35 protein-coding genes are annotated in these 45,755 nt (G+C 60.1%); 18 read left to right on the forward strand and 17 right to left on the reverse strand.

From position 1 onward, the window contains the following. Nucleotides 1-113: 113 nt before the first annotated feature. Both PMI36_RS26280 and PMI36_RS26275 read right to left on the reverse strand, forming a co-directional pair. Nucleotides 114-608 (reverse strand): hypothetical protein, encoded by a 495-nt coding sequence (locus PMI36_RS26280; RefSeq protein ID WP_008067925.1) that lies wholly within the window; start codon nt 606-608, stop codon nt 114-116. A 70-nt stretch (nt 609-678) separates the two neighbouring features. Beyond that, complete coding sequence (locus PMI36_RS26275; protein ID WP_008067926.1) at nt 679-1,455, reverse strand: helix-turn-helix domain-containing protein; 777 nt, start codon at nt 1,453-1,455, stop codon at nt 679-681. A 92-nt stretch (nt 1,456-1,547) separates the two neighbouring features. Between PMI36_RS26275 and PMI36_RS26270 the strand changes: the two genes are divergently transcribed. Beyond that, a complete protein-coding gene (locus PMI36_RS26270; RefSeq protein WP_008067931.1) occupies nt 1,548-2,240 on the forward strand; it encodes an aspartate/glutamate racemase family protein in 693 nt (230 codons plus the stop codon). Nucleotides 2,241-2,399: 159 nt separating this feature from the next. Here PMI36_RS26270 and PMI36_RS26265 read toward each other — a convergent pair whose 3' ends face one another. Next, nucleotides 2,400-2,909, reverse strand: coding sequence for a GNAT family N-acetyltransferase (locus tag PMI36_RS26265; RefSeq protein WP_008067932.1), 510 nt, complete (start codon nt 2,907-2,909; stop codon nt 2,400-2,402). 451 nt (nt 2,910-3,360) lie between these two features. Here PMI36_RS26265 and PMI36_RS31665 point away from each other — a divergent pair, with 451 nt between their 5' ends. Beyond that, a complete protein-coding gene (locus PMI36_RS31665; RefSeq protein WP_162830915.1) occupies nt 3,361-3,510 on the forward strand; it encodes a hypothetical protein in 150 nt (49 codons plus the stop codon). 62 nt (nt 3,511-3,572) lie between these two features. Here PMI36_RS31665 and PMI36_RS26260 read toward each other — a convergent pair whose 3' ends face one another. Then, entirely contained in the window at nt 3,573-4,550 is a 978-nt protein-coding gene (locus PMI36_RS26260) for a LysR family transcriptional regulator (protein WP_008067933.1), read from the reverse strand. A gap of 228 nt (nt 4,551-4,778) precedes the next feature. Further along, nucleotides 4,779-5,219, reverse strand: coding sequence for a carboxymuconolactone decarboxylase family protein (locus tag PMI36_RS26255; RefSeq protein ID WP_008067934.1), 441 nt, complete (start codon nt 5,217-5,219; stop codon nt 4,779-4,781). 205 nt (nt 5,220-5,424) lie between these two features. Between PMI36_RS26255 and pdxR the strand changes: the two genes are divergently transcribed. The 3 genes from pdxR (at nt 5,425) to PMI36_RS26240 (ending at nt 7,917) form a co-directional block, all read left to right on the forward strand. Beyond that, nucleotides 5,425-6,858: a MocR-like pyridoxine biosynthesis transcription factor PdxR gene (gene pdxR / locus PMI36_RS26250; protein WP_008067935.1), complete on the forward strand. Its 1,434-nt coding sequence runs from the start codon at nt 5,425-5,427 to the stop codon at nt 6,856-6,858. Nucleotides 6,859-6,981: 123 nt separating this feature from the next. Beyond that, on the forward strand, nt 6,982-7,275 hold the full coding sequence (locus PMI36_RS26245; RefSeq protein ID WP_008010413.1) for an antibiotic biosynthesis monooxygenase family protein: 294 nt from the start codon (nt 6,982-6,984) through the stop codon (nt 7,273-7,275). A 225-nt stretch (nt 7,276-7,500) separates the two neighbouring features. After that, on the forward strand, nt 7,501-7,917 hold the full coding sequence (locus tag PMI36_RS26240; protein WP_008067936.1) for a cupin domain-containing protein: 417 nt from the start codon (nt 7,501-7,503) through the stop codon (nt 7,915-7,917). Between the two features lie 216 nt (nt 7,918-8,133). Here the strand turns inward: PMI36_RS26240 and PMI36_RS26235 are convergent, their stop codons facing one another. Beyond that, nucleotides 8,134-13,041, reverse strand: coding sequence for an NAD-glutamate dehydrogenase (locus PMI36_RS26235; protein WP_008067937.1), 4,908 nt, complete (start codon nt 13,039-13,041; stop codon nt 8,134-8,136). 501 nt (nt 13,042-13,542) lie between these two features. Here PMI36_RS26235 and PMI36_RS26230 point away from each other — a divergent pair. The 10 genes from PMI36_RS26230 to PMI36_RS26185 all read left to right on the forward strand — a co-directional run bounded on the left by PMI36_RS26230 (nt 13,543) and on the right by PMI36_RS26185 (nt 26,794). Then, a complete protein-coding gene (locus PMI36_RS26230; RefSeq protein ID WP_008067938.1) occupies nt 13,543-13,896 on the forward strand; it encodes a hypothetical protein in 354 nt (117 codons plus the stop codon). 294 nt (nt 13,897-14,190) lie between these two features. Next, nucleotides 14,191-15,150: an AAA family ATPase gene (locus PMI36_RS26225; protein ID WP_008067939.1), complete on the forward strand. Its 960-nt coding sequence runs from the start codon at nt 14,191-14,193 to the stop codon at nt 15,148-15,150. Nucleotides 15,151-15,155: 5 nt separating this feature from the next. Continuing rightward, on the forward strand, nt 15,156-16,100 hold the full coding sequence (locus tag PMI36_RS26220; RefSeq protein WP_008067941.1) for a DUF58 domain-containing protein: 945 nt from the start codon (nt 15,156-15,158) through the stop codon (nt 16,098-16,100). Beyond that, the gene (locus tag PMI36_RS26215; RefSeq protein ID WP_007901179.1) at nt 16,097-16,591 is read left to right on the forward strand and encodes a DUF4381 domain-containing protein; all 495 of its coding nucleotides are present in this window, start codon (nt 16,097-16,099) and stop codon (nt 16,589-16,591) included. The genes PMI36_RS26220 and PMI36_RS26215 overlap by 4 nt, the downstream gene beginning before the upstream one ends. After that, on the forward strand, nt 16,584-17,678 hold the full coding sequence (locus PMI36_RS26210; protein WP_008067942.1) for a vWA domain-containing protein: 1,095 nt from the start codon (nt 16,584-16,586) through the stop codon (nt 17,676-17,678). Before PMI36_RS26215 ends, PMI36_RS26210 begins: the two co-directional genes overlap by 8 nt. Then, a complete protein-coding gene (locus PMI36_RS26205) occupies nt 17,675-19,411 on the forward strand; it encodes a tetratricopeptide repeat protein (RefSeq protein ID WP_008067944.1) in 1,737 nt (578 codons plus the stop codon). Before PMI36_RS26210 ends, PMI36_RS26205 begins: the two co-directional genes overlap by 4 nt. Beyond that, the gene (locus PMI36_RS26200) at nt 19,408-21,057 is read left to right on the forward strand and encodes a BatD family protein (RefSeq protein ID WP_008067946.1); all 1,650 of its coding nucleotides are present in this window, start codon (nt 19,408-19,410) and stop codon (nt 21,055-21,057) included. The genes PMI36_RS26205 and PMI36_RS26200 overlap by 4 nt, the downstream gene beginning before the upstream one ends. A 261-nt stretch (nt 21,058-21,318) precedes the next feature. Beyond that, nucleotides 21,319-22,563 carry an exonuclease SbcCD subunit D C-terminal domain-containing protein gene (locus PMI36_RS26195; protein WP_008067948.1) on the forward strand — a complete coding sequence of 415 codons (1,245 nt, stop codon included), beginning with the start codon at nt 21,319-21,321 and terminating at the stop codon, nt 22,561-22,563. Next, nucleotides 22,560-26,201, forward strand: coding sequence for an AAA family ATPase (locus PMI36_RS26190; protein ID WP_008067951.1), 3,642 nt, complete (start codon nt 22,560-22,562; stop codon nt 26,199-26,201). Before PMI36_RS26195 ends, PMI36_RS26190 begins: the two co-directional genes overlap by 4 nt. Next, nucleotides 26,198-26,794 (forward strand): glutathione S-transferase, encoded by a 597-nt coding sequence (locus tag PMI36_RS26185; RefSeq protein ID WP_008067952.1) that lies wholly within the window; start codon nt 26,198-26,200, stop codon nt 26,792-26,794. Before PMI36_RS26190 ends, PMI36_RS26185 begins: the two co-directional genes overlap by 4 nt. Before the next feature lie 156 nt (nt 26,795-26,950). On the opposite strand, the gene PMI36_RS26180 is transcribed toward PMI36_RS26185, so the two are convergent. The 9 genes from PMI36_RS26180 to PMI36_RS26145 form a co-directional block, all read right to left on the reverse strand. Beyond that, nucleotides 26,951-27,208, reverse strand: a complete 258-nt coding sequence (locus PMI36_RS26180; RefSeq protein ID WP_008067953.1) for a hypothetical protein — start codon at nt 27,206-27,208, stop codon at nt 26,951-26,953. Beyond that, nucleotides 27,205-27,417 carry a hypothetical protein gene (locus tag PMI36_RS26175; RefSeq protein WP_008067954.1) on the reverse strand — a complete coding sequence of 71 codons (213 nt, stop codon included), beginning with the start codon at nt 27,415-27,417 and terminating at the stop codon, nt 27,205-27,207. Before PMI36_RS26175 ends, PMI36_RS26180 begins: the two co-directional genes overlap by 4 nt. A 115-nt stretch (nt 27,418-27,532) precedes the next feature. After that, complete coding sequence (locus tag PMI36_RS32235) at nt 27,533-27,658, reverse strand: hypothetical protein (protein WP_007901166.1); 126 nt, start codon at nt 27,656-27,658, stop codon at nt 27,533-27,535. 205 nt (nt 27,659-27,863) lie between these two features. Continuing rightward, nucleotides 27,864-28,043 carry a hypothetical protein gene (locus tag PMI36_RS26170; RefSeq protein ID WP_008067955.1) on the reverse strand — a complete coding sequence of 60 codons (180 nt, stop codon included), beginning with the start codon at nt 28,041-28,043 and terminating at the stop codon, nt 27,864-27,866. Nucleotides 28,044-28,199: 156 nt separating this feature from the next. After that, a complete protein-coding gene (locus tag PMI36_RS26165) occupies nt 28,200-29,375 on the reverse strand; it encodes a lactonase family protein (protein ID WP_008067956.1) in 1,176 nt (391 codons plus the stop codon). Further along, nucleotides 29,362-29,658 carry a DUF5629 family protein gene (locus PMI36_RS26160; protein ID WP_007901160.1) on the reverse strand — a complete coding sequence of 99 codons (297 nt, stop codon included), beginning with the start codon at nt 29,656-29,658 and terminating at the stop codon, nt 29,362-29,364. The genes PMI36_RS26165 and PMI36_RS26160 overlap by 14 nt, the downstream gene beginning before the upstream one ends. A gap of 333 nt (nt 29,659-29,991) precedes the next feature. Then, complete coding sequence (locus tag PMI36_RS26155; protein ID WP_008067957.1) at nt 29,992-31,572, reverse strand: aldehyde dehydrogenase (NADP(+)); 1,581 nt, start codon at nt 31,570-31,572, stop codon at nt 29,992-29,994. Nucleotides 31,573-31,582: 10 nt separating this feature from the next. After that, a complete protein-coding gene (gene araD1, locus PMI36_RS26150) occupies nt 31,583-32,575 on the reverse strand; it encodes an AraD1 family protein (RefSeq protein ID WP_008067959.1) in 993 nt (330 codons plus the stop codon). A gap of 151 nt (nt 32,576-32,726) precedes the next feature. Then, complete coding sequence (locus PMI36_RS26145) at nt 32,727-34,052, reverse strand: MFS transporter (RefSeq protein ID WP_008067960.1); 1,326 nt, start codon at nt 34,050-34,052, stop codon at nt 32,727-32,729. A gap of 194 nt (nt 34,053-34,246) precedes the next feature. On the opposite strand from PMI36_RS26145, the gene PMI36_RS26140 reads away from it, so the two are divergent. The 3 genes from PMI36_RS26140 (at nt 34,247) to PMI36_RS26130 (ending at nt 41,843) form a co-directional block, all read left to right on the forward strand. Further along, nucleotides 34,247-35,983: an IlvD/Edd family dehydratase gene (locus PMI36_RS26140; protein WP_007901147.1), complete on the forward strand. Its 1,737-nt coding sequence runs from the start codon at nt 34,247-34,249 to the stop codon at nt 35,981-35,983. Between the two features lie 208 nt (nt 35,984-36,191). Then, nucleotides 36,192-36,908 (forward strand): FadR/GntR family transcriptional regulator, encoded by a 717-nt coding sequence (locus tag PMI36_RS26135; RefSeq protein ID WP_032830095.1) that lies wholly within the window; start codon nt 36,192-36,194, stop codon nt 36,906-36,908. Nucleotides 36,909-37,034: 126 nt separating this feature from the next. After that, nucleotides 37,035-41,843: a dermonecrotic toxin domain-containing protein gene (locus PMI36_RS26130; RefSeq protein WP_008067962.1), complete on the forward strand. Its 4,809-nt coding sequence runs from the start codon at nt 37,035-37,037 to the stop codon at nt 41,841-41,843. A 79-nt stretch (nt 41,844-41,922) separates the two neighbouring features. Here the strand turns inward: PMI36_RS26130 and PMI36_RS26125 are convergent, their stop codons facing one another. Together PMI36_RS26125 and PMI36_RS26120 are read right to left on the reverse strand one after the other, a co-directional pair. Next, nucleotides 41,923-44,307 carry an efflux RND transporter permease subunit gene (locus PMI36_RS26125; protein WP_007901145.1) on the reverse strand — a complete coding sequence of 795 codons (2,385 nt, stop codon included), beginning with the start codon at nt 44,305-44,307 and terminating at the stop codon, nt 41,923-41,925. 28 nt (nt 44,308-44,335) lie between these two features. After that, nucleotides 44,336-45,403, reverse strand: a complete 1,068-nt coding sequence (locus PMI36_RS26120; RefSeq protein WP_008067963.1) for a WD40/YVTN/BNR-like repeat-containing protein — start codon at nt 45,401-45,403, stop codon at nt 44,336-44,338. Between the last annotated feature and the right edge of the window lie 352 nt (nt 45,404-45,755).

Consider the following 45,755-nt stretch of genomic DNA (forward strand, 5'->3'; position numbering starts at 1 on the left):
GCGGTCTTGCTCGCGAAGGCGGTGTGTCAGGCAACATTGATGCCGACTGACACTCCCTCTTCGCGAGCAAGCCCGCTCCCACAGTGGTTATGTGTTGGTCACCAATAACCCGGTCAGCCACGCTCGCGGGGAATCAGGCTCTGCAGCTGCTGCGCCAGGAAGTTCGCATCGAAGGCAAAGGTGTCCGGGTCTTTCAAGCCATTGGTCTTGCGCCACTGCCAATTGCTGGAGGGCGGCAGGCACACCAGCGAAATGCTGCCATAACGTGCGGCAGTCAAGCCCATCACTGCGAGGGAAATCTGCCCACCCGCGCCCATCACGTCCGGCACGAACTCCACCGGTTTCCCGGCGATCACAATGGACAATTTCTCGGTTTTGAATGTCGACGTCTCAAGCGGCACGCTCGGCCCGGACGCGACATACGCCTCGCGGCTCACTTCCAGCAGATTCGGCGCCAAGACCGGGGCCAGCCACTGCTGGATCTGATCGAACAACTCACCAATGCGCGTCGCCCACACGGCCGATTGCGACTCAAACAGTTGCTTCTTGTGCGCTTCGCTATCTGCATAGTGGCGAAGCATCTCGCCCAGTTGCTGTACATCGTCCATTGCGGTGTTCCTTTGGTTGAAGCGTTGCTGCGGACTTTGAGCATGGCAGATGCGCGCCACAGGCGTACGACTAAAAGCGTGAACGGTATTGGCGAGGGGTCATGCCCAGGTGCTTGCGAAAGGCACTGCCCATGTGCGACTGATGGGCGAAACCGGCATCCAGAGCGATACAGGCCAAGGACAGATCAGTGCATTCGATCATCCTTCGTGCCGCCTGAAGGCGCATTTCAATGAGGTAAGCGTGGGGTGTCAGGCCGATAGCCTGGGTGAAGTCGCGCAGAAAGCGCAGCTCGTTTTGCCCATAGGTGGCGGCCAATTGTTCCAGCGTCAGAGGCTGCTGGAACTGCTCGCTGATCTGCTCCATGACGCGGGCGAAGGCCCGGGGCGCGGCACGCTCCGTGATATCGGCTTTCCAATTCGCGACACCAACCAGCGCCACGGCACATTGCTCAAGCGCCAGTAAATCGGGCTGCGTGGCGAGCAACTGACGCCGTACTTCTTGTGCCAGAGACAACGCTCGTCGATTGCCGCAAGACTGCACGCGGTGGGCGACGGAGGGTAACTGTTCGCTGGCGAACTGCTCGTCCAACTGCATCAGCAGATACTCACCACCGGTGGCTGATTCGGAAAACACCTCCACGCCGATAGGCGTATAAGCCAATACACCCGCAAAGGTATCAAAATCTGTCCGTCGGTCAGAATCGATCGCATGCACGCCTTGCTGACGTTCCAGTGTCACCCCTAGCGTTTTTGACTGTGCCGGATCGCGCGCGCTGTAGGCCGCACGAGGCAAGAGTTGCAGGCAGATTTTGCCACCCGGCAGGCGCTGGCTCAGCACACTGGGCATGTGAAATTTCCTGATAGATCGCCATGAAGACCCACGGGATACTCTCGAATAAAGAGCACCCTCGCAAGGGTTTGCCATTACAGGAGCACAACATGCGCACCATCGGCCTTATCGGCGGCATGAGCTGGGAGTCCAGCGCCGAGTATTACCGTCTCATCAACCAGCAGGTACGTGATCGCCTCGGGCCGTTGCGCTCGGCGAAACTGTTGATGTACAGCGTCGACTTCGGCCCGCTCGAACAGGCCCAGCATGCCGGGCGCTGGGACGACGCGGCGGAGATTCTGGTGGATGCGGCCCGCCGTCTGCAGGCGGGTGGCGCCGAGTGCGTGGTGCTGTGTACCAACACCATGCACAAGGTGGCCGGGCAGATTCAGGTCGCCATCGATATTCCGTTCCTGCACATTGCCGATCCGGCTGGTCAAGCGGCATTGGACGCCGGTGCGCTGCGGGTGGGTTTGCTGGGTACTGCGTTCACCATGGAGCAGGACTTTATCAAGACACGTCTGACGGCTAAGGGCCTGACGGTGCTGGTACCGGAGGCTGATGAACGTCTGGCCGTGCACCGGATTATCTATGACGAGTTGTGCGTCGGGGTAATCAGCGAGGCGTCACGTCAGGTCTATCAACGGGTGATCGAGTCGCTGACCGAACGCGGCGCCCAGGCGATCATCCTCGGCTGTACCGAAATCGGCCTGCTGATCAAACCCGAGCACAGCGCCCTGCCCTTGCTCGACACCACCGAACTGCATGCGCAGGCGGCGGTGGCGTTTGCTTTGGGTGACTGACTCAATCGGCTTTGGCCTAATGCCGGTCAGTCAAGAAATATGAGCGACGAATATCCTGTGGGAGCGTGGCTTGCCCGCGAAGAATGCACCGCGGTTTTTCAGGCATTACGCGTCATCGTTCTTCGCGGGCAAGCCGCGCTCCCACAGGATTTTTTTGACTTACCGGCGACGCAGGCGCGCCATGCTCAGGGTATCGACCAGCCGACCGTCACGCACGGCGTAATCGCGAAACAGGCCTTCGGTCTCGAAACCGAATTTGCGGTACAGGCCGATGGCCGCTTCGTTGTCGGCGTACACCGAAAGTTCTACCCGTTGCAGGTTCATCCAGTTGTCGGCGACGTCCAGCGCTGCCGCCAGCAGTTTCGAGCCGACACCCTTGCCCTGCCACGCCACAGCGACACCCATGCCAAAGCTACCGGCGTGGCTGCGGCGGATCCGCGAAAACTGCTCCAGGCCAATATTGCCGATGACCGATCCCTGGTGCAGCGCCACCAGTTTCACCGCCCGCTCGTTGTCCGCCATCAGGCGTTGGCGCCAGACCTCGCTGGACTGAAACGGCATTTGCAGCACCTGCCGGGCCACGGCGGGGTCGTTGTAGAGCGCGGTGATGCCCTCGATGTGGGATTCGCTGAAGCGTTCGAGGTGAATGGCGGGGTCGTGGTCGGGCATGGTGGTGTTCGTCCTTGATCGATGTGTGACCGGTCACTCTAAACCGCGATCCCCATGTGTGACGAGATCAAAATGTGGGAGCGGAGATTCGGGCGCGGGCCTGACGAAAGCAAAGTCAAAAGATCGCAGCCTTCGCCAGCTCCTGCATTGATCGTGTGTACCCGTCATTCAGCGGGTGTACCCAATCTCTGTAGGAGCTGCCGAAGGCTGCGATCTTTTGCTCTTGATGGCAGGCTGTGGCGGTGTTTTTTGTCCCTTGCCGGTTGCCCGGATGCGTGCTGCATACAGAGCGGCATGGCTAGACCGTTGAAGCGACAACCACCTGCTAGAGTAAAAAGCATACCAATCGACTATCCAGCACCGGAGTCATGCACCGCCACCTCGATTTTTGACTTGAGAAACGACGTTATTGGCCGGACTGAATGTCACCTTCGGAAATGAGGAAATTTCTATGAAAGGTTTGCTTCGCGCCGCAGGATTCAGCCTGATGGCGTTTTTCGCAAGTTGTGGTGTTGGGGCTCAGACAGTGCACGGTCATGCTGCGCCGCCTGCTTTCACCGCCGCACCGGCCGATATCCAAGCGGATAGCCAAAGAAATTGATCGTTCTCATGTTCCACGGAGGGCTTGGGGACGAGCTTGCTCGCTCCCACATTAGTTAGCCGTCAACTCTCGAACCACTCCCGCCGCTCGCTGAAGGTGTTGTGGATCAGTTCGACGATCCCCTGCACCTCAGTCTCATTCCGGGACTCGGCATTGACCGCCATCCACACCTGGCGCTGCATCGGTTGCTTGAAGAGCCCGGGTAACGCCACCAGCCCCCGGTCGAATTGGCTCATGTAGTGCGGTAGCAAACCGATGCAGGCGCTGCAGCGGATCATCTCAAGCATCAGCTCATAGGAATGCAGCTGCACCACGCCCGCCAGACGCTGCTCCACCAGACTGTTCCACGGGCCAAAAGCGGCGATATGGCGGTCGTACTGCCATTGCACCAGCATGAAATCGGCCAGGTCAGCCAGGCTGTCCGGCCGCGCCGCGACCCGTGAATACCGTTTGGCGATGTGAGGCAGATAGTCCAGCCGTGCCAGACGTTGGGGCTCGCTGACGGCAAAACTGGGGCCTGGCAACGGCGAATCGGGGCCCGCCAGCCATACCACCACATCGGCGCTGATCGCTCGCAGGGCCAGTTCGCTGTCCAGGGAAATGATGTCCAGGCGCACACTGGCGTTGCGCCGCAGCAGCGAGACCAGATCACGGCCGAGGATGTCGTGCAGGATCGACTCGGCGACGGCCAGGCGAATCAAGGGCTGTTCGATCACGGGCAAGTCGCGTTCGCGGGCCAGGGCAATCAACTGCGCTTGAAGCCGCAAGCCGTCACGACTGAGTGCAAAGCCATTGCTCGAGTGGCTGAACAGCGAACGCCGCAGTTGCGCTTCAAGTTGTGCCAGTTGTTTACGCAATTGGGTCGATTTGATGTTGAGGCTGCGGGCCGCTTGCATGAAACAACCGCAACGGGCGCAGACCCGGAAAGACTGCACCAGCACCGGATCGATTCCGGCCAGTGAGTGTAAGGATTGGTTTTGTTCTACGGGCCAACGGTACTCGGTCACACCCTGACGATCAGTGGGTTCCATGAATGACATTGATCACTCCCTGTCGATCTGTCCTTGAGCGTTTTATCCTGCTGACTGTTTATGAACCTGATGTGACAACCGGGCAAAAACCGGATCAAATCGCCTGATGTCGGCCAGTCACGGTACGGAACCTGTGGGAGCGGGCTTGCTCGCGAAAGCGGTGTGTCAGGCGACATCAATGTGGACTGTGCCGCCGTCTTCGCGAGCAAGCCCGCTCCCACAGGGTTTGCGCTTGAATCAACCGCAGGGCGTTTGCCGAAAGCTTACCGCCAGGCGATTCCAGCTGTTGATGGTGCTGACGGCCACGGTCAGGTCGACCAGTTCGCCTTCGCTGAACTGCTCCCGGGCCAGGGCGTAAACGTCATCCGGCACATGGCTTTGCGAGAGCAGGGTTACCGCTTCGGTCCAGGCCAGGGCGGCTCGCTCCCGAGGGTTGAAGAAGTTGCTGTCGCGCCAGACCACGATCGCGTACAACCGGCGATCGCTCTCACCGAAGCGGCGTGCGTCCACGCAATGCATGTCGGTGCAGAAGGCGCAGCCATTGAGCTGCGAGGCGCGGATTTTGATCAGGTTCAACAAAGCCGGTTCGATGCTCAGGTCGCGGGCCAAGGCCTCCATGGCGATCATGGCTTTCATCGCTTTGGGCGATGCGCTGTAGTAATCCAGACGGGAGTTCATGGCGCGACCTCGTGGATCGGATAGGTGACTCCAAGGTAGAGGCTGATCCCCGAGCGTCACAGGTCCAATTCGTCGAAAAAACCATGGACCGCCCGGCAGCAGGCCAATCGCAGCTTTTTCGCCCACGCAACTTCTGCGCGGCCGTTCATGCGGGTAATCTGGCGCGACGCACAGTCGCCTCAACCGCCCAGGGAGCCTCGCCGGTATGGAACTTCATGTTGTCATCAACGGCCGCAAGGACCTGGCAGGCCAGTTGTACCGGCAACTGCGCGACGCCATTGAATCCGGTCGCCTGACAGCCGGGACGCAGCTGCCGCCCAGCCGCTTGCTGGCCGAACAACTGGGGATTTCGCGCAAGACCATTTCCGACACGTATGCGCAACTGACCTATGAGAACTTCCTCACCGGGGTGATCGGCAAAGGCACTTACGTCAATGCCCGGGCGGCGAAAATCGTCCACAAGCAGAGCCACTCGGAGCTGGCCAGCTTTGATGTCATCGAACGCTGGCGCAACCTGCCGACGTTCTTGCGCCACCCGACGCTGGAAGGCTCGTTGCGTTATGAGTTCATTGGTGGCGCCACCAGCAAGGGCCAGTTTCCGCAGGACGATTGGCGCCGCTGCACCTCCCATGCCTTGCGCCAGATGGCCGGTTCCAAAGGTTTCTACAGCCAGCCCGAAGGCCTGCCGGCGCTGCGCAATGCCATCGCACGGCACATCGCGTTTTCGCGCGGGGTCAACTGTCAGGACGAAGACGTGGTGGTGTGCAACGGCGCGCAACAGGCGCTGGACCTGATTTCCCGGGTGCTGACCCAACCGGGCAGCCTCGTCGCCATGGAAGACCCCGGCTACCCGCCGGCGCGCCTGTTGTTCGGGAGCCATGGCGCAACGGTGGTCGGCGTGCCGGTGGATGCGCAAGGCATTCAGGTCGAGCATATTCCCGATGGTACCCGGCTGATTTACGTCACCCCGTCCCACCAGTTCCCCTTGGGCATGCCCTTGAGCCAGGCCCGCCGGGAAGCCCTGCTCGCAAGGGCCTATGAGCTGGGGGCGATCATCATCGAAGACGATTACGACAGCGAATTCCGCTACGAAGGCCGGCCCACCGACTCGCTGCAAAGCCTGGATGAGCGCGGCATCGTCGCCTACGTCGGCACTTTCTCGAAGACCCTGTTGCCGGAGTTGCGGCTCGGTTACGCGATTTTGCCACCGGCGATCCTCGAAGCGGTGATCCGCGCCAAGCAGCTCACCGACCTGCATACCTCCACCCTGCCCCAATGGGCGCTCGCCAAGTTCATCGCCGAGGGCTGTCTGCTCAAGCACATCCGGCGCTGCCATACGATTTACGCCGGGCGCCGTGAACGGATCCTGGCGCGCATGGCGGGCGACCTTTCGCCGTGGTTCGAAGCGGTGCCGACCACTGCCGGGTTCCACATGGCGGTGCTGTGCAAGGTGCCGGTCGATATTCCATTGGTGATCGAATTGGCAAAAAAAGTCGAAGTGGGGCTCTATGCCCTGGACAGCTTCTTTTACCAGCAAGCGCCGCGGGCCGGGCTTTTCCTGGGGTTCGGCGCGATCGAAACCCTGGACATCGACATCGCCCTGGACCGTTTGCGGGACATTTTGCAGCAGCTCGGTTGAGGGATTGGTCTGCGGCTTTATCTGGCGATTGGCTATTGGCGGTCTGGGGGTGCAGGCCTATCCTGATTGGGCGTTATCCCTCAATGAGCAGGATTCGTCCAGCCTGATTCAGGAGTGTGAGCAATGTCCAACGAAGTGATCAACACCGTAAAGGTGCAGGCTGCCGCCGGCCGCTCGGACGAACTGGGTAAGCAACTGCAAAAGATTGTCGACACCCTGCGCGAACTTCCGGGCTGTGACTCCTATATGGTCGACCGCTGCCCCGAGGACGACACCCGCTGGACAGTCAGCGCCCGCTGGCAATCGGAAGCGGCCATGCAATCGCATTTCAACTGCCCCGAAGTGCAAGGCTTTATCGGCCTGATCGACAGCCGACTGGCCAATGCCGTCGACTTCAACAGCTTTCCAATCGTCTAAAACAAGATCAAAAGATCGCAGCGTTCCGCAGCTCCTACAGAATTTGCGTCCGCCCGATGTTTCAAGGGTGTACGCGATTCCAATGTAGGAGCTGCGGAACGCTGCGATCTTTTGATTTTGACGTTCTTGATTGGCCCCCTCACCTTCCCGAAAATTGGCCGTTTGATTGCCCGATAGCGCGGCTTACTGTGGTCCCTGACGACTCACCACCTCAGGTAATCAACCATGAAAACGCTTTGTTTTTTTGCCGCGCCTCTCGCCGCCCTGACGCTGAGCATTTCAGCCCTGACATTCGCCCACGAAACCGCTCCTTCAGAAAAAGTCACCGTCCTGCAGGACCAGATGCTGAAGAACGCACCCGGCAAAAAAGCCTTGATGATCGAAGTCGATTACGAGCCGGGCCAATCGTCCATCGCCCATAAACACCAGGGCACGGCCATGGCCTATGTGCTTTCGGGGGCGATCATCTCTCAAGTCAAAGGCGAAAAAGCGATCAGCTACAAGGCGGGCGATTACTGGTATGAACCGGCTGGCTCTGAACATCTGGTCTCGAAAAACGCCAGCGCTACCCAACCCGCCAAACTGTTGGTGTTCATGGTGTTGGCCCCGGATGAGAAAGTGTTGATTCCTTTGGAAAACTGATCGCTGCACATAGAAAGGCCTCGGTGCGGCTGATGGCCTCTTCGCGGGCAAGCCTCGCTCCTACAGGTTTTGTGTGGAACGCCGACTTTGTGGACACCTGCAATCCCTGCAGGAGCGAGGCTTGCCCGCGAAGAGGCCCGACCAGACACCACAAAACCTTCAGACAAAAAAAAGCCCCATCTCTTTCGAGACGGGGCTTTCTTCATTCAGCGCCTATCAGGCAGCCGGCTCCAGCTCGGCGTCCGCACTGCTAGTGACAGCAGCAGGCACCACCGCTTGACCGCTCAACGCCAGGTCTAGCAGTTCGCGGTTGGCCACCGCGTACATGGCGTAGTCGGTGCCGCTGGCGGCACGGATTTCCACCAGCATGGCGCGCCAGCGTTCGATCATGCCTTCGTGCTCTTCCATCCACAGCGCCAGGCGTGTTTCCACGTCCTGGGTGCCGTCGCCCTGTTGCAGAACGGAAATGGTGATCGCACGTTGTTGCCAATCGACGTCATCACGGAACGCTTCACGGGCCAGGGCCTGCCAGTTGTTTTCAACCGGCAGAGCGCTGATCTGTTGCAGGTACCAGGTGATGTCCAGCGCACTGCCCACGGCGAAGTAGGCCTTGGCCACGTCCGCTGCGTTCTGGCCGGTCACATCCGAAGCTTCGATGATCGGCAGCAAGGTGTACAGGTGAGTGGTGCCTGCAACCATGCGCGCCAGCAACTCAGGCACGCCAGCAGCGACGTAAGCCTGGTAGCGGGTCTGCCAGCCTTCGCGGGTCGGGCCTTCCAGCAGTTCGTCGAGCTTGAGGCCCAACGCCGCCAGGTGCGGACCGAAGTGCGCGACGTCACGGGCAGCGTTCTGCTCGTTGCGACGGCTGCGCAGGAACCAGCGCGTAGCGCGGCGACCCAGACGCATCAGCTCGTCCATCAGCTCCAGTTGTACGTCGGCCGATACCTGATAATCCAGGGCTTCGATCTGACGGAACCAGTGCGGGAGGTGGAAGATGTCACGCACGATCACATATGCACCGGCCACGTTCGCCGGGCTCATGCCGGTCGACTCTTTGAGTCGTTGAACGAAGGTGATGCCCATGTGGTTCACCAGATCGTTGGCGATCTGGGTGCTGACGATTTCACGCTTCAGACGGTGACGGCGCATGGCAGCGGAGAACTTGCTCACCAGTGTCGGCGGGAAAGCGGTTTCCATGTCGCGGGTCAGGTAGTCGTCGTCCGGCACCAGGGAGTTGAGCAGCGCTTCCTTGAGGTCGATCTTGCTGTAGGAGATCAGCACCGACAGCTCGGCACGGGTCAGGCCATGGCCTTCCGCGAGGCGTTCGTTGATCGCTTCTTCGGCCGGCAGGAACTCGATGGCGCGATCCAGCTTGCCGCGGCCTTCCAGGTCGTTCATCAGACGTTTGTATTCGGCAATCCGCACGAAGGCACGACGTGCCGCCAGGGACAGGGCCTGAGTCTGCTTGTAGTTGTTACCAAGCACCAGGTTGCCGACTTCGTCGGTCATGCTCGCCAGCAACTGGTTACGTTGCTTGTCGGTCATGTCACCGGCGTGCACGACTTCGTTCAGCAGGATCTTGATGTTCACTTCGTGGTCGGAGCAGTCCACACCACCGGCGTTGTCGATGAAGTCGGTGTTGGAACCGCCGCCATTGAGGCCGAATTCGACACGACCCAGCTGAGTCATACCGAGGTTACCGCCCTCACCCACGACTTTGCAGCGCAGTTCGTTGCCGTTCACGCGCAGTGCATCGTTGGCCTTGTCGCCGACATCGGCGTGGCTTTCGGTGCTGGCTTTGACGTAGGTACCGATACCGCCGTTCCACAACAGGTCTACCGGTGCCTTGAGCAAGGCATTCAGCAGTTCGGTCGGGGTCAGCTTGTCAGCCTGAATGTCGAAACGCTCTTTCATCTGCGGGGAAATCGCGATGCTTTTTGCGCTGCGCGAGAAGATCCCGCCGCCTTCGGACATAATACTGGTGTCGTAGTCCGACCACGCCGAACGCGGCAAGTCGAACAGACGCTGACGCTCGGCGAAGCTGTTGGCTGGCTCCGGGTTCGGGTCAATGAAGATGTGCAAGTGGTTGAAAGCAGCGACCAGTTGCAGCTTGTCGGACATCAGCAAGCCGTTACCGAACACGTCACCGGCCATGTCGCCGACGCCCACCACAGTGATGCTGTCTTCCTGGACATTGATGCCGCGCTCGCGGAAGTGGCGTTGTACGCCAACCCACGCGCCCTTGGCGGTAATGCCCATTTTCTTGTGGTCGTAACCAGCCGAGCCACCGGACGCAAAGGCGTCGCCGAGCCAGAAGCCGTAGTCGATGGCGATGCCGTTGGCGATGTCGGAGAAGGTTGCAGTGCCCTTGTCCGCCGCCACCACCAGGTACGGGTCATCGTCGTCATGACGCACGACGTTGGCCGGCGGTACCAGTGCGCCGTCTTTCAGGTTGTCGGTGATGTCCAACAGGCCCGAGATGAAGATGCGGTAGCAGGCGATGCCCTCGGCCGCGATCTCGTCACGGCTGCCGCCCAGTGGCAGGCGACGCGGCAGGAAGCCACCCTTCGCACCCACCGGCACGATGACCGAGTTCTTCACTTGCTGGGCTTTTACCAGGCCCAGGACTTCGGTGCGGAAGTCTTCTTCACGGTCGGACCAGCGCAGACCACCGCGAGCAACATTGCCGAAGCGCAGGTGCACGCCTTCAACGCGAGGCGAGTAAACGAAGATTTCGAACTTCGGTACCGGCTTCGGCAGCTCTGGAATCTGGTGCGGGTTGAACTTGAAGCTGAAGTAGGACTTGTTCTGACCGTGGGTATCAGTCTGGTAGAAGTTGGTCCGCAGGGTCGCTTTGATCAGGTCCAGGTAACGACGCAGGATGCGGTCTTCGTTGAGCACCTGAACATCGTCCAGTGCTGCCAGAATCGCGTGTTCCAGGCGTTGCTGCTTGTCTTCCAGATCATCGCTGGCAAGCTTGCGTGCCAGGTAGAAACGGGTCTTGAACAACCGGGTCAATTCACGAGCGATGTCGGTGTGGTTGTTCAGGGTGCTGGCGATGTAACCCAGGTCGAAGCCCAGACGGATCTGCTTCATGTAACGAGCGTAGGCACGCAGCAGCGCCACATCGCGCCATGGCAGGCCGGCGGTCAGCACCAGGCGGTTGAAGGCATCGTTCTCGGCATCGCCACGCACGATGTGGACGAAAGCGTCCTGCAAGGTGTCGTTGAGTTGCTGGATGTCGAGTTCCAGGCCTTCAGCGGCGGTGAACGCGAAGTCGTGAATCCAGAATTCGCGGCCGCTGTTGTGGCGCAGGCGATATGGGAATTCACCCAGCACGCGCAGGCCAAGGTTTTCCAGGATCGGCAACACGTCGGACAACGCCAGCGGCGTATCGGCGTGATACAGCTTGCAGTGCAGCATGCGCTGACCGGAGACCTGGGCCAGCGGCTGATAGAAACTCATCACCAGCGGATTTTTTTCGCTCAGGCTCAGCAGGTGCTGCATGTCGACTACAGCCGAGTGGGCTGCGAAACGCTCGCGGTAACCGGCCGGGAAGCCTTTCGGGAAGTCGGCCAGCACGTTGGTGCCCTGGGCTTCGCCGAAGCTCTCGACCACCAGGCTCGCGTAATCGTCCTGCCAGCTGCGGCAGGCCTGTACCACTTCTTTTTCCAGCAGAACCGGGTCGATGTCCAGACGGTTCTTCGGATCGACCCGCAGAATCAGTTGCACGCGGGCCAGCACGGACTCGGAGAAGAAGGTCCAGAACTCGCAGTCCGAGGCTTTCAGGCGATCCATCAGCACTTGCTGGATCTTCTGGCGCACTTCGGTGGAGTAGATGTCGCGCGGCACGTAGGCCAGGCAGTAGCAGAAACGGCCGTACGGGTCTTTGCGCAGGAACACGCGGATCTTGTTGCGTTCCTGGATCTGCACGATCGACATCACGGTGGTGAACAGCTCGTCCACCGGGGTCTGGAACAAGTCGTCGCGTGGCAACACTTCAAGCACCTGGGCCAATTCCTTGCCCAAGTGAGCCTTGGCCTGGAAGCCCGAACGCTGTTCGATGATCTCGACCTTGCGACGGATGTAAGGAATGACCCGCACGCTTTCGCCATACACCGAGGAGGTGTACAGGCCCATGAAGCGGCATTCCTTGATGACTTTGCCGTTGGCATCGATCTGGCGGATCGACACGTAATCCGGGTAAGCCGGACGGTGGACACGGCTTGGGTGTGCAGCCTTGGCGAACGACAGCGGCGTCGGTTCGCGCAGGTAGTTAACGGCGTAGTCTTCGATGCGCAGATCGTCGACGGTCAGGCCGGCACGCAGCAGTTTGGTCAGGCCGAGGAACGAATTCTGGTCATATTCGATGTGACCGCCGTTCTGATCCTCGCCCACCACGAACTCTTCGTAGCCCAGGAAGGTGAAGTGGTTGCCCACCAGCCATTCCAGGAAGCTCTTGATTTCGGACTTTTCGTCGGCGTTGATGATGAACTGGCTGTTGTCGATGCCTTCGATCAGCTCCTGGACCTTGGCTTTCATCGGTTCGAAATCGGCGACCGCGACGCGGACTTCACCGAGAACCTGCTCCAGCTCTTTGGTCAGGACGTTCAGTTCGGCTGTGTTGGCGCAACGGTCGATTTCCAGGTACATCAGCGATTCTTGCAGAATGCCTTCACCCTGGGTGCCCTTCGGCAGGATTTCCAGCAGCTCGCCCTTGCTGCCGCGACGCACGCTCAGCACAGTGGTTTGCAGGGTATGAATGCTGTAGCCGCGACGGTTCAGCTCGGTGCGCACCGAGTCCACCAGGAACGGCAGATCGTGGTGCAGCACTTCGACCGCGGTGTGGGTCGACTGCCAGCCGTGGCGTTCGTAATCAGGGTTGTAGACGCGCACTTGCGGATGCGCGTGATCGAAGCGCTCAAGCAGGCGCCACGCAGAAAGGGTGCAGCCGGCGAGGTCGGACAACCGACGCTGGGTCAGCTCGTCCAGGGAAATAATGCCGAAGAATTGTTCAGCGAACAGCGCCACTTGTGGCAGTGCCTGTTCACTGATGTGCTGCGCCAGTGCCGCTTGCAGTTGGTGCTGGAAGTCGGCTTTGCTGGCTGCGGTGAAGAACGCCATCTGTGGTACTCCGCTTGGGCTTGTTATTGATGGAAGCGTCGCGTGCAAACCCCTTTCGGGGCAATCCGTCACCCTGTTCCTGATTCTCGGGCAGAGGAAACAGGATGACAGGTGGGTGAAGCTGGACGAGACACTCAGGTCACATTCACCTTCCAAGAATGGGCATCTGCAAAAACGACTGCCAAGGCAACAGGCAATGCCTTTACGGGTGCTCATCCGTTGCGCAGCTTAACGACTGCGGCAAGGGCCATGCTTGCAGCGCTGCGACATATTCGGTCAACGGTACGCAGCGCGCGGCAGGTGCCCTGAACAACACTAGCAGCCGTGAAGCAAAATGGGCGTTTTATGCCCGGTTTTACGGTACATGCGTGCCAAAAATGACCAGTAACACCCCGAATGTTCACGACACATCTTCTGACACTCAGCCGAGCAGAAATTCCCCGGGGCTGGCAGAATTGCCTTTTGTTACGTTCACCACGCTCGCCGAGCCAGGATTTTCCCATGCAAATGACAACTGACCTCTTGATCGTCAACCCGTGCGACGAAGAAGAAGACAACTTGGCCATGCTCTGCTGCAACAGCGCCGAGGGCGAAATGTTCCTGATGAGCCGCTTTCCGGACGAGGATGAGCTGGAGATCATCTTCCATGACAAGCCTTCGGCCCTCAACGGTGTGAAAGTCACCCTCAGCCCTGACCGCCTGCTGATCGAAATCGCCGCCGCGGACGCCGATGTGCTCGATGGCGAAGATTCGCTGGAAATCCTGCATAGCACCGATGCGCAGGACCTGGCTGAGGTGGAAGAAACCTTGCAGAACATCCTCAAGGGGACTGGTACCTATATAAGTGAGCTCTGAGCCTCGCAATCTCAGTGCCTGAACGGACGCCTTCGCGAGCAAGCCCGCTCCCACATTCGATTGCATTTTTCCTGGAAGAACGCGGTTAACTGTGGGAGCGGGCTTGCTCGCGAAGAGGCCAGCCAAATCACCACCCTGCCCCTTGTCTACAAAATTCCAACAATTTAGCCCATCAATTCCCGCACTTTGCACAAAATGCCGTTGGTCGCCGCCCCCCGCGATGGATTAAAGTAACGCCCCCAGCCCTGGCGTTATTCGAACGTCTTCGGTCACCCTTTCCAGGAACAGTCATCGATGGAACATCGTGAAGCGCTACTCGCGCTGCGAACCTTTCTTTCAACGCAGATTCTCGGCCAGGAAAAACTCATCGAGCGCTTGCTCATCGCCTTGCTCGCCGACGGCCACATGCTGGTCGAGGGCGCCCCGGGCCTGGCCAAGACCAAGGCCATCAAAGAGCTCGCCGAAGGCATCGAAGCACAGTTCCATCGCATCCAGTTCACCCCCGACCTGCTGCCGGCCGACATCACCGGCACGGAAATCTATCGCCCGGAAACCGGCAGTTTCGTGTTCCAGCAAGGCCCGATCTTCCACAATCTGGTGTTGGCGGACGAAATCAACCGTGCCCCGGCCAAGGTTCAGTCGGCCCTGCTTGAAGCCATGGGCGAACGCCAGGTCAGCGTCGGGCGCAGCACCTACGACCTGTCGCCGCTGTTTCTGGTCATGGCCACGCAAAACCCCATTGAGCAGGAAGGCACCTACCCGCTGCCCGAAGCCCAGCTCGACCGTTTCCTGATGCACGTGAAAATCGGCTTCCCTGACGCCACCGTCGAGCGCCGGATTCTGCAACAGGCCCGCGGTGAAGCGCTGCACGGCGAAACCAAGCCCGAACGCAGGGTCAGCCAGCAGGCGATCTTCGCCGCGCGCAAGGAAATCCTCGGGTTGTACATGGCCGACGCCGTGGAGGAATACCTGGTGCAACTGGTCATGGCCACGCGTATCCCGGCCAAGTTCGACCCGGAAATGGCCGAATGGATCGCCTACGGCGCCAGCCCCCGTGGCTCCATCGCCCTGGACCGTTGCGCCCGGGCCCACGCCTGGCTGGCCGGTCGCGACTTCGTCAGCCCGGAAGACATTCAGGCGGTGCTGTTCGATGTGTTGCGCCACCGCATCATTCTTTCCTTCGAAGCCGAAGCCGCTGGCATCGACCAGGACCGGGTGGTCCAGCGGATTCTCGACGTCGTAGCCGTCGCTTGACCCCGATGAACGCCCTCCTGCCGCCCGAGCCGGGCATCCGTGTCAGCCTTTCCGAGCTGATCCAGATGCGTCATCGCGTGCGCGAAGTGCAGTTGTTTTCCACGCCGAGCCAGCGCAGCCCGCTGATCGGCCTGCACCATTCCAAACTGCGCGGGCGCGGGGTGGACTTCGATCAGGTGCGGGTGTACCAGGCCGGCGATGACGTGCGAAGCATCGACTGGCGCGTCACCGCCCGGACCCAGGAGCCCCACACCAAGCTGTTCCACGAAGAACGCGAGCGGCCGATTTTCATCATGGTCGAACAGAGCCGTCGACTGTTTTTCGGCTCGGGGCTGATGTTCAAATCGGTGCTTGCTGCCCAGGCGGCGAGCCTGATTGGCTGGGCCGCGCTGGGCCATAACGACCGGGTCGGCGGGCTGGTGTTCGGCGACGACGAGCACTACGAGATCAAACCGCGACGCAGCAAGCAAAGCCTGCTGCAATTGCTCAACCGACTGGTGCGGGTCAATCAGTCGCTGCACACCGAACGCGAGCCCGACCGCGACGCCTTCGGCATTGCCCTGCGCCGCGCCCGGGAAGTATTGCGCCCCGGCAGCCTGGTGATCGTGATCTGCGACGAACGCGCCTTGTCCGACAGTGCCGAACAGCAGCTGAGCCTGTTGTCGCGCCATTGCGACCTGTTGCTGCTGCCCGTGTCCGACCCGCTGGATCACGCCCTGCCCGCTGCCGGGCTTTTACGCTTCGCTGAACGGGGCGCACAGCTGGAACTCGACACGTTGAATTTCGACTTGCGCCAGGCTTATCGCGCACAGGCTGAAGCGCGCATCGCCCGCTGGGAGCTGCTGGCGCAAAAGTTGCGGGTATTGCTGATGCCTTTGAGCACCCAAAGCGAAATGGTCGAGCAACTGCGCGAATACCTCAATCCTCAACGTCCGGGGAAAGGTCGATGAGCAGCCTCGATCAACTGCAACCGCTGATTTCCCCGCCACCGATCGGCTTCTGGCCGCCGGCGCCGGGCTGGTGGCTGCTGCTTTTATTGCTGCCATTGATCGGTTTCGGCCTGTGGCAGTTGCGCCGCTTCATCCCGAACAAGCGCCCTATCGTCCGTGCCGAACAACCGCTGGACCCGGTGCGTCTCGCGGCCTTGGCCGAACTCGCCCGGATGCCCAAGCCCTACGACGGCGCCCCGGCCGGTGCCTGGCTGCAGCAACTCAACGGCTTGCTCAAACGCCTGTGTCGCAACCATTACCCCTACAGCCAGAGCCACACCCTTAACGGGCGCAAATGGCTGGCGTTCCTTGATAACCGCTGCCCGGCCGCCGGCCTCACGCGCTGGATGGTGCTGGTGGAAGGCGCCTACAAACCCGAATGCAAACTCGATGACAAGGCCATCGCTGGCCTGACTCAAGCTGTCGACACCTGGATTCGCAAACATGTTTGAGTTCGCCTGGCCGTGGATCTTCGCCCTGCTGCCACTGCCCTGGCTGATGCGGGTGCTGCTGCCGGTGGCCGACAGTGGCGAGCCGGCGCTCAAAGTCAGCTTCCTCAGCGACCTCGAAGGCCTCGCTCGCCGCCGTGCCCGGGCGAACCTGCCAGCGTGGCGTCAGCAAGCACCGTTCATTTTGCTGTGGCTGTTATTGCTGATCGCCGCGGCGCGCCCGCAATGGCTCGGCGAACCCCTGCCGATTGCCGCCAGTGGTCGCGATTTGCTGGTGGCGGTCGACGTGTCCGGCTCGATGGATTTCCCCGACATGCAGTGGCAGGACGAAGACGTCAGCCGACTGACGTTGGTGAAACATTTGCTTGGCGATTTTCTTGAAAGCCGCGACGGCGACCGGGTCGGCTTGATTCTGTTCGGCAGCCAGGCGTATCTGCAAGCGCCGCTGACTTTCGACCGGCACACCGTGCGCGTATGGCTCGACGAAGCGCGGATCGGCATCGCCGGCAAAAACACCGCCATCGGCGACGCCATTGGTCTGGGCCTCAAACGCCTGCGCCAACGCCCGGCACAAAGCCGCGTGCTGATTCTGGTCACCGACGGTGCCAACAATGGTGGTGAAATCGACCCGTTGACCGCCGCACGGCTGGCAGCCAACGAAGGGGTGAAAATCTACCCGATCGGTATTGGTGCCGATCCGGAACAAAGCGGCACCCTGGGATTCCTTGGCATCAACCCGAGCCTGGACCTCGACGAACCGGCTCTGAAAGCCATCGCCCAAGCCACCGGCGGCCAGTACTTCCGCGCCCGCGACGGCGAGGAATTGCAGGCGATCAAGCGCACCCTCGACCAACTGGAACCGGTGACTCAACAACCCACTCAGGCCCGCCCGGCCCAAGCGTTGTATCACTGGCCTTTGGCGATGGCGCTGCTGTTGAGCATGCTGCTGGTGATCCGCGAGCGCTGGCCGGATAACCCGTTGCAACGGCTGTTTACCAAGAAGCTGTTTAACAAAGAGCGGTTTCTGCAAACCCAACTGCCCGACTGGCGTCAGCGGCTTAAACGCCTGCGCCTGCGGAGGCGCCGATGATTGCGCTCTGGCCACACTGGTTCCGCCCCTGGTGGCTGCTGTTGTTGCCGTTGCTGGGCTGGTTGCTCTGGCAACTCTGGCATCGACAGAAACGCGCTGGCCGCTGGCAAATGATTCTGCCGCCGGCCTTCCATGCCGCATTGCTCAGTGGTGGCAGTGGTCGCGAAAGCAAACTGCCATGGGTCGCCTTGGGCCTGGCCTGGGTGCTGACCGTTCTGGCCCTGCTGGGCCCGAGCTGGCAGCGCGTCGAACAAACCAGCCAGAAACCCGCCGACCCGCTGGTGGTGTTGCTTGAGCTGACCCCGGAAATGCTCGCCACCGACAGTGCGCCAAACAGGCTGGAACAAGCCCGGCGCAAGCTGTTCGACCTGCTGCAAAACCGCAGCGACGCGCAGACAGCAATCATTGTCTACGCCGGCAGCGCCCACACCTTGGTGCCGCTGTCGGATGACCTGTCGACCAGCCGCAACCTGGTGGATGCGCTCAAGCCGTCGCTGATGCCCCAAGCCGGTCATCGTGCCGATCTGGCGGTGGCCAAGGCCCTTGCGCTGCTGGATCAGGGCGCACTCGGTCAAGGTCGGATCCTGCTGATCGGTTCGTCGCTGACGGAACAGGAACGCCAAGGGATTCGTCAGGCGCTGGACGACAAGTCCACGCAATTTCTGATGCTGGGTATTGGCACCGCCGAAGGGGCGCCGGTCGCGCAGGACGACGGCAGTTTCCTCAAGGATGACCTGGGCGCCATTCTGGTGCCCCGTCTGGACGGCCCCAGCCTCAAAGCCTTTGCCAACGGCCTGGGCGGACGTTATCGCCAGGCGCGTCTGGACGATGCCGACCTGCGCGGCCTTGGCCTGTTCGATGGGCCACGGGATCTGCGCAACGACGGTCAGACGTTGCGCCTCGACACTTGGGCCGATCAGGGCTATTGGCTGCTACTGCCGCTGTTGTTACTGGCCGCCTGTGCCGGGCGCCGGGGCTGGCTGTTCTGCCTGCCGCTATTGTTCATGCTGCCGCAACCGAGTTACGCCTTCGATTTCGAAGACTTGTGGCTGCGTCCCGACCAGCAAGGCCTGCATTTGCTCAAACAAAAGCGTCCGGCCGAGGCCGCGCAGCATTTCGAAGATCCGCAGTGGCAAGGCGTGGCGCTCTATGAAGCCGGCGACTACAGTGGCGCCGCCCAGCGGTTTACCCAAGGCACCGATGCCCACGCCCACTACAATCGGGGTAACGCCCTCGCCAAAAGCGGTGAGCTGGAAGCAGCGCTGGATGCATACGATCAAGCCCTTGAACGTCAACCGGATCTGCGCCCGGCGCTGACCAACAAGGCATTGGTGGAAAGCCTGCTGAAACAGAAAACCCCAGCGCCGCCCGTCGAGCCGGACAAAACCGCCGATGGCAAAACCGAAAGCATCACCCAGGAACCGCCGCCCGGCAGCGCCACCCAACCCAGCAATGACGAGCCGAAAACCGACGCTGAGCAGACCACACCGGACGCCGGGCAGCCGCCCACGACGCCACCGCAACCGGGCGCCAATGAAGTCCCGGGCAGCGAGTTGGGGGATGAGCAAAGCACCACGCCACCACGACGCCCGGCCAGCGACATGATTGAAGGCGAGCAGCTCCAGGCGCTGGAGCAATGGCTGCGCAAGATCCCGGATGACCCCGGCGAACTGCTCAGACGTAAATTCTGGTACGAACAGCAACAACATCAGGATCAGGAAAAAACTCGATGACCCGCTTCACCGCCTTCTTGCTCGCATTGTTGCCCGCCCTGTTGCTCTGCACCGTTCAGGCCGAGGCTGTGGAGCTGGTCGCCAGCGTCGATCGCAGCCGCCTGAATTCCGGCGAGACGGTCGAACTGACCCTGGAGACCAGCGACGTGACCCAGTTCGGCAAACCCGACCTGTCCCCGCTGGAGCCACTGTTCGAAGTGCGCGGCACCCGCCAGGTCAACCAACTGAACACCCTCAACGGTGACACTCAGGCGACCACCCGCTGGATCATCACCCTGCTGCCCCGGCAAAACGGCAGCGTGGTGATCCCATCGCTGCAACTGGGCGACGTCCAGAGCCAGCCGATTACCGTGCAAGTGATCGAGAGCGAAACCCAGGACAGCAGCAACACACTGGCGCCGGTGTTCATCGAGGCCAGCCTCGACCAGAACAGCGTCTATGTGCAGGCTCAGGCCATCCTGACCTTGCGCATCTACCATTCGGTGTCGCTGTACGACGACAGCAGCCTGACCCCGTTGCAGATTCCCGATGCGCGCATCGAACAGCTGGGCGACTCGCGCACCTACGAGAAAGTCATCAACGGCCTGCGCCATGGCGTGATCGAAATGCGCTACGCGATCTACCCGCAGCACAGCGGTGAATTGATTATTCCGGCGCAGATGTTCAGTGCCACGCCAGTCGATACCCGGCCGTCCCAGGACGCAACACCTCAAGGGCCGAAACCGGGCAAGCAGATGCGCGTCAAATCCGCCGAGATCCCGCTGACGGTCAAGGCCAAACCCGACACGTATCCGGCCGATGTTCCCTGGCTGCCGGCCCGCAGCCTGAGCCTCGGCGAAAGCTGGAGCCCGGAACCGGATCATTTACAGGTCGGCGACTCGCTGACCCGCAGCTTGACCCTGAACGCCGAAGGCCTCGCCAGTTCGCAATTGCCACCGCTGCCCGCCACCGAAATCAATGGCCTGCGGCGCTATCCGGATCAACCGGTGCTGGACAATCAGAGCAGCGAACGCGGCTTGATAGGCAGTCGCGAGGACCGTGAAGCCCTGGTGCCGACCCGCACCGGCAACATTGATTTGCCAAGCGTTGAAGTGGTCTGGTGGAACACCTTCGAGGATCATCTGGAACACAGCAGCCTGCCGGCCCGCACGCTGCAAGTGGCGAGCAACCCGAGCCTGATCGTCGATACCCCGGCGGGCAGCCCACAGGTGATGTCCGGTGCCAACAACGAAGCCCTCTGGTGGAAACTCAGCACCGTGATCCTGGCCTGCACCACCCTGCTGGGCTTCGGCCTGTGGTGGCGCGCCCGCTGGCAACCGGCGATCCTGCGGGCGGCGCAGACCGGCCCAAGCCCACGCACCTTGCTCGACGACCTCAAACGCGCCTGCCAGGCCAACGACTCCCACGCCACTCGCCAGGCCCTCGACGCCTGGGCCCGACAACAACCGGAAACCCTGGCCGACATGGCGGCGCGTTTTGTGCCGCTGTCCGATGCACTGGACGGCCTGAACGGCGCGCTGTACAGCGAAACCGGCCAGTACTGGCAGGGCGAGGATCTCTGGCGCGCGATTCGGGCGATCCCGACGGCCGAGGGGGTTCAAGACCTGGTTGGCGATACCGGGTTGCCGCCGCTGTATCCGAAATAATCATTGCCCCCTGTGGCGAGGGAGCTTGCTCCCGCCGGGCTGCGAAGCGGCCCAAAAACCATATCACTCGTTTCTTCTGACATAACGCATCAGCCATTTTGCGACGGCTGCGCCGCCGAACGGGAGCAAGCTCCCTCGCCACAGGTCTTCGGTTCGATCAGATCCATCGCGCCATCCCATGTGTTTGCCAGTAAACTCTCCCCTCTTTAGCCGCCACCCTTTTCCTCGCGGCCATCACCTTATTTTGTTGCGGAGTACGCCTTGCGTCTGTTTCACACCTCCGACTGGCATCTTGGGCAGAACCTGCACGGCCAGGAGCGCGATTTCGAGCACGCCTGCTTTCTTGACTGGCTGCTGCGTCAGCTGAAGCTGGATCAGCCCGACGTGCTGCTGATCGCCGGCGATATCTTTGACACGGTCAACCCGCCGGTCAAAGCCCAGGAACGCCTCTACGATTTCATCGTCAGCGCCCACGAGCAGCAGCCGTTGCTGACCATCGTGATGATCGCCGGCAACCACGACTCCGGTTCGCGAATCGAACTGCCCGCGCCGTTGATGCGGCGCTTGCGCACTCACGCGCTCGGTCGCGTGCTGTGGCTCGATGACGGTCAACTGGATGCCGAGCGCCTGTTGTTGCCGCTGCCGGATGCCAGCGGCGAAATTGCCGCCTGGTGCCTGGCGCTGCCGTTCCTGCGCCCCGCCGAAGTGACCGGTGCGCATTTGGGTGATAACTACTTGCGCGGCATTGGCCAGGTTCACGAATGGCTGATCGAAGCCGCGAACGCCAAGCGCACGCCAGGCCAGGCGCTGATCGCCATCAGCCATGCGCACATGGCCGGCGGTTCGGTTTCGGAAGATTCCGAGCGCAGCCTGATCATCGGCAACGCCGAAGCCCTGCCCGCCAGTCTGTTCGGGCCGAGTATCAGTTACGTCGCCCTCGGGCATTTGCACAAGCCGCAGAAGGTCAACGGTGAAGAGCGCATTCGCTACTGCGGCTCGCCGATTCCGTTGTCGTTCTCCGAGATCAATTACCAGCATCAGATCCTCGACATTAAGCTTGATGGCGAAACATTGGTCAGCGTTGAACCGCGCCTGATTCCGCGCTCTGTCCACTTGCAACGCCTCGGCGCCGCGCCGTTGGCGGAGATCCTCTTGCAACTGGCCGACCTGCCCAACATCGACCTGCTCGCCGATATCCAGCGTCAGCCGTGGCTGGAAGTGCGGGTCCGTCTTGATGAACCGCAACCGGACCTGCGCCATCAAGTGGAAACCGCCCTGCAAGGCAAAGCCGTGCGGCTGGTGCGGATCGCTGCCGAATACGCCGGCAATGGCAGCCGCGAAGGCGTCGATGACGGCACCACCTTGATCGAACTGGATCAGCTTTCGCCTCAGGAACTGTTCAGCCGCGCGTGGCAGGACAACTACGGCAGCGAGGTTGACGAGCAAACGCTCAAGGACTTCGCCGAGCTGCTGCAGGACGTGCAGATGGAGAGCGAACAGCCATGAAAATTCTCGCGATCCGCCTGAAAAACCTCGCCTCCCTGGCCGGGCCGTTCGAAATCGACTTCACTGCGGAGCCCTTGGCCAGTGCCGGTCTGTTCGCGATTACCGGGCCGACCGGTGCCGGCAAAAGCACGCTGCTCGACGCGCTGTGCCTGGCGCTGTTTGGCGCCGTGCCGCGCCTGAACAACACCGGCCGCGACGCCAAGGTCCCGGACGCCGATGGTGAAATCGGCACTGGCGACCCACGCACACTGCTGCGGCGTGGCACAGGCGAAGGGTATGCAGAAGTGGATTTCGTCGGCATTGACGGTCGCCGCTATCGCGCTCGCTGGGAGGCCAATCGCGCCCGGGAAAAGGCCGGCGGCAAACTGCAAGCCAGTCGCCAGAGCCTGCGTGACATCGATCAGGATCAACTTCTGGCCAGCCAGAAAGGCGAATACAAAGCACAGCTCGAAGCCGCGCTGGGCCTGAACTTCGAACAGTTCACCCGCGCCGTCATGCTGGCTCAGAGCGAGTTCAGCGCCTTCCTCAAGGCTGACGACAACGACCGCAGCGAACTGTTGGAAAAGCTCACCGACACCGCGCTCTACACCCGTCTCGGTCGCCGCGCCTTTGACAAGACCAAGGAAGCTCGCGAAGCCCACAAGTTGTTGCAGGATCAGGCCACCGGGGTCACGCCGCTGTCGCCAGAAGCCCGGGCCGAACTCGATGAGCGCTTCAACGACGCTCAGCAGCAACTCAAGACCCAGCAGGCGCAGCTCAAACAGTTGGAGTTGCAACACACCTGGCTCAAGGAACTGCGCCAGGTGCAGGACGCACAACAGAGCGCTACCGAGCAACTGCAATCTGCCCAGCAACACTGGAACAGCCTGGCCGGCGAGCGCTTGAAGCTGACTCGCCTGGAACAACTGGCCCCGCAACGGCATCAGTTCGCGCGCAAGACCGAACTTACCGCCCAGCTCACGCCGCTGGCGGCGCAGATTCAGCAACACACGCAACAGCAAAGCGAGCTGAGCGCGCGACAGACTCAACTCGAACAGAGCCTGAGCGCTGCGCAAACGGCGCTGACCCAAGCGCAAAGCCAACACACCTCCAGCGTGCCCCTGCTGCGTCAGGCCTTCGAGGAGCAAAGCACCCTCGCCCGCCTGGCCAAGGACGCCAGCCTCAGTGCCGACCTCAAGCAGCAGGCGGAACAGGCCTGCACTCAGGGTCAGGGCACGATTCAGGGTTTGCTCGAGCAACAGAAACAGGTCGCCGAACGGTTGCAGCGGATTGCCGGGGAGCTTGAGCAAAGCACTCATCTGGCGCCATTGGGCGATGCCTGGAACGCCTACCGCGATCGCCTGCAACAACTGATGCTGATCGGCAATCGCCTGAACAAGGGCCAGGCCGAACTGGCCGCCCTCGAGCAAAGCGCCGCTCGCACCGCCGAGGAACTGGCCACACAACGCCAGAGCCTTGAGGTGCTGTACAAAGAAGCCGGCGCCGAGCCTGAAGCGGTGGCCGAGCAGATTCAGATCCTCGGCAGTCTGCTGCAGGACAACCGCAAGCAACTGCGGGCCTTTGAAGAGTTGACGCGACTGTGGGCCAGCCAGCAGGAACTGGACAAGCGCGGCGCCGAGCTTCAGCAGCGGCAACTCGCCGCTCAGCAAGACCGCGATCGTCTGACCCAGGACGGGGTGAAGACCAAGGCCGAACTGAGCGTCGCCGAACAGACCTTGACCGTCACCCGCGAACTGCTGGAACGTCAGCGTCTGGCGCGCAGTGCCAGCGTCGAAGAACTGCGCGCGCAGTTGCAGGACGATCAGCCGTGCCCGGTTTGTGGCAGCCAGGACCATCCTTATCATCAGCCTGAAGCCTTGCTGCAAAGCCTCGGCCGGCATGATGAAAGCGAACAGGCCAACGCTCAGAAAGCAGTGGACCTACTGAAGGAAAAACTCACCGATCTGCGTGCCGAAGTCGGCGGTTTGATTGCCCAGCAAAAGGAATTGCTGCAACAGCAGGAACAACTCGCGACTCAGCAACAAGGCCTGACGCCGAGCCTGGAGGCGCACCCACTGTCCGCTCAACTGTTGGCCCAGGACGCCAACAAACGTGATACCTGGCTGACCCAACAAAGCAGCCAGTTGAACCAGAGCATCATGCAGGATGAACAACGGCAAACCGCCCTGCTCACCCTGCAACAGGATGCCGCGCGCCTTGCGCAACAACTGCGCAGCGCGGAAGCGGCGAGTCAGCAAGCAACACAACACCTGATCAACCAACAACGTGAATTGAGCAGTGATCGCCATCGTCTGGACGAAGAACTGAAGGCGTTCAGCACCCTGCTCCCGGCCGACACGCTGGAGGCCTTGCGCAACGAACCCGCCGCGACCTTCATGCAGCTCGACCGGCAGATCGCCCAGCGCCTGCAACAACTCGACCAGCAGCGCGAAGAACTCGGCGAACAGCAACAGCGCCAGCAGACGCTGGAGAAAGAACAGTACCAACAGCAGACCCGCATCCAGCAACAGGAAGCTGCGCAGCAGCAGTTCACGGCGCTGACCGGGCAGCAACAGGCTTGCCAGGAAAAACTGACGCAACTGCTGGGCGAACATGCCAGCGCCGAACAGTGGCAGCAGCAACTGGATCAGGCCGTCGAGCAGGCGCGCACTGCCGAAGCGACGGCCAATCAGGAACTGCAAACCGTGCACACGCGGTTGGTGCAACTGGCCGCTGAACTCAAAGCGCAGCAGGAACGTTCGCAGGCCCTGGAAACCGAAGATCGCGAGCTGAGCGCCAAGATCGCCGACTGGCGTGCGCAGCATCCAGAGCTGGACGACGGTGGACTGGAAGATCTGTTGAGCGTCGACGACCAACACGTCAGCGAACTGCGTCAACGTTTGCAGCAGAGCGAAAAAGCCATCGAGCAAGCCAAAGTGCTGCTGCAGGAGCGGGATAAGCGCCTGCTCGATCATCAGGCGCAGCACAACGGCAATCTCGATGCCGAACAACTGGCCACGACGCTGGCAGAGCTGCAAAACCTGTTCGCCGCCAGCGAACATCGTTGCGCCGAATTGCGTGCGGAACAGGCCGAGGATCAGCGCCGACAGAATGCCAATCAGGCGCTGGCGCAACAAATCGCCGATGCCTACGCCGAGTATCAGCGTTGGGCACGTCTGAATGCACTGATCGGTTCGGCCACCGGCGACACCTTCCGCAAGATCGCCCAAGCCTACAACCTCGACCTGCTGGTGCATCACGCCAACGTCCAGTTGCGGCAACTGGTGCGGCGCTATCGGTTGAAACGTGGCGGCAGCATGCTCGGGTTATTGGTGATGGACACCGAGATGGGCGACGAACTGCGCTCGGTGCATTCGCTGTCCGGCGGCGAGACGTTCCTGGTGTCACTGGCCCTGGCGCTCGGCTTGGCGTCGATGGCGTCGAGCACACTGAAAATCGAATCGCTGTTCATCGACGAAGGCTTTGGCAGCCTCGATCCTGAATCCCTGCAACTGGCCATGGACGCCCTCGACGGCCTGCAAGCGCAGGGACGCAAGGTCGCGGTGATTTCCCACGTGCAGGAAATGCATGAACGGATTCCGGTGCAAATCCAGGTTCACCGTCAAGGCAACGGCCTGAGTACGCTGGAGGTGAAATGAATACGTTGTATTCGTTCCGCCGCTGCCCCTACGCCATGCGCGCACGCATGGCCCTGCGCTATTCGGGCGTTGCGGTGCAGATCGTCGAGGTCAGCCTCAAGGCCAAACCGGCCGAAATGCTCGCACTGTCGAGCAAAGGCACGGTGCCGGTGCTGAGTGTGGATGGGCGGGTGATCGATGAGAGCCTGGAGATCATGCGCTGGGCGCTGGCGCAGAACGATCCGCAGGACTGGTTACTCAAGGATGATCCACAAGCACAGCAACACTGCGCCGCGTTGATCGAAGAGAACGATCAAGTGTTCAAGGTGCACCTGAATCGCTACAAGTACGCCGAGCGTTATCCCGAGCAGCCGATGGCTGTTTATCGCGCCGAGGGCGAGGTGTTTTTGCGCAAGCTGGATGAATTGCTGGAGGGGCGTGACTACTTGCTGGCCGATCACCCGAGCCTGACGGATATCGCCCTGATGCCGTTCGTGCGGCAATTCGCCCACGTGGATCGCGAGTGGTTCGGGCAGACGCCTTATGTGCGATTGCAGGCCTGGTTACAGCGCTTCATCGAGTCAGACCTGTTCACCGGTGTGATGCAGAAATAACACCGCGCACTTGTGGCGAGGGAGCTTGCTCCCGCTCGGCTGCGTAGCAGTCGTAGATCAGCTGATGAAGACTGTCTGAAACAATGAGGTGGCAGGTTTTGGGGCTGCTGCGCAGCCCAGCGGGAGCAAGCTCCCTCGCCACATTAGACTGGGGATTCATGCCAACACCGCGCACATTCCCAACACCGAGCAATCCACCTGGAATGGCCCGAAGAATTCACCATTGGGTTTGATCGGCGGATTGCCCACCAACAGCTCCAGAGCCTTGGCGGTCTGAATGTTGTGGGCGATGTTGTGGTTGCATTCGATGGCCCGTGCCACCGACCCCGCCGAGCCCTGCCCGATCCCAAGCAAAGAAGCGCCATTGGTCATGAACGCCAGGAAGGCGATGACCCAGAGTTTGCGTCCTTTCATGCCCCCACCATTCCCGCCACATCGGCGTGATCGACCATTACGCTTTGAGCTTGGTGTTCGAATTGAATGGCGGGATAAGCGACCTGAATCGGTGCTTGAAGGCTTTGTTGCGATTGAGCCGAAAGGCTGACGACCAACACCATGGCCACGTAAAGACCGATGGCCAGGTAGGCGCCGTATTTGGCAGAAGTAATGATTGCGCTGGCCATGGTGTTCTCCGTGGGCATGTTTCAGTGCCCACAGAATCGATCAAAAAACAGAAGTTAACTAGCAACCTTTATGCATAGTCGCTATCAGTTTTATTGATCCTGAACCCAGCGTGTTTCAGTCCTCGATAAAGCTCATCAAACGCTCGCGGGCCGCATCCGGCTCGTTGGGAACGGGCTGGGCAGCCGACAAAATCGGGGTGGAATAGAGAAACAGGAGAACCACTGCCAGACGCATCGCCATGCTGTCGATCCTTTTAGGGAAGGAGTCAAAAAATCAGCGTCAAATTTAAACTCATGGCTATGTGATATCAAGCAATGCATTGATAGCAATATGATGCTGTCGTAAACGCGTTATGCAGGAGCGACATCACTTTGGGGCTTTTCGACGCCTATGGGCCGATCGGCAAGTGACTTCGCTCCTGCATAAAAGGTGCAGGGTTCAGATTTCAGTGTTGGGTTTTGTGATCCAGCGCGGCGTAGAAGTTGGCGCTCTGTTGCAGGTATTTCTGGGTGTAGCTTTGGGTGTGGGATTTTCTGTCGCTGATTTCAACGTTGGCGTTGGCAGGCAGTGCAACAGTGGCAGAGATAGCGGAAGCGGCGATGACGGAGAAGAGATTGAAGTTCATGGCGGTATTCCTCGGGTTCAGTTGGCTTGCTTGCCCGGTGGGGCCGTGAAGCAAACTTAACGCCCGAGGGTCGGCGCCTTGAAATGCTTTGTAGCATTAGCCGATATCAGCCTCATTAATAGAAGGTTGCAGGCCCCATCAACCGGGGCCTGCGGTCTATTGACGCACCAGAAACTTGAGATCGCTCGGGGCATCCATCGGCAGTTTTTGCACGGTTTTACCCAACAGACCGGTCTTGGCATCGCGCTCGACGACGACAATCTGGTTGCTCTTCTGGTTGGCAATCAACACGAACTTGCCACTCGGGTCGAGGCTGAACTCGCGCGGGTGATCACCGTCCACGGAGCGACGCTGAAGCTCCTTGAGCTGCCCGGTCGCCGGGTCAATGGCGAATACCAGCAACTGATTGGTGGTGCCACGGTTGCTGACGTAAAGGAACTTGCCGTCGGCCGAGGCGTGAAGCGCAGCCGCAGCCTTGCCCGATGTCGGCAGACCCGCCGCCAGATCGACCAACTGCGTTTGCTCGAGTTTGCCATCGCGGTAATCGAACACCGCGACCTGCGCGCTCATTTCCATGGTCAGCCAGGCGTGCTTGCCATCGGCGCTGAACAGTAAGTGTCGCGGTCCGCTACCGGGTGGCAGTTGGACGGACGCGGGTTTGGCGGCGGTCAATGGTCGTTCCGGATTGGCCTTGGGGTCGAAGCGATAGACGAAGATCTTGTCCGCTCCCAAGTCGTTGGAAAACACGTATTGGCCATCCGGCGATGAAACCACCGAATGCACGTGCGCCGACTTCTGCCGCTCGGGGTTGACCCGGCTGGACGGATGACTGCTCATCTGCACCACGGGTTTTAGCATGCCGTCGGTGCCCACCGGTAACACCGCCAGGGTGCCGCCCGGGTCTTCAGCCACCGAGTAGTTGCTGACAAACACGTGACTGGCATCACCGCTGACGCTCGAGTGCGTCGGCTCGTTGCCCAGGGTTTGCACCTGACTGATCAGGCTCAGCTCATGGGTCTTGGGATCAATCGCATAACTGCTGACACGCCCGACCGGATCGGACTGACCCGGGCCGTTTTCGTTGACCACGAACAGGTATTGTTGATCCTTGGACACGGTCAGCCAGGACGGGTTGGCGCTCTTCACCACTTGCAGGGGTTTGGCGTCGATCAGCCCGGTGCGGCTGTCGAAGTTCAGACGATAAATCCCTTGGCTTTGGCCGGCGGTGTAGGAGCCCACCAGCAACTCGTAACTGTCGACCGGGGCCGCTTGCACGCCCATCGCGCCGACGCTGCCGGCCATCAACAGTGGCCAGAAGTTACGCATCCTCATTCGTTTCGTCCTCGTCATCCTGACCACCGAATGCTTCCATAGGCACCAGCCGGTGCTCGCCGGAATCGCCGGTAATGATCCAGCTCTTCAAGTCGGGATCGAACGTCGCCGCTGCGATCTGCGCCATGCTGAACTCCCAGCGCTTGAGCGCCCGACCGTCCATGCATTCGATGTGCAGGTTATCGTCTTCATCGAGGGAGAAGTCGAACGCGTGCAGCCCGTCGATTTCAAGCATGTCGCAGACTTCGAGGGCGCTGAGCAAGGTGTTGGTTACGGCAGTCATGGCAGTCAATCTTTGAATGGGAAAGGCGCAATGATAGCTCAAAGTGAAAGCGGCCCAGTGTCCTCACAACACTCACCCACGACACCACACAAATGTGGGAGCGGGCTTGCTCGCGAAGGCGGCGGCACATCCAACATCGCAGTGACTGTCATATTGCTTTCGCGAGCAAGCCCGCTCCCACAATGGGCCAGTGCCGATCACAACATTCGCGAACGACACCGAACACATGTGGGAGCGGGCTTGCTCGCGAAGGCGGTGGCACATTCGACATCGCAGTGACTGTCGGACCGCTTTCGCGAGCAAGCCCGCTCCCACAGGAACTGAGTACAACCGTTAGAGGGCGTCACGCGATGGCTTGCCGTCGACCAGGCGCTGGATGTGCAGCGGATTACCGTTCTTCAGCGCTTCCGGCAGCAAGCTGTCAGGGTAGTTCTGGAAGCACACCGGGCGCAGGAAACGGTCGATGGCCAGGGTCCCCACCGAGGTGCCTCGTGCATCGGAAGTCGCCGGATACGGCCCGCCATGAACCATCGAGTCGCAGACTTCCACGCCAGTCGGATAGCCATTAAGCAGAATCCGTCCGACCTTCTGTTCCAGCAATGGCGTCAGCTCGCCGAATTGTTCGAAGTCCGCCGGCTCACCGATGATCGTTGCCGTCAGTTGCCCATGCAAACCGTTCAACGCGGCATTGAGTTGCGCCTGATCCGCCACTTCGACGAACACCGTGGTCGGGCCGAATACTTCCTCTTGCAGTACTTCATCGCCATCGAGCAACAGGCTCACATCGGCCTTGAACAGTTGCGGTTGCGCCTGATTGCCTTGTTGCGGGCTGCCGGCCAAATGCTCGATTTTCGGATGCACGAGAAGCTTCTGCAGGCCTTTGCCGTAACTGCTCAACGTGCCGGAATTGAGCATGGTTTGCGCCGGTTGATCGCCCATCAGCCCCGCCACCTGCTGCACGAACCCGCTGAACTGCGGCGAACGAATACCGATCACCAACCCCGGATTGGTACAGAACTGACCACAACCCTGGACCACCGAAGCCGTGAGATCTCGGGCGACGCTTTCAGCACGAGCTTCCAGCGCTTGAGGCAGCACGATCACCGGGTTGATGCTCGACATCTCGGCGAACACCGGAATCGGCTGCGCACGTGCCGCGGCCATGTCGCACAGCGCACGGCCACCTTTGAGCGAACCGGTAAAACCGACCGCCTGAATGGCCGGGTGCTTGACCAGCGCTTCACCCACCCCGCCGCCGTAGATCATGTTGAACACACCGGCGGGCATGGCGGTTTTCTCGGCAGCGCGGATCACGGCATTGGCCACCCACTCAGCAGTTGCCATGTGGCCGCTGTGCGCCTTGAACACCACCGGGCAGCCAGCGGCCAATGCCGAAGCCGTGTCGCCGCCCGCCGTGGAAAACGCCAGCGGAAAGTTGCTCGCACCGAACACCGCGACCGGGCCCAGGCCGATGCGGTACTGACGCAAATCCGGACGCGGCAATGGCGTACGTTCAGGCAGTGCGCGATCAATCCGCGCCCCATAGAAATCACCACGCCGCAACACCTTGGCGAACAGCCGCATCTGGCCGCTGGTGCGCCCCCGCTCACCTTGAATACGACCGGCCGGCAACGCGGTTTCGCTACAGACCACGGCGACAAAGTCATCGCCCAGGGCGTCCAGTTCATCGGCAATCGCATCGAGGAATTGCGCACGTCGTTCGGCGCTCAGGCTGCGATAGGCCGGGTAAGCAGCGGCGGCAGCCTTCGCAGCGGCGTCGACTTCTTCAAGGGTGGCCTGATAGAAATCGTGAGGCAAGGCCTCGCCAGTGCTGGCATCGACGCTCTGCAGTTTGACCGCGCCAGCAGCGCTGCGCTGACCGCCAATGTAGTTGTGACCAAGAATCCGGCTCATGGGTGTCTCCTTAAAGTGTGCCGACGGTGCCGGGTTCGAACGCCGCTTCAACGGGCTCAATGCCGTTGATCAAGGGTGCGCCGAACTCGGTCTGACTGATCTCGAACACGTCACCCGGTTGGGTGCGAATGCCATCGGCGAAAGACAGGGTCGCGGTGCCGAAGAAGTGAATGTGCACGTCGCCGGGGCGCAGGAACTGGCTGTATTTGAAATGGTGATACTCGAGGTTTTCCAGGCTGTGGCACATGTTCGCTTCGCCACTGAGGAACTCGTTCTGCCACAGCACCTCGCCGTCACGCAGGATGCGACTGGTGCCGGCCAGATGCTGAGGCAATTCACCGACCCGAAGCTCTGGACCATAGCTGCAACTGCGCAGTTTCGAGTGGGCCAGGTAGAGGTAATTCTTGCGCTCCATCACGTGATCGGAGAACTCGTTGCCCACCGCGAAACCGAGGCGATAGGGTTTGCCGTCGTGGCCAATCACATAGAGGCCGCTGAGCTCGGGCTCCTCCCCGGCATCTTCGGCAAACGGCGGCAGCGGGAACGGTTTGCCCGGTCGCACAACGATGCTGCCGTCGCCCTTGTAGAACCACTCCGGTTGCACGCCGGCCTGGCCGGTCGCGGGTTTACCGCCCTCCACGCCCCACTTGAAGATGCGCATGGTGTCGGTCATGGCGGTTTCGTCGCCGGCCTGCTGATGCATTTTGTCCCGGGCCGAAGCGCTGCCCAGATGGGTCAGGCCAGTGCCGCTGACCAGCATGTGCGCCGGGTCCGGGTGATCCAGCGGCGGCAGGATTTGCAGATTGGCGAGCAGCGCTGAATAGTCATGGCTGATGCCCAACCCCAGGGTTTGAACCTGTTGCTCAAGATTGCCCCCCGCCTCAATCGCCGCCAGCGCCAGATCCCGCACCGAGCGCGCATCCCGCACTTCGCGCACCAGGCCGTCCTCGACCACGCCGACACGGCGTTCGCCGTTACTCAATTCGAACTGAACTAAACGCATGATTTTCTCCTGTTAACGCAAAACTTCAAAACAACGCAGGCCCCTGTGGGAGCGGGCTTGCTCGCGAAGGCGGAGTGTCAGTCACCGTTGATGTTGAATGTGACGGCCCCTTCGCGAGCAAGCCCGCTCCCACATTTGGATCGTGTTGACCTCAGGTGCGGGTTGTTGCACCCCGGGCGCTGGCGGCGAACTGGTCGGCCGGCAGCACGTGCTTGCGCTCCAGCAACCGATAAACCACACCCGTCAGCACCAGGCCGAACACCATCACGCAGGACAGGAAGTACAACCCTGACGCCAGATTGCCGGTGTATTCCTTCAGCGCACCGATCACGAACGGGCCGATGTAGCCGCCGAGGTTGCCGACCGAGTTGATCAACGCGATCCCCGCCGCCGCACTGGCGCCAGCGAAGAAGCGACCCGGCAAGGTCCAGAACACCGCGGTGCAGGAAAACAGCGCGAACGCCACCAGGCACAGCGCCGCCAATTGCAGCACCGGCACCGATAGCCAGGCGCTGAGGAACAGGCCGATGGCGCCCAACACATACAGCACCGCCAGATGGCCGTATCGATCATTCAAGCGATCGGAACTGCGCGGTATGATCAGCAAACCGATGATTCCGAAGATGTACGGCACCGACGACACGAACCCGGTCATCAGGTCAGTGCCACCGAACTGCTTGATCAACGTCGGCAGCCACAAACCGAGACCGTAGATGCTCAGCGTCACCGGCAGATAGAACAGCGCCAGCAGCAACACGCGTTTGTCCTTCAGTGCATGCAGCGGATTGCCGTGGCGGGTCTGGCCGTACACCTCCAGGTCCTTTTTCAGCTCACCGGTCAGCCAGTCTTTCTCAGACTGGTCCATCCATTTCACCTGTTGCGGACCGTCCGGCAGGTAACGCAGCACCGGCCAGGTCAGCAGGATTGCGGGCATACCGATGACGATGAACAGCCACTGCCAACCGTGCAGCCCGAGAATGCCGTCCATGCCCAGCAAGCCGCCGGACACCGGGCCGGTGATCATCATCGCGATGGGTTGGGAAAGGATGAACAACCCGAGGATCTTGCCGCGATGGCGGATCGGGAACCATTGGGTGATGTAGTACAGAACGCCCGGAAAGAACCCGGCTTCGGCCGCGCCGAGCAGAAAGCGCATCACATAGAAGCTGTTCGGTCCCTGGACAAACGCCATGCCGATGGTGATGGCACCCCAGGTGACCATGATCCGCGCAAACCAGCGCCTTGCGCCGAAGCGGTCGAGCATCAGGTTGCTGGGGATTTCCAGCAGGAAATAGCCAATGAAGAACAGCCCGGCGCCAAGGCCGTAAGCCGCGTCACCCAGGCCAATGTCGGCGCCCATGTGCAGCTTGGCGAAACCTACCGCGGAGCGATCCACATAGGCGATCAGGTACAGCAGGATCAGGAAGGGAATCAGTTTCAGCGTGATGCGACGAATAAGCCGCAGTTCCTGGCTCATGAGTTCGGTCTCCGATTGTTGTTGTTATAGAACCTCGGGGGACGCCTCTCGCAGAAAACTGCCAGGGCTCATCCCTCCGTTGAAAACGACTATATAGTAATACTATTTAACCAACAACACTTCCAAACAGCCGAAATTGCGCTTATGTTACGCCATAGCTCGAACAATATAGTCATACAATAAGAGAACCGATCATGTCTGATAAGAAACCCACCCTGCGCTCCGCCCAATGGTTTGGCACCGCCGACAAGAACGGCTTCATGTACCGCAGCTGGATGAAGAATCAGGGCATCGCCGACCACCAGTTCCACGGCAAGCCGATCATCGGCATCTGCAACACCTGGTCGGAACTGACCCCGTGCAACGCGCATTTCCGCCAGATCGCCGAGCACGTCAAACGCGGGGTGATCGAAGCCGGCGGCTTTCCAGTGGAATTCCCGGTGTTCTCCAACGGCGAATCGAACCTGCGCCCCACCGCCATGCTCACCCGCAACCTGGCGAGCATGGACGTCGAGGAAGCGATTCGCGGTAACCCGATCGATGGCGTGGTGCTGCTCACCGGCTGCGACAAAACCACCCCGGCATTGCTGATGGGCGCGGCCAGTTGCGACGTGCCGGCGATCGTAGTCACCGGTGGGCCGATGCTCAACGGCAAGCACAAGGGCCAGGACATTGGCTCGGGCACGGTGGTCTGGCAGCTCAGCGAACAGGTCAAGGCGGGCACCATCACCCTCGATGATTTCCTCGCGGCCGAGGGCGGCATGTCACGCTCGGCCGGCACCTGCAACACCATGGGCACGGCCTCGACCATGGCCTGCATGGCCGAAGCACTCGGCACCTCCCTGCCCCACAACGCGGCGATTCCGGCGGTCGATGCACGCCGTTATGTGTTGGCGCACATGTCGGGCATGCGCGCGGTGGAGATGGTTCGAGAAGACTTGAAACTGTCGAAGATCCTCACCAAGGAAGCCTTCGAAAACGCCATCCGGGTGAACGCCGCCATCGGCGGTTCGACCAACGCGGTGATCCACTTGAAAGCCATCGCCGGGCGCATCGGTGTCGAGCTGGACCTGGATGACTGGACCCGCATCGGTCGCGGCATGCCGACCATTGTCGACCTGCAACCGTCCGGGCGCTTCCTGATGGAAGAGTTCTACTACGCCGGCGGTTTGCCCGCAGTGCTGCGCCGCCTTGGCGAAGCCAACCTGATTCCGAATCCGAATGCCCTCACCGTCAACGGCAAAACCATCGGCGAGAACACCAAGGACGCGCCGATCTACGGCCAGGACGAAGTGATCCGCACCCTCGACAACCCGATCCGCGCCGACGGCGGCATCTGCGTGTTGCGCGGCAATCTGGCCCCGCTGGGCGCGGTGCTCAAGCCATCCGCCGCGAGCGCCGAATTGATGCAACATCGCGGGCGTGCGGTGGTGTTCGAGAACTTCGACATGTACAAGGCACGGATCAACGACCCAGAACTGGACGTGGATGCCAACTCGATTCTGGTGATGAAGAACTGCGGACCGAAGGGTTATCCGGGCATGGCCGAAGTCGGCAACATGGGATTACCGGCCAAGCTGCTGGCCCAAGGCGTGACCGACATGGTGCGGATTTCCGACGCACGCATGAGCGGTACCGCGTATGGCACGGTGGTCTTGCATGTGGCACCGGAAGCCGCAGCGGGTGGACCTTTGGCGACAGTGAAGGAAGGCGACTGGATCGAGCTTGATTGCGCCAACGGGCGTTTGCACCTGGACATTCCGGATGCGGAGCTGGCGGCGCGCATGGCGGATCTGCAACCACCGCAACAGTTGATCGTGGGCGGTTATCGTCAGCTGTACATCGACCATGTGCTGCAGGCGGATCAGGGTTGCGACTTTGACTTCCTCGTCGGCTGCCGCGGAGCCGAGGTGCCGCGTCACTCTCACTGACACCATCCAGCTAATGTGGGAGCGGGCTTGCTCGCGAAGAGGCCATCACATTCAACATTGATGTTGACTGACAGTCCGCCTTCGCGAGCAAGCCCGCTCCCACATTTAATCCCCATCTACTTCAGGACTGTGCTTGCTCTGGCGACCGTCCTCGCCGCGCCTGCTATCATGCGCGGCACCCCATTTGCACAGGATCGCGCCGTTCCCCATGGATTACCGCAAACCCTCCGACCGCAAAAGCATGCACTCGCGCATCGTCCAGGAATTGGGCATGCAGATCGTCTCGGGACGGTTCAAGCCGGACGACAAACTGCCCGCCGAAGCCCTGCTGTGCGAGGAATACGCGGTCAGCCGACCGGTGCTGCGCGAAGCCACTCGCGTATTGGTGGCCAAGGGCCTGGTGTATTCCCGTCCGCGGGTCGGCACGGTGGTCAAGCCGCGCAAGGAATGGCACATGCTCGACCCGGACGTGCTGCACTGGCTGATGCAAAGCAGTCCGCAAAATGAATTCTTTGATCTGCTGACCAGCGTGCGCAGCATCATTGAGCCGGCCGCCGCCGCGTTGGCCGCGCAGTTCGCCACCGACGAAGACATCGCCTCCATCGGTGAAGCCTACCAACGCATGGAAGCGGCACCGACGCCTGAAGCCTTGCTGCAACCGGACCTGGATTTCCACAGCCGGATCGCCGACGCAACCCATAACGACTTACTGGCGAACCTGTGCAACATGCTGTCGGTAGCGATTGCCGAAGCCTTGAAGCATTCCAACCAACGGCCGAATCTGCATGAACTGGCGCTGCCACGGCACAAGGCGATCCTGACCGCTATCGAAAACCGTGACGCCCTCGGTGCCCGGCATGCAACGCTGGTGCAACTGGATGATGCGCGCAGTGCGCTAAGCACGGTACTCGGTCAAGTCTTGTAACCACACGCCATAACCCATTGCGCACAGGCGGTGACAGAATGAGATTTCCTGCTCAGGGCCGATGATCCGGCCCAGAGGCACGGACGCTATGACAGCGCCGACCTATAACACGAAAAGGATTTCGTCATGCTCACCCCTGTTGCACCGGTATCTCCTCCATTCAGCCAATTGCCCGCCCGGGCGGTTCAGCAGCGATTCGCCAGTCGACCGACACTGCTTTCTGTGATTATCAATGCATTACGCGACAGGTTGCTGGAGCATTACCCCACACTGGATTTCGATCCGATAAAGATCAAGCTGGCCAGCCCCGCTGTCGGTGGCCATTGGGATCTGAAGCCGTTGAGCCAAGTGGTTCTCGACCATCTGGTCAACCCGCAGATGCTGGACTTCACCCCACAGGACTCAAGGGCGTTTTTCCTCACGCAAGTACCACCCAAACGCCTGGACACCGCAGCCAAGCCTCACGTGGACATGCAAATCATTGCCAGCATCATTGCCGAGCTGCCATCGACGCTTTACCTCGATTATCAGCAGGCATTGGCTGACTACTGGAGCCTGACCGACGACAGCGGCATCAGCCTCTGGCAATGGTTCAGCAAGTTCCTCCATGACCAGTTGAAAGCCGCAGCCTTATACGCCTCGAATCTGAGTGACGAACAGCGAGACATGGTGCGGCAGGTCACGGACTGGCCCGACAGAGTCGAGCGCTCGCCCAAGACCAGCAAAACCGTTTACGCCTGCTTTCTGGAAACGACACTCGGCAAAGACGATAGCGAAATACTTCTGCTCGGGCCTGAAATTCTGCTGATGCGTGAAAAACAAGTATTGCTGTGCAGCGTTGACGGCCGCGTCCAACCTTTCGATTCCCTGGCTGACTTCGGCAGCGCCTGGGGAAAGAAGATGCAAAGCGAGTTTTTGATCGACCGTCTCACCTGGAAACGCTATGAGCCCAATGGCGATCTGTTCGAGCTCCAGGCGGGTCTGATCTTTGATCGGCAGCTCAAAGACCTGGCCACATTGCCCTTTTCCGGCGCCACGAGCGAGAAAGACCTGGCGCAACGCCTGGACACCCTCACAGACCCGACAACGTTATTCATCCGACAATCGACAGCGCAACCAGCGATGCTGGCACAGCTACACTCGCAATTGCCCGATTGGCTGAAACAGGCTTCGGTCACTGATCGCTTCGCCTATCGACAGCACCTGCTCGACCTCGCAAACGTCACCGCTCAAAGCCATGGACAGTCATTTAATGAAGGCATCGAAGATATCCGAAGCTTCAGCCGCGAGGCACTACGAGCGCAGATAAAGCAGGATCACGACGTCGACTACAACCCCGACGATCTGGTGCTGGACTTCGCCGTCGCTGCTGGCTATCCGGGAGGTGCCGGTTTTATCGAACATGTGCGCATGTCCCTGACTGATCTGGCCCTGAAGAATCTCGCCGGCAAGCCCCGTGGCCGCCTGCGGGTTTTGCGCAAGGACGGACAGACTCCCGAAGACTGGTTGAACGAGGACTATATACTCGGCAGCAAAGGCCTTATCCAGCGCGTCGATATCGGTACGGTCTATCCGCAAAGGATCAAGACATTATTACTATCGGACACCGTGGATGCCCGGCGCCGAGAAGCCCTGTTTACCCGCGAACTGCGAGTCCAGCTACCGATGCGCGCGCTGGAGTACAAGGTCAGAAAACAATGTGGCTTGACCGACAAGGGTTATCGCTACGTCAAGGCGCTGATGGGGGAGACACCTTCTGAGCGCAAAGTCGACGAACAGGACATCGTCATCCGCCCGCTGGCGTTTCACAGAAAGTCCGGTGCCAAACCCGATACGGTGGACAATATGTTCCTGATCGAACCCCTTGATCCGAACGTTGGCCCACATCTTCTTTATCGTCCGTTGTACCCCGAAGCCCTGCTGGAGTACCCGTCGCGCCAGGCCGTCCTCGCGGCCATTGCCGAATCCGGCGCATTGCAAGCCAGCGTGCTTACATGGATGGAGGACAATGTACGAGACATTTACGACAATGACGGGTTCAAGGAACCGCACATTGTTCGCTTTCACTTGGGTGACGAATTCGAACGCCCACGAAAACCTGCCCCCACAACCTTGGCCAGCAATGATGGTGCAGAAGCATTGCACCAGTCACTACGCGACGGTCGATTGCTCAACTACCTGTTCACCAGCACCGCTCGCACCTTGGTCGATCTGGCCGAGCGTGAATCGGTGTCCAACAGTGAAAGCCGTTGGGCCGTACTCATGGAGGGCGCATGGTTACTCTTCAATACGCTGCTGCTACCGCTGACGCGAGGGCCGCTGATGCTTGCCGGATGGATGATGGTACTGATCACCAGCCTCAAACAGGACCTGCCCGCCCTCGACAGCGACGATCCGAAAGCCAAAGAGTTAGCGCTGATTGATCTGCTACTCAATACCGCGATGGTGCTGTTGCACCTGGGAGCCAGCTCGGAAAACGCCCATCAGCCATTGCCATCGAAAACCCCTGAAAAAACCGCCCCGCGCCTGAATCCCTGGCGCAGACTGGCAAATCACGCAGAACCGATGCCTGCAGCCCTCGTTCATCAAGGTTCGCCGGGCATCCCACAGGAACCGGTAGGTGGCAGCCATACGGTGCTGGATTTCACCAGCTCCATTGCCACCTCTAAAGCGGCCGACAAGCTGCTCAATGCCTTGTTGGACTTTCACGTGCCATGGCCGCAGAAGTTGCCACCGGCCGAGAAAAACGGGTCTCTGAAGGGACTTTTCCGGATCGACGATACCTGGCACGCCAGCATTGGCGGACTTTTTTTCCAGGTCAGCGTCGTGCCGGGCTTCGCAGAGGTCTACCTGGTAGATCCGGCCCATTCCGATCGCCCCGGTTTCAAACTCGCCAGCGACGGCAAGGGGAACTGGCGACTGGATCGGGGATTGAAGCTTGAAGGCGGCATGAGGGGGCGACTCCAGGCGGTGCGCGATGAAAACCGGCTCCGGCTACATGAACTGACCACTAATAAGGATCGCCTGAAGCAGGCCCTCGCGCCATTGGTACTCTCTCAATCAGAGGCGAGGAGATCATTGTTTTCCGCGAGGGAAATGCTCGACGCACAAAAGAAAAAGCTCAGGATCGTATGGGAGTTGCTCGGCAAGGCTACACCAGAGCAGAAGGTCCAGCTGACCTCGCGTCATAGCCAGGAAGTGCTCAAGACAGCAGAGGCCGCCGCTATACATGACAGAGAGCTCAATATTTACAAGGAGCGCATTGACACGTTGAACGCCGAGATGCCGAAGTTGACCGACGCGTACAACGCCTTGATCGAAGTCGACAGAACCAGGCCTTACGAGAGCGAACGTGATAATGGGCTTTTACTCATCTGGGACGCTCTGGATATCGTTCATGAGCAAATAAAGCTGTTGGGGCGCGATCTCCTTCAGACCAGGAACGGGGAATACCTCAGTGAACTCGTCGCCCGTTTTCCTGAAGAATTGGGTCAGGAAATAACGACAGCCTATTTCGAATTTGTCGACAACCGGCGGACAGAAATCGAGATAACCAACAGGCTCATCGAGTCCGCCAAAACACTTGAAACGACTCAGGAACAGGCGGGTGAAAAACTGCGCAGTCGAAAAATAGTGAAGCACTTGTTCAATGCCGAAAACTACCTCCCCACTTCAATCAAGCTACACCAATTGCTGTCGCTTAAAGAACTGGTTCTGGAACGCAGTTGCAGCTCCAGAGACCCGGCAGAATATCCCTTTGTAATGCGACTCGTCGGCTCTTCAATGGACAGCACAGTGCTGTCCCACATGGAGATCTGCAGCAGCTCCGGCTACGCAACCGTCGAGCAGATAGCCGTCCTTGAAAACATCCTCAAGCACTACGAGGAAATCGACAATGCTGTCCGTTCGTTGAATGAAATGGCATCTGGCTTTGTGCGCACTGAATATCAAACACCGTTTCTGAAGCAACTCAATGAAGCGCACGTCAGCGCCGAAGAGCAACTGGCGGCACTGATTCGAGAAAACGAAGGGGTCGCGCCCCAGTCCGCACATATCAAACCGATCAGGGCCAAGCCGTCCACCAAAAGGGTATTCAAGTCCCGCAACAAAGGCACCCTGATCGGCGACATCAGACCCTCTCGGGAAAACAACCAAGGTAGTTTCATCGATGTTCAAGATCCGATTACCGAACAGAAGATTGCCAGCTACATGGAACACCCCGAGGAAGGTGTCTGGGTTGAAGTCGTGCAGGGCACGCCCACTCAACCGACATTGCCGCCAGGGTCGCGACCTTTATCGGCAATAAAAAAGGAAATGCATGCGTTGATTGGCCAACGGGCGGGTATCGAAAACTCGATACGCTTCCAACAGAAAAAGCTACAGGATCCTGGTCGGCTCGAAAGCCTCAACCCCTTGGACTGGAATGACATGCTGGTCCAGTACGCCGAAAAGCTCAACGCCTTGGCCCATGAAATTGATAACACCCATCCTGCTGCGCCGCAGGCCCCCCAACTGAGTGAAACCCTTCGTAACGAGGCACTCGAAGCAACTCGCCAGGCACGTCTGTATTGCAGCGAGGGCTACAAAAAACAGCTGCCCAAGGCAGAAAACATCCACTACTTATGGAAGAACGGTTTCGTTGACATCAATCTGGTGGGGCGTTTGATACAGACGGCTGCCGGAGACTATCTCACCGAATATGCGGTACGCGAAAAGAACACATTTAACGTTTTATGGTATGCGCACTTTCATTACGCCAGCCTTGATATGCCTCGACCGGACTACAGCATTGGCCATTTAAAACTACCGGAGCAGCGCTTTCTGACACGCAAGGATCTTATCCGGCAAGCTGCTGCCGACAACCGTGCCGTGGCCAATCTGGAGAAATCGCTGATCAAACCGCCACTGGATGAAACACTGTTCTTAAAACTCTGAATCAAGTTTCCAGCCCTGAACAACACGCGATAAAAAAAGCCGCAACCCATGATTGCGGCTTTTCTGTTTCAGCCAGGGATCAGTGAGCAAACAGCGAGTTGCCCTTCTGCCCTGCCAGTTTCTCCGGTTTGATCAGGAACCGCGCCAGCGCTGGCAGCAGCCACAACGCGCCGAACATGTTCCAGAGCAACATGAAGGTCAGCATCAGGCCCATGTCGGCCTGGAACTTGATCGCCGAGAAGATCCAGGTGCACACGCCGATCGCCAGGCACAGGCCGGTGAACAGCACGGCTTTACCGGTGGACTTCAGCGTCTGGTAGTACGCCTCTTGCAACGGCAGGCCGGCACGCAGGAAGCTTTCCAGACGGCTGTAGATGTAAATCCCGTAGTCCACGCCAATCCCCACCCCGAGCGCCACTACCGGCAAGGTCGCCACTTTCACGCCGATGCCCATGAACGCCATCAATGCGTTGCCGAGGACCGAGGTCAGTACCAGCGGCAGCACGATGCACAAGGTCGCCGCCCAGGAACGGAAGGTGATCATGCACATGGTTGCGACGCAGATGTACACCAGGACCAGAATGGTCAATTCGGAGCGTTTGATCACCTCGTTGGTGGCCGCCTCGATCCCGGCGTTACCGGCCGCGAGGATGAATTCCAGGCCTTCCTTGTTGTTCTCTTTGGCGAAGTCCTGCACCGCATGCACGGCGCGGTCCAGGGTTTCGGCCTTGTGGTCGTTGAGGAACACCAGCACCGGCGCCAGGGAGCAATTGTTGTTGTACAGGCCATCGGCGCGGGCGATGGAGTTGTTCAGCACGTCCGGGTTGCGCGACAGGGTTTCCCATTTCAGGTTGCCCTCGTTCATGCCCTTGATCATCTGCTTGGACACGGTCACCAGGGAAATGGCCGACTGCACGCCCTCGGTGTTCTGCATCTTCCACATCAGCTCGTCGATCGGCGCCATGGCCTCGTAGCGCGAGCAACCTTCAGACTTGGTCTTGACCATCACCACCAACACGTCGGAACTGGTGGAGTAGTTATTGATGATGAAGCTGTTGTCCTTGTTGTAGCGCGAGTCCGGACGCAGTTCCGGCGCGCCCTGGTCGAGGTCACCGATTTTCAGGTTCTGGCTGTACCAGAGGCCGCCACCGAAAGCGATCAGCGCCAGGGCAATAGAGATCGGTGCAACTTTGGGGCTGGCAAAATTCGAAAGCAGGCGCCAGAAAGGATGCTCGCGGTGCGCGTCTTTCTTGCTGCGTTCGACGGCGCGCTTGCTGATACCGACGTAGGAAATCGCCACCGGCAGCAGGATCAGGTTGGTGAACACGATCACCGCCACGCCGATGGACGCGCCGATGGCCAGTTCACGAATCACCCCGATGTCGATGATCAACAGCGTGATGAAGCCCACCGCATCCGCAAGGATCGCGATCATACCCGGCAGAAACAGCTGACGGAATGTGCGCCGCGCTGCGGTCAGAGCGTTCTCCGCCTCGCTGGACTGCAAGGCGATACCGTTGATTTTCTGCACGCCGTGGGAAATCCCGATGGCGAAGATCAGGAACGGCACCAGCATCGAGTACGGATCTAGCCCGAAGCCGAAGAAGTGCATCAGACCCAGCTGCCAGACCACCGCCACCAGCGTCGTGCTCAAAACCGCCACGGTGCTGCGCATGCAGTTAGTGAACCAGTACAGCAGGATCAGGGTAATGACGAAGGCGACGCCGAAGAACATCACCACCATGACCAGCCCATCGATCAGGTCGCCGACTTTCTTGGCGAACCCGACAATGTGGATTTTCACGTTGGGGTTTTGGGCTTCGAACTTGTTGCGGATCTTGTCTTCAAGTTCGTGGGAGAACTTGCGGTAGTCCAGCGCCAGCAACTTGCCCTGATCCTGCGGGTCCGGGTAGGACTCCAGCAGCGGGATGTCGACGATGCTCGACTTGAAGTCGTTGGCCACCAGGCGCCCGACTTGCCCGGACTTGAGCACGTTATTACGCAGCAGGTCGAGGCTTTGCTGGGAGCCGTTATAGCTCTGGGGAATCACTTCACCACCGGCGAAGCCCTCCTCCGTCACCTCGGTCCAGCGCACGCTCGGGCTCCACAACGATTTGAGGCCGGAACGGTCGACGCCGGAAATGTAGAACACCTCGTCGTTGATCTGACGCAGGGTCTCCATGTATTCCTTGGAGAAGATGTCGCCGTCGGTGGCTTCCACGGAAATCCGCACCGTGTTGCCAAGGTTCGCCAGATCGTTGCGGTGCTCCATCATTTTTTCAATGAACGGATGCTCGAGCGGGATCATTTTTTCGAAACTGGTGGACGGGCGGATCAGCGTTGCCTGCCAGAACAGGAAAACACTGACCAGCAGGCAGATGACGATGACTGCCGGGCGGTTGTTGAAAATCAGGCGTTCAAGAAACGTCGCCTTGTCCTGATGAGGAGTGCTTAAGGATGTCATAGACCCGCCTTCTTGTTATTTGCCCGGCTCATTTGGACGACCCGTTTTTTCCATTCTCTGCGCCGGTGGGCGAAGTGACGCGAACGCCACCCTGTCCTGCCAGAATCAGATTGCCGTTGCCTGCCGCAGTCACCGCCGAGACGGAAATGCGATCCGGACGGTTGAACACGCTGAAGGTTTCGCCGTCGTCGGTGCTGCGAATCACGCTGCCGCCATTGCCGACGATCACGATGGAACCGTCATCGAGCAGCGTGGCGCCAGACAGGCCGAATTCCAGTGTGCCACGTGTAGCCTTGAGTTCGACCTGCTCCCAAGTGCTGCCGAAATCCGTGGAACGGTAAAGATTGCCGCGCAACCCGTAAGCCAGCAGCGTGGCCGGTTGCGCGGTGCCAATCACACCGAACAGCGAGCCTTCATAGGGGCCTTCAAGCTTTTCCCAGGTCTGCCCATCATCGGCGGAGCGGAACATGCTGCCTTGTTCACCGACGATGAAAATGCCGGAATCCTTGACCGCGGCAATCGCGTTGAGGTGGAACTGGTCTTCGTTGTCGAGGCGATCGCTGACGTTTTCCCAGTTTTTACCGCCGTCGGTGGTTTCCAGCAAGGCACCGTAAGCACCCACGGCAAAACCGCTGTTAACGTCCTTGAACCAGACGTCGAGCAGCGGCGATTCGCGTGTCAGGTCTTCGAATTGTTTGGTCCAGGTGATGCCGCCGTCTTCGCTGGCGAGGATCTGCGCGTCATGGCCAACGGCCCAGCCGTGTTTGTCATCGACAAAAAACACCGCCGTCAGCAGTTGCCGGGTCGGCACCTTGGCCTGGGCCCAGGTTGCGCCCTGGTCGTCGGAATACAGAATGTGCCCGCGATCGCCGACCGCCACCAGGCGTTTGCCCGCGTGTACGACATCGAGCATCAGGCCTTTGCTGGCCTTGGCGGATTCAACGGAATAAACCACATCGGTGGCCGACGCGGCAGCGGCCAGCGCAGGCGCCGACAGCACGGTACAGCCCAACAGCGAGAGCGCTGTAGCCAGCAACGCGAACCTGCGTAACGCCGGCGGGCGGCCAATACTCACACCCATGACAGGCTCACTCATAGACCTTCCCCCACATTATTATTGTTAGGTCGTTCAACCCTTCAGGGCGCCGTAAGGGATGCTCATCGGGATTGACCTATTCAGGAGCATAGTCCTGAAACCCGCAATCCAGAGCCCCTTCGGAAGCTGGCTTATCCTATCGGGGTTTGGAAAGGTCTGACAATCGACGCCACGTTATGTTTTGTTAACCTGGGGGATAAGGGGTGTGGGTGAATGGGGAGGCATTCGGAGGGGTGATTGGGGTTTGGGGTTTGGGGTTTGGGGTACATATCCGTTTCTGCGGTCACGGCGGCTATTGGTTCCGCTCTTACAGCGGGTCACTTTGGAAAAGCGCCAAAGTAACCAAAGCGCT

Source organism: Pseudomonas sp. GM79 (assembly GCF_000282495.1).
Classification (GTDB): domain Bacteria; phylum Pseudomonadota; class Gammaproteobacteria; order Pseudomonadales; family Pseudomonadaceae; genus Aquipseudomonas.

Excerpts from the sequence above, each read along its gene's own strand:
- PMI36_RS26255 (WP_008067934.1), bottom strand. The coding sequence starts at position 5,219 with ATGAACTCCCGTCTGGATTACTACAGCGCATCGCCCAAAGCGATGAAA.
- PMI36_RS26155 (WP_008067957.1), bottom strand. The coding sequence starts at position 31,572 with ATGAGCCGGATTCTTGGTCACAACTACATTGGCGGTCAGCGCAGCGCT.
- PMI36_RS26160 (WP_007901160.1), bottom strand. The coding sequence starts at position 29,658 with ATGACTGCCGTAACCAACACCTTGCTCAGCGCCCTCGAAGTCTGCGAC.
- PMI36_RS26165 (WP_008067956.1), bottom strand. The coding sequence starts at position 29,375 with ATGAGGATGCGTAACTTCTGGCCACTGTTGATGGCCGGCAGCGTCGGC.
- PMI36_RS31665 (WP_162830915.1), top strand. The coding sequence starts at position 3,361 with ATGAAAGGTTTGCTTCGCGCCGCAGGATTCAGCCTGATGGCGTTTTTC.
- PMI36_RS26260 (WP_008067933.1), bottom strand. The coding sequence starts at position 4,550 with ATGTCATTCATGGAACCCACTGATCGTCAGGGTGTGACCGAGTACCGT.
- PMI36_RS26225 (WP_008067939.1), top strand. The coding sequence starts at position 14,191 with ATGGAACATCGTGAAGCGCTACTCGCGCTGCGAACCTTTCTTTCAACG.
- PMI36_RS26215 (WP_007901179.1), top strand. The coding sequence starts at position 16,097 with ATGAGCAGCCTCGATCAACTGCAACCGCTGATTTCCCCGCCACCGATC.
- PMI36_RS26220 (WP_008067941.1), top strand. The coding sequence starts at position 15,156 with ATGAACGCCCTCCTGCCGCCCGAGCCGGGCATCCGTGTCAGCCTTTCC.
- PMI36_RS26240 (WP_008067936.1), top strand. The coding sequence starts at position 7,501 with ATGAAAACGCTTTGTTTTTTTGCCGCGCCTCTCGCCGCCCTGACGCTG.
- PMI36_RS26140 (WP_007901147.1), top strand. The coding sequence starts at position 34,247 with ATGTCTGATAAGAAACCCACCCTGCGCTCCGCCCAATGGTTTGGCACC.
- PMI36_RS26145 (WP_008067960.1), bottom strand. The coding sequence starts at position 34,052 with ATGAGCCAGGAACTGCGGCTTATTCGTCGCATCACGCTGAAACTGATT.
- PMI36_RS26125 (WP_007901145.1), bottom strand. The coding sequence starts at position 44,307 with ATGACATCCTTAAGCACTCCTCATCAGGACAAGGCGACGTTTCTTGAA.
- PMI36_RS26170 (WP_008067955.1), bottom strand. The coding sequence starts at position 28,043 with ATGAACTTCAATCTCTTCTCCGTCATCGCCGCTTCCGCTATCTCTGCC.
- araD1 (WP_008067959.1), bottom strand. The coding sequence starts at position 32,575 with ATGCGTTTAGTTCAGTTCGAATTGAGTAACGGCGAACGCCGTGTCGGC.
- PMI36_RS26235 (WP_008067937.1), bottom strand. The coding sequence starts at position 13,041 with ATGGCGTTCTTCACCGCAGCCAGCAAAGCCGACTTCCAGCACCAACTG.
- PMI36_RS26185 (WP_008067952.1), top strand. The coding sequence starts at position 26,198 with ATGAATACGTTGTATTCGTTCCGCCGCTGCCCCTACGCCATGCGCGCA.
- PMI36_RS26200 (WP_008067946.1), top strand. The coding sequence starts at position 19,408 with ATGACCCGCTTCACCGCCTTCTTGCTCGCATTGTTGCCCGCCCTGTTG.
- PMI36_RS26120 (WP_008067963.1), bottom strand. The coding sequence starts at position 45,403 with ATGAGTGAGCCTGTCATGGGTGTGAGTATTGGCCGCCCGCCGGCGTTA.
- PMI36_RS26270 (WP_008067931.1), top strand. The coding sequence starts at position 1,548 with ATGCGCACCATCGGCCTTATCGGCGGCATGAGCTGGGAGTCCAGCGCC.
- PMI36_RS26230 (WP_008067938.1), top strand. The coding sequence starts at position 13,543 with ATGCAAATGACAACTGACCTCTTGATCGTCAACCCGTGCGACGAAGAA.
- PMI36_RS26180 (WP_008067953.1), bottom strand. The coding sequence starts at position 27,208 with ATGAAAGGACGCAAACTCTGGGTCATCGCCTTCCTGGCGTTCATGACC.
- PMI36_RS26190 (WP_008067951.1), top strand. The coding sequence starts at position 22,560 with ATGAAAATTCTCGCGATCCGCCTGAAAAACCTCGCCTCCCTGGCCGGG.
- PMI36_RS26210 (WP_008067942.1), top strand. The coding sequence starts at position 16,584 with ATGTTTGAGTTCGCCTGGCCGTGGATCTTCGCCCTGCTGCCACTGCCC.
- PMI36_RS26245 (WP_008010413.1), top strand. The coding sequence starts at position 6,982 with ATGTCCAACGAAGTGATCAACACCGTAAAGGTGCAGGCTGCCGCCGGC.
- pdxR (WP_008067935.1), top strand. The coding sequence starts at position 5,425 with ATGGAACTTCATGTTGTCATCAACGGCCGCAAGGACCTGGCAGGCCAG.
- PMI36_RS26205 (WP_008067944.1), top strand. The coding sequence starts at position 17,675 with ATGATTGCGCTCTGGCCACACTGGTTCCGCCCCTGGTGGCTGCTGTTG.
- PMI36_RS26130 (WP_008067962.1), top strand. The coding sequence starts at position 37,035 with ATGCTCACCCCTGTTGCACCGGTATCTCCTCCATTCAGCCAATTGCCC.
- PMI36_RS26135 (WP_032830095.1), top strand. The coding sequence starts at position 36,192 with ATGGATTACCGCAAACCCTCCGACCGCAAAAGCATGCACTCGCGCATC.
- PMI36_RS26275 (WP_008067926.1), bottom strand. The coding sequence starts at position 1,455 with ATGCCCAGTGTGCTGAGCCAGCGCCTGCCGGGTGGCAAAATCTGCCTG.
- PMI36_RS26280 (WP_008067925.1), bottom strand. The coding sequence starts at position 608 with ATGGACGATGTACAGCAACTGGGCGAGATGCTTCGCCACTATGCAGAT.
- PMI36_RS26265 (WP_008067932.1), bottom strand. The coding sequence starts at position 2,909 with ATGCCCGACCACGACCCCGCCATTCACCTCGAACGCTTCAGCGAATCC.
- PMI36_RS26175 (WP_008067954.1), bottom strand. The coding sequence starts at position 27,417 with ATGGCCAGCGCAATCATTACTTCTGCCAAATACGGCGCCTACCTGGCC.
- PMI36_RS32235 (WP_007901166.1), bottom strand. The coding sequence starts at position 27,658 with ATGGCGATGCGTCTGGCAGTGGTTCTCCTGTTTCTCTATTCCACCCCG.